Raw genomic sequence first — 55426 nt, 5'->3', positions numbered from 1 at the left:
TGCTGATCGCGACGGTCCCGTCGCTGGCCATGACCGCCCTCATCAGGATCCCCGAGAACTTCGGCCGCAAGGAGTCCACCGCGTGAGTGCTGCCTCGACCGGCGCCGGTCAGAGTGTCGGCCACGGCGGCAGCGACCGCCTGCTGTCGCTCGACACCTTCCGCGGCTTCGCGATCGCGGCCATGCTGCTGGTCAACAACCCGGGCGACTGGTCGCAGCTCTACGCGCCGCTCGAGCACGCCGCCTGGCACGGCTGGACCTTCACCGACTGGATCTTCCCGTTCTTCGTCTTCATCAGCGGGATCTCGATGAGCTTCAGCCTGGCGCGCCGCGGCCAGGCCGCCGATCGCGTCGCCCTGCTGCGCCACATGGGGCGACGCGGCGCCACGATCATCCTCATCGGGCTGGCGCTGAATCTCTTCCCGTTCTTCCACTTCGAGACACTGCGCATCCCCGGCGTGCTGCAGCGGCTGGGCCTGATCACGATCCTGGTCGCGCCGATCGCGCTGTGGTGCGGCTGGCGCGCCCAGCTGGGGTGGTTCATCGGCCTGCTCCTCGGCTACGGCCTGGTGCAGACCTTCGTCGCCGTGCCGGACGCGCAAGGCGTCTGGCATCGCGGCTCGCTGCAGCCGGGCGAGGACGTCGGCGCCTGGCTCGACCGGACGCTGCTCGGCGGCCACCTCTGGGCGAAGAGCAAGACCTGGGACCCCGAAGGCCTGTTGAGCACGCTGCCCGCCGTCGCGAGCCAGATCGCCGGCCTGCTCGCCGGACGCTGGCTGGCGCTGCGCGGTCGAGATCCCGGCGAGAAGGCCGCCTGGTTCATGGTGTCAGGTCTTGCCTGCCTGTGGATCGCGCAGGTACTCGACGCCTGGACCCTGCCCATCAACAAGAATCTCTGGACGCCCGCCTTCGTTTTCCTCACGACGGGTTGGGGGTGCCTGGTCTTCGGCGTGTTCTACTGGCTGCTCGATGCCGCGCCCCTGCCGCGCATGCGCGACGCGATGGCGGGACGCTTGCGCCCGCTGGTGGTGTTCGGCATGAACGCGCTGTTCCTCTTCGCGCTGTCGGGCCTGGTGGCCCGCCTGCTCGGATTGATCCACGTCGCCGAGGGCGTCACGCTCAAGGCCTGGCTTGTCGCGCCGCTGCGCGCGCTGCCGGTGGATCCGCGCTTCGCGTCGCTGCTGTTCGCCATCGGTTTCGTGGCGGTGTTCTACGGCATCGCGTGGGCGATGTGGCGGCGCGGCTGGATCGTGAAAGTGTGAGCGGCCCCTGCGGCGCCGCCCGGTGAGAGCCTTCAATGCGACGACGACAGTGGATGACCGCGGCCCTGGCCGCGCCGGTGCTGGGTTCCCTGGGCACGCTCCCGGGCTGCGGCACCGCCCGGCCCCAGGCGCTGCCCGCGTTGCCGGGTCCCGCGCCCGACGATGCGCCGCCGCCGGCGCCGCGCGAGTTCCGCGCCGCCTGGGTCGCGACCGTCGCCAACATCGACTGGCCGAGCCGCCGAGGCCTGAGCGACGCCGCGCAGATCGCCGAGATCCACGCGATCCTCGACAGCGCCCGCGCGCTGCGCCTGAACGCGATCGTGCTGCAGGTGCGCACCAGTGCGGATGCCCTCTACCGGTCGACGCTGGAACCCTGGAGCGAGTACCTCTCCGGCGTCCAGGGCCAGGGACCGGGCTACGACCCGCTGACGCTGTGGATCGAGCAGGCGCATGCGCGCGGCCTCGAGCTGCACGCCTGGCTGAACCCGTACCGCGCGAAGCAGAGCGGCGGGAAGTCCGCGCCCGCCGCCACGCACCTGAGCCGCACCCGGCCCGAGTGGGTCAAGAAGTACGGCGACCAGCTCTGGATCGATCCGGGCGAGCCGGCCGCTGCCGATCACACGCTGGCCGTCTGCCGCGACCTCCTGACGCGCTACGCCGTCGACGGCCTGCACATCGACGACTACTTCTATCCCTACCCGGTCCAGGACGCGGCCAAGCAGGACATCGACTTCCCCGACGACGCGAGCTGGCTGCGCTACCTGCACGGCGGCGGGACGCTCGCGCGCGCGGACTGGCGGCGGGACAACGTCGACCAGCTGGTGCGGCGGATGTACGAGCTGGTCCGCGAGTTGCGCCCCACCGCGCGCGTCGGCATCAGCCCGTTCGGTCTGCCGCGCCCGGACTTGCGCCCGGCGGGCATCACGGGGTTCTCGCAGTACGACAAGCTCTATGCCCACGTCGAGCACTGGATGGCGATGGGCTGGCTCGACTATGTGGCGCCGCAGCTCTACTGGCCCCGCGCGCAGAAACCGCAGGCCTTCGAGCCGCTGATGCGTGCCTGGCAGGGCGTCAATCCGCTGGGGCGGCATGTCTGGCCGGGCCTGTTCACGAGCCGGGCCGCCAACGAGGCCGAAGGCTGGCCGGCCGACGAGATCCCGGCGCAGATCGAGATCATGCGCACCGCGCCGTCGACCGGCGGACACCTGCACTTCAGCATGGTCGCATTGCTGAAGAACCGCCGGAACATCGCGGATACCTTGCGAGCCGGCGCTTACCTTCATCCCGCCCTGCCGCCTGAAACGCCGTGGCTGACCGCCCCCGCCTGCGGTGCCGTCACCCTGGAACGTCTGGCCGACGGCCGCCTTCGACTGTCCGCCCCGGAGGGCGCCCCGCCCCGCGCCTTTGCGCTGTGGAGGCGCGAGGCGCGTCGCGTCGACTCGCCCTGGCGCTTCGACCTCATCGGCCCGGACGGCGACCTGGGCGCCATCGGCGACGGCTGGTTGCTGAGCGCCAGCGCGGTCAACGCCGTCAATCGCGAAGGGCCGCGAGCAACGTTCTCGAATTGAACGTTACTGGCCCAAAACTGTCGATTCCACGCAACGACGAGTCAGCGCGGGGGCGCGCCCAGACTCCGTGGAAACCCTGTATCGCTCTGGTGCGCCAATAGCCCGGAAGAGCCCGTTTCAGGGCGCGCTCCGCCCGTTCCGTCGCGTTCGACAAACAGGTGGGAACGGCCTGGCGCCCCTGTCATTCCTTGTCACAAACCCACAACATCCCGCAAAGAGACTCACGCCCGTGCATCGCCAAGGCGGTTGCCGGAGCCTCCGGAATCCGCCCAGCAACAGGGCCCGCAAGCGCGAAAAGCCCCCCGCACGGCGGATTTCGCCGCATTGCTGGGGGCTGTCTCGACTGGTAGGCTTTTTGCTTGAGATGAAGGAGGAGCCGCGGCAAGACGGCTCCCGACACACGCGGGCTGGTACGAGCAGAGCTTGGCCGAGGATGTTTTCCTGGGCCGGAAAAACCAACGTAAAACGTTTGCGAGCTTGAGAAGTTCAAGACTTCGATAGACGAAAACGGTTGCGCGAAGAATCTGCCGACGGAGGGGCGGGAAGCCCTCCCCAGCTGCACCAGGGTTTCAGTTGTTAGTTCAGTTTGGTCTCGTCGCACAGGAGCGCAGGAATGAGTCAGAAGAATTGGTCCGGTTTCCGCAAAACCGCCTTGGCAGCCGCCGCGGCATTGGTCGCCGTCATGCCGGCCATGGCCCAGGAAGCCAAGAAGGACGCCGACACGTCCGCCGATGACGGCGCGCCGCGCGCCAAGGAAGACAAGGTCCGTCTGGGCACGATCACGATCGTGGGCAGCGGCGGCAAGCTGGCCGCCGGCCAGATGCTGAACGAGGACACGGCCAAGAGCCGTTCCACCGTCACCCGCGAGGCGATCGACAAGGACCGTGCCTCCGGCAACCCGTTCCAGGCGCTGGCCCTGCTGCCGGGCGTGAACACGTTCAACTACGACGGTACCGGCCTGTTCGGCGGCGGCCTGACGGTCCGCGGCTTCGGCTCCGACCAGATGGGCATGATCATCAACGGCGTGCCCGTCAACGACTCGGGCGGCTATGCCGTCTATCCGCAGGAATACGCGGACCAGGAAAACCTCTGCACCCAGTCGCTGGCGCAAGGCACCCCGGACGTGGACTCGCCCAATGCCGGCGCCACGGGCGGCAACATCACCGTCACCAGTTGCGACCCGGAAGACAAGCAACGCATCCGCGTCAGCCAGGGCTTCGGCGAACTGCGCTACATCCGCTCCTTCCTGCGCTACGACACCGGCCGCTTCCTCAACAACAGCGCCAAGGTGTTCATCAGCTACTCGCACACCGAGGCTGACAAGTGGAAGGGCGACGGCCAGGCCAAGAAGGACCACATCGACGCCGCGTTCCGCTGGGACCTCAATCAGGACAACGTGATCCTGGGCTCGGTCCTCTACAACCGCGCGATCAACAACAACATCAACAGCATCAGCCTGGCCCAGTTGCGGGCCAACGGCTACAACTTCGACTTCTCGACGAAGTTCCCCGGCCACCTGACCCCGGTGCGGGGCACGGCCCAGAACGAAGGCGCCACGGGTTACCTGCCCTCGCCGGCCTACTACAAGCTGGCCAACAACCCGTTCGAGAACGCGATCGTGTCCGTGTCGGGCTCGTTCAAGGTGGCCGAGAACACCTACCTGAAGGTCCAGCCCTACCTCTGGTACGGCTTCGGCAACGGTGGCGTGCAGCAGACCACGCTGGCGGAAACCAACACCTTCCTGAATCCGGCCACCGGCACCAAGGTCAGCCAGGATCTGAACGGTGACGGCGACACGCTCGACACCCTGATCATCGGCCGCGCCTCGGTGACCCGCACCGTGCGGCCCGGCATCACCACCGAAATCAACACGCAGCTGGGCGACCACGCGCTGAAGGCCGGTGTCTGGTTCGAGCGCGCCAATCACAAGCAGACCCAGCCGGGCGTGCGCGTGAGCGACGCCGGCGAGCTGTCCAGCGTCTGGCTGAACACCGACTACATCCTGCGTCCGGACGGCAGCCGCTATCAGGGCCGCGACTGGCAGACCATCAGCACTTCCGGCCAGTTCTACGCCAACGACAACTGGTCGTTCGCCGAAGACAAGGGCCTGCTGATGCTGGGCTTCCGCACCCCCTACGTGAAGCGTGACGTCAAGAACTTCGCCAACGAAGGCGTGACCGCGGACTACAACTTCCAGAAGTCCTTCAACGAGTTCCTGCCGCAGGTCGGCGTGCGCTACCAGCTCACGCCCAGCCAGCAGGTCTTCATGAACGTCGCGAAGAACTTCCGCGCGCCGCCGAACTTCGCGTTCACCGGCTCGAACGTGAACGTGAACGCCCAGAACGTCGCCAGCCTGCGCCTGGCACCGAAGGCCGAGACCTCGATCAACACCGACCTCGGCTACCGTTTCCAGACCAAGGACATCTCGCTGTCGGCGACGGTGTTCAACGTGGACTTCAAGGACCGCCAAGGCAACGCCTACGATCCGAACACGCTCAACAGCGTGTACACGAACATCGGTCGCGTGAAGACCCACGGCCTGGAAATGGAAGCCGGCACGGGCACGTTCAAGGGCTTCTCCGCCTACGCGTCGCTGACCGTGCAGAAGAGCAAGGTGAAGGACGACCTGCCGGTCTCCGTCGTCAATGGTCAGCAGGTCTTCCTGCCCACCAAGGGCAAGGAAATGACGCTGACGCCGGACATGATCCTGGCCGGCTCGGTGCAATACACCTACGGTCCGTTCTATGCCCGCCTGAAGGTCAAGCGCACCGGCAAGCAGCAGGCCACGCTGATGAATGACGAGGAAGTGCCGGCGTACTGGGTCGGCGACGTCGACGCCGGCTACAACTTCGGCAACGTCAAGGACTGGCTCAAGAACATCCAGCTGCGCCTGAACGTGAGCAACATCGGCAACGCCCAGTACCGCAACCCGAGCTCGGGCACGGTGGTCAATGCCGTGGCATATCGCGGACTCGGCGGCACGACCTACAACCAGAACGCCAACACGGTCTTCTACTACCTGGGCGCCCCGCGCTTCGTGTCAATGAACCTGAGCGCCGACTTCTAAGTCGTCGCACCGAAGCGGCTCCGGCCGCTCCGCACGAAAACCGCGCCCTTCCGGCGCGGTTTTTTTTCGTCCGGCCGCCGGCGGTACAGGCCCCGCCGCGAAGCGATGCCTGACCCTCTCCGGCCCATGAGCCTGACTCATACCTGCCACGCGCATTGACAATTGCAAACGCACGGAGCCCCTCGTAAGCTCCGCGCGCCAACGCCGCCATGAGTCCGACGCCCTCCGCCACCGCCGATTCCCTCGCGCCTGACCGCCCAGCGCCGGTACGCGCGGGCATGTCATCCGGGCCGCTGGGACTGGGCCTGGACGCCGGCGGCACACAGACACGCTGGGCCCTCGCCCGCCCCGACGGCACCCTGGTCGCACGCGGCGAGGTCGGCGGATTCACCGCGCTGCTGCTGGACACCAGCGCCGGCCGCGTCGTGCTGACGCAGACGCTGCAATCGCTCGCCGCCGCGGTGCTGTCGCATGCGGCGCCCGGCGCGCTGCACGGGCTTCAGGCCGGCATCACCGGACTCGGCGAACCGGACGGCCCCGCCGGTCGGCAGCTGCGGGCGCTGCTCGCGCAACAGCTGGGCCTGGCGCCGGCGCAGATCCAGTGCGACAGCGACATCGCCCAGGCCTGGCATGCGCTGTTCCGACCCGGCGAGGGGTACCTCGTCTACGCCGGCACCGGCGCGATCGCGGCCTTCATCGACGAGGCCGGCACGCTGCACCGCGCCGGCGGCCGCGGTCCGCTGCTGGGCGACGAAGGCGGCGGCCAGTGGATCGCGCGCGAGGCGCTCGCGCTGGTCTGGCGCCGCGAGGACGAATCACCCGGCGCCTGGAACGATTCTCGGCTCGCGCAGCATCTCTTCGACGAACTCGGCGGCGCCGACTGGCCGACGACGCGTGCCTTCATGTACGGCGGCGACAGCGCGGCACGCCGGGGCTCGATCGGCCGTTTGGCGCTGGCCGTCGCGCGCGCCGCGGCGGATGACGACGCCGACGCGCTGGCCCTGCTGCATCGCGCCGGCCGCGAACTCGCCCGGCTGCCGCTGGCGCTCGTGCGCCGTCTGGGCGTGCGTCCCGTCAGCGCCGCCGGACGTGTGCTGCAATTGCATCCCGCGATCGAATCAGGCCTGCGCGACGCCCTCCCGCAAGACCTGTCCCTCACCGTTCATCAACCCGACACCGCTTTGGCCGCCGCGAGGCGGGCCGCGCTCGCCTCATGAAAACCAAGCTCCTGACCCTCGCCGCCGCCGCGCTGCTGGCGGCCTGCGCCACGCCCACGAGCACGTTGCAGATCGATCGCACCCACGTCTCCGAGAACCAGGACAGCCGCGCGCAGTTCCTGATCCTCCATTACACGGTGCTCGACTTCGACAAGTCGATGAAGGTGCTGACCACCGGCGGCAAGGTCTCGGCCCACTACCTGGTGCAGGAGAAGCCCTCCAAGGTCTACCAGCTGGTCGACGAGAACCGCCGCGCCTGGCACGGCGGCGTCAGCTACTGGGGCGGCGCGACCAACCTGAACTCGGCCTCGATCGGCATCGAGATCGTGAACCCCGGCTTCACCGAGACGCCGATGGGCCGCGTCTACGCGCCGTATCCGCAGGAACAGATCGACGACGTGATCAAACTGGTCAAGGAGATCGTCGCGCGCCACGGCATCCGCTCGGACCGCATCCTCGGCCACAACGACATCGCACCGGGCCGCAAGCAGGACCCGGGTCCGGAGTTCCCGTGGAAGCAGCTCGCCGACGCCGGCCTGATCGCCTGGCCCGACGCGACGCAGGTCCAGATCAAGCAGGCGATCTACCAGGTCGGGCCGGTGCCGGACGCCGTCTGGTTCCAGAAGCGGCTCGCGCAAGTGGGCTATCAGACGCCGCAGACCGGGATGCTGGACACCGCCACGCGCGAGGTGATCAGCACCTTCCAGATGAAGTACCGGCCCGCCGACTTCTCCGGGAACATGGACGCCGAGACGGCCGCGCTGCTGGAGGTCGTCACGACGCCCGGCGGCCTGCTGATGAAGAAGCCGCTGCCGGCGGACAGCCGGCCGCGTTCAGAGTATTGATGGTTCCCCGCTGACCCCGTCCCCGCACGCCCGCCGCCGCCCGCCTTGCTGAACTTCCTCCTCCGCCGCCTGGCCTCGTTGCTGCCGACCCTGATCGGCGTGACGCTGGTCGCCTTCGGCCTCATCCGGCTGGTGCCGGGCGATCCGATCGCGATCATGATGGGCGAGCGCGCGCTCGACGACGCCACCCACGCGCGGCTGATGCACGAGCTCGGCCTGGACCAGCCGCTGTGGCGCCAGTACGCGGACTACGTCGGCGGGTTGCTGCACGGCGACCTGGGACGCTCGCTGGTCTCGCACGAGCCGGTGTCGCACGAGTTCCTCGCGCTCTTCCCGGCCACGGCGGAACTGGCGCTCTTCGCGCTGCTGCTGGCGATCGTGCTCGGCATGGCGCTGGGCACCGGCGCGGCGCTGCGACGCGGCTCGCTGCTGGACCAGGGCGTGATGGGCGTGGCGACGGTCGGCTACTCGATGCCGGTGTTCTGGTGGGGGCTGATCCTCATCATGTTCTTCTCGGTGGGCCTGGGCTGGACGCCGGTATCGGGCCGCATCGCGGTCGAGTACGACGTCCAGCGCGTCACCGGCTTCATGCTGATCGACGCGGCCTTGCACGACGAAGCAGGCGCGTGGCGATCGGCGCTGCGGCACCTGCTGCTGCCGGCGCTGGTGCTGGGCACCAGCACGATGGCGGTGATCGCGCGGATGACGCGCTCCAGCCTGCTGGAAGTGCTGCGCGAGGACTACATGCGCAGCGCCCGCGCGCGCGGCCTGTCGCCGGCGCGGGTGGTGCTGGTGCACGGCCTGCGCAACGCGCTGATCCCGGTGATCACGGTGATCGGATTGAAGGTCGGCAGCCTGCTGGCCGGCGCGGTGCTGACCGAGACCATCTTCAGCTGGCCCGGCATCGGCAAGTGGCTGATCGACGCGATCGCGCGGCGCGACTATCCGGTGGTGCAGGCGGGGATCCTGATCTCGGCCTGCACCTTCATCGCGGTCAACCTGCTGGTGGACCTGCTGTACGGCGTGGTGAACCCGCGCATCAGAAAATGAGCTCCCCAGTCGCTCCGCTCTTGCCCCCGAGGGGCGCAGTCCGCCTTGGGGCGGCCCGGCGGCGGACATGGCAGGGATGAGACGACCATGAGCGCCCTCCCCACCACCTCATCCGCCCCGGCGGCGGTCGCGCCGCCCGGCCCCTTCGCCGAGTTCTGGCGCGGCTTCAGCGCCAACCGCGGCGCGCTCGTCGCGCTGGTCGTCTTCACGCTGCTCGCGCTGGCGGCGCTGCTCGCGCCCTGGATCGCACCGCACGATCCCGTCCGGCAGTACCGCGAGCACATGCTGACGCCGCCGATCTGGATGGACGGCGGACAGACCCGTTTCCTGCTGGGCACCGACGAGCTCGGCCGCGACCTGCTCTCGCGGCTGCTGCACGGCGCGCGCGTGTCGCTGGGCATCGGCCTGGCGTCGGTCGTGCTGTCGCTGATCCCCGGCGTGCTGCTGGGATTGCTGGCGGCGTTCCATCAACGCCTGCTCGCCCCGGTCGTCATGCGCGTGATGGACGTGATGCTGGCGCTGCCGGGGCTGCTGCTGGCGATCTGCGTGATCACCGTGCTCGGCCCGGGGCTGACGAACACGGTGATCGCGATCGCCGTCGGCAGCCTGCCGGAGTACGTCCGGCTCACCCGCGCCGCGGCGCTGGCGGAGCTCGGCAAGGACTACGTGACCGCCAGCCGCGTGGCCGGCGCGTCGACCTGGCGGCTGATGTTCTCGGCAGTGCTGCCGAACTGCCTGGCGCCGCTGATCGTCAACGCGTCGCTGAGCTTCTCGGCGGCGATCCTCGAGGCGGCGGGCCTCGGCTTCCTCGGCCTGGGCGTGCAGGCGCCGATGGCGGAGTGGGGCACGATGCTCTCGTCCGCGCGCGACTACATCGTCCGCGCCCCGTGGGTGGTGACGCTGCCGGGACTGGCGATCCTGCTGTCGGTGCTCAGCGTCAACCTGATGGGCGACGGGCTGCGCGACGCGCTCGACCCCCGCCTGAAGAGGGTCTCGTGATGCTGGAGATCCGCGACCTGCGCGTGCGCTTCGGCGCGTTCCCGGCGGTGGACGGCGTCGACCTTGACGTCGCGCCGGGCGAGGTGCTGGGCATCGTCGGCGAGTCCGGCTCCGGCAAGTCCGTCAGCATGATGGCGCTGATGGGATTGATCGATCCGCCCGGACAGGTGAGCGCGACCGCGCTGCGCTTCCAGGGTCAGGACTTGCTGGGCATGAGCGCCTCGCAGCGGCGCCGGCTGATCGGCAAGGACATCGCGATGGTGTTCCAGGACGCGTTGGCGAGCCTCAACCCGAGCTACACCGTCGGCCACCAGCTCGAGGAAGTGTTGCGCGCCCACCTGGGCCTGCGCGGCGCCGCGGCGCGCCAGCGCGCGACGGAGCTGCTGGAGCAGGTCGAGATCCCCGACGCCGCGAGCCGGCTGAAGGCCTATCCGCACGAACTTTCCGGCGGCATGAACCAGCGCGTGATGATCGCGCTGGCGATCGCGTGCTCGCCGAAGCTGCTGATCGCCGACGAGCCGACGACGGCGCTCGACGTCACGATCCAGGCGCAGATCATGGACCTGCTGCTGCGCCTGCAGCGCGAGCAGGGCATGGCGCTGGTGATGATCACGCACGACCTGGCGGTGGTGGCGGAGATGGCGCAGCGCGTCGCCGTCATGTACGCGGGCCAGGTGGTGGAAACGGGCGCGTTGCCCGATGTCTTCGAGTCCCCGCAGCATCCGTACACGGCCGCGCTGATGGCGGCGATCCCGGAACACAACCGCGGCGCGCGCCGGCTGCAGGCGCTGCCGGGCATCGTGCCGGGTGCGCTGGACCGGCCGGCGGGATGCCTGTTCTCGCCGCGCTGCCCGCGCGTGCAGCCGCGCTGCCGCGCGGAGCGTCCGGAGGTCGTCGACGGTGTGCGCTGCTTCTATCCCTTGATCGAGGAGGCCACCGCATGAGCGCCGTGCCAGACAAGCCGGTCGCTGCCGATGCGGCACCGCTGCTGGTGGCGCGCGATCTCGCCCGGCACTACCGCGTGAGCCGCGGCTGGCTCGCGCCGAAGGCGACGGTGCGGGCGCTCGACGGCGTGAGCTTCTCGCTGTCGCCGGGCAAGACGCTGGCCGTGGTCGGCGAATCGGGCTGCGGCAAGTCCACGCTGGCGCGGGCGCTGACGCTGATCGAGACGCCGACCTCCGGCGACCTGCGGATCCATGGCCGCGACGCCGCCGACGCGTCGGCGCGCAAGGCCTTGCGGCGCGACGTGCAGATGGTGTTCCAGAACCCGTACGCCGCGCTGAATCCGCGCAAGACGATCGCCTCCACGCTGGCGGAGCCGCTGGTGATCAACACGTCGCTGAGCCGCGCCGAGCGGCAGGAGCGCATCGAGGCGCTGGCCGCGAAGGTGGGGCTGCGCCAGGAGCATCTGCAGCGTTACCCGCACATGTTCTCGGGCGGCCAACGCCAGCGCATCGCCATCGCGCGGGCGATGGTGATGCAACCAGGCATCGTCGTCGCCGACGAGCCGACGTCGGCACTGGACCTGTCGATCCAGGCGCAGATCCTGAATCTCTTCATGGACCTGCAGGAGGAGTTCGGGACCGGCTACGTGTTCATCTCGCACAACCTGGCGGTGGTGGAGCACGTGGCGGACGAGGTGATGGTGATGTACCTCGGCCGCGTGGTGGAGCACGGCGACAAGCGCCGTGTCTTCGCCAAGCCGCTGCACCCGTACACGCAGGCGCTGATCAGCGCCACCCCGGCGCTGCGCCCGGCGGATCGCCGCCAGCGCATCCGCATCCACGGCGAGCTGCCCAGCCCGCTGAAGCCGCCGACGGGATGCGCGTTCCATCAGCGCTGCCCGATGGCCGTCGCGCGCTGCGCCGAGGTGCGGCCGGAATTGCGGGAGATCGATGGGCGGCTTGTGGCCTGCGATGTGATTTGAGGACTGATCACATCGAATGGAAGGCGTGAAAGCGACCTGCGCTTTCGAGTCAGCAATTCGGCTGGTTGAGGTGATTGCGGGCGACATCGGACAGGCGTGAAATTGCTGCCCACCATTCGTTGGAGCCTCCTCCATGTCATTCCGTCTGCCCGAGACCGCCTGGCCAGCAACGGGCCGCCCGTGCCCTCCTCCTTCAAGCACCCCGCCCATAATCGACTCGCCCCAAGGAGCCGATATGGACACGATCGAACACGAGCTGATCGTCAGCCTGACTGAATTCAAGAAGCAGACGAGCAACGTCTTGGAAGCAGCGAAACATCGACCTATCACGGTGCTTCGCGGTGGCAAGCCTGCCTTCTACGTGATGGACCCGATCCTGTACGAAGCGGTCATGGATGACCTGGCCGATCAGGCCACCTACCGGAAGACCATTGAGCGACTTTCCGACAAGTCACCGCTGGTCGAGGTGGACTTTGACGACCTCTGAAGAAAAGCCGCTGAAAGGGCACCGCTATGGCATCCGCTTCCATGTGGACGCATGGCGGGAGTGGCTGAATCTGGACGGCTCCGTGCGGAAGCTTCTCAAAGGACTGCTCGGCAAGCGATTGAACAAGCCGCACGTGCCCGGGTCTGCGCTTCATGGAGAACTGGCAGGCTTCTACAAGATCAAGTTGCTCAAGCAAGGCATACGCCTGATCTATCGCGTCGAGGATGGCATCCTGATCGTGATCGTCTTCTGCATTGGGAAGCGGGAAGACGGCCTTGCCTATGCGCTCACGCTCTCCCGGATCAGGCAGGCCAACTGATTCCACATAACCCAGTGTTATGGTCCAACCCGCCCATTTCAGTTGTGACCTGGGGAGCGGCGTTTCCACAATGCGCCGGCTTGCCCTCCTCCCGATGCGCTCAGTCCTCCCCCTCTCGCTGGCTCTGCTCCTGTCCGCCGCATTCCCCGCCGCTCACGCGGCCGGCGCCGCCGCGGTCAAGCCGCTCGTGTACTGCACCGACGCCAGCCCCGAGGGCTTCGACCCGGGGTTATGGGATTCGGCCAGCACGAACAACGTCAACAACCAGATGTTCCAGGGGCTGGTCCGCTTCGAGCGCGGCGGCACCGCGCTGCAGCCGGCTCTCGCCACCCGCTGGACCATCAGCCCCGACGCCCGCGAATTCACCTTCACGCTGCGCGAGAACGTCCGCTTCCACACCCGCCCCTGGTTCACGCCGACGCGCGCGTTCAACGCCGACGACGTGCTCTTCACCTTCGGCCGTTTCCTCGACCGCGAGCACCCGTTCAACAAGGCCTTCCCCGCCAACTTCATCTATCCGCAGAACCTCGGCCTGGCCAATGCGATCGCGAAGATGGAGAAGCTCGACGACCGCACCGTCCGCTTCACGCTGGCGCAGCCCAACGTCACCTTCGTCACCTGGTTCGCGATGGCCTTCGCCGGCATCCAGTCGGCGGAGTACGGCCAGCAGCTGCTGCGCGACGGCAAGGCGTCGCAGATCAACCGCCTGCCCATCGGCACCGGTCCGTATCGCTTCCGCAGCTATGCGAAGGACGACGTCGTCCGCATGGAAGGCAACCCCGACTACTGGGGCGAGCCGCAGAAGACGCAGAAGCTGATCTTCAGCATCAGCCGCGAGGCCCCGGTCCGCGTGCAGAAGCTGCTCGCGGGCGAGTGCCAGATCACCTCGCCGCTGCGCGACATCGACGTGGCCGCGATCGACCGCCATCCGGAACGCATCAAGCTCGAGAAGATCCAGGCGCTCAACATCTCCTACCTGTCCTTCAACCTGCGCAAGGCGCCGACCGACAACCGGCTCGTGCGCGAGGCGCTGGACATCGCCGTCGACCGCGACGCGATCTTCCGCGCGTTGTTCCCGCGCGGCGACGCGATGCAGGCGGTGAATCCGTTCCCGCCTGCGATCCCCGGCTACAACCGGTCGATCAAGAACGAATACAACCCCGATCGCGCCAAGGCGCTGCTCAAGCAGGCCGGTTTCCCGAACGGGCTGGACCTCGACCTCTGGGCGCTGCCGGTCACGCGGCCCACCAATCCGAACGGCCAGCTGATGGCGCAGCTGATCCAGCAGGACTGGGCCCGCATCGGCGTGCGCGCGCAGATCCGCACCTACGAATGGGGCGAGTACCTCAAGCGCGCCAACGCCGGCGAACACACCGTCTACATGAGCGGCTGGTCCGGCGAGAGCGGCGACGCCGACGACTTCCTGACGCCCAACCTCAGCTGCGCGACCAACAAGTCCGGCGTGAAGTTCTGCAACCCCGAATTCGAACGCCTCATCGACGCCGCCCGCGCCACGGCCGATCAAGGCAAGCGGATCGCGCTCTACGAGAAGGCCCAGGAGATCTTCAAGCGCGAACGGCCATGGATCACGATGGCACACTCGACGGTGTACATCCCCACCAGCAAGGATTTGCGCGGCTTCAAGATGCAGCCGAACGGCGGGGTGGTCTTCGAGAACGTCTACCGTGAATAAGCCTCCCCTCCTTCTTAGCGCGCCGGCCCGAGCGCCGGGCCGCCCCACGCCGGGCCGGGCCCCCTCGGGGGGCCGGACGACGTACCCGTCGGACGGGGGGCCGGCATGAGGCTCCGTCACATTGAGGTCTTCCACGCGATCATGCAGGCCGGCACGATCAGCGGCGCCGCGCAGTTGCTGCACATCTCCCAGCCCGCCGTGACCAAGGTGCTGCAGCACTGCGAGCTGCAGCTCGGCATGCCGCTGTTCGACCGCGTCCGGGGCAAGCTCTACCCGACGCCGGAAGCGCAGCGGCTCTTCGTCGAGATCGACAAGCTCAACCGCGACCTCGTCGCGATCCGGCGCCTGGCTGCCAACCTGCGCAGCGGCGAATCCGAATCGCTGCGCCTGATGGCCACGCCGACGCTGGGCGCGTCGGTGATCCCCGCGGCGATGACGCACTGGGCGCAGGCCTTCCCGCGCAGCCGCTGCCAGCTCAGCACCAACCACACGCGCGAGATCGTCTCCGCGCTACTGCTCGGCGAGGCCGATCTCGCGCTCAGCCTGCAGGACCCGCGTCACCCCGGCATCAAGGCCGAGGTGCTGGCCAGCGGCACGATGATGGCGCTGTGTCCCATGCACAGCCCCGAGGCGCAAGGCACCGGCCCGCTGCCGCTGGAGGAGATCCAGTCCGAGCTGATCGCGATGGCCGAGGACGACCCGCTCGGCCACATGCTGCACAACGCCAGCGAGGCCGAGGGCCGCCACCTCGACAGCCGCATCACCGTCCAGACCTACCAGCTCGCCCGCGCGCTGGTGGAAGCCGGCGTCGGCATGACCGCCGTCGATCCCTTCACCGCCGCCTCGGCCGACCGCACCCGCGTGAAGGTCCGCCCGCTGGCGCCGTCGATGAGCATCCAGCTGTACCTGCTGACCTCCGCCAGCGCACCGCTGGCGCAAGCGGCGCGCCGGCTCGTCACCTACCTGCGGGATGCCGCCCGCGCCAACCTCGAGAGCCTGGAGTGACGCGCCGCAGCGCCTGCTCCCTTTCCACGCCTTGCTTCGCATGACCCCGGACGACGCCGCCACCGCCCCGCCACCGCCCATCCCCTGCGAGGAGATCGCCGCGCACACGGAGTTCCGCTCGCTGCTGACGATCCCCGGCATCGCGGTGGACCTGCGCTACGCGACGCCCGACAACTTCGTCGGCCGCAACGTCTACGGCGGACTGGACTGCGCCTACCTGCGCCGCGAGTCGGCGGATGCCGTTGCGCAAGCGGCCGCCTACCTTGGCCGCCACTGCCCCGGCGTGACGCTGGTCGTGCTGGACGCGCTGCGGCCGCAGCGCGTGCAGGAGGCGCTGTGGGCCGAACTCGAAGGCACGCCGCTGACCCGGTACCTCGCGCATCCGGCGCGGCGCTCGATCCATTCGTTCGGCATGGCGGTCGACGTCACGCTGCTCGACGCCGAGGGCCGCGAGCTCGACATGGGCACCGGCTTCGACGAGATGACGCCGGCCTCGCACCCCGAGTTCGAGGCCGAGCAGCTCGCCACCGGCGGCCTCACCGCCGACCAGCTCCGCCACCGCGGCTGGCTGCGCGCGGCGATGCGCCACGCCGGCTTCCAGACCATCAGCACCGAGTGGTGGCACTTCGACTTCGGCGACCGCGAACGCGTCCGCCGCGAGCTGCCGCTGGTGATCTGAGCGTCTTCCGGAGACTCCATGACCGCTTCCCGTCGCCAGATCCTGACCGGCGCCGCCACTGCGGCGGCCACCGCGCTCGGCGCGCTGCCAGCCGCACAAGCCCAGAAGGCCCTGCCCGAGCCGCTGCGCGCACGGCGGCTGAAGGTCGGTGACACGATCGGCCTCGTCAGCCCCGCCAACGCCACCTACGAGCGCGAGCCGCTGGAGATCGCCGTCGAGTCGCTCGAGGCGCTCGGCTTCAAGGTCAAGCTCGGCGCCAACGTGCGCGGGCGCTACGGCCAGTTCGGCGGCACCGACGTCCAGCGCGCGGCCGACATCAACGACTTCTTCGCCGACGACGACGTGGCCGGCATCCTGGCGCTGACCGGCGGCTCGGGCTGCAACCGCATCGTCGACAAGCTGAACTACGCGCTGATCCGCCGCAAGCCGAAGTTCTTCGGCGGCTTCTCGGACCTGACCAGCCTGGTCAACGCGATCCACCGGCAGACGGGGCTGATCACCTTCCATTGCCCGGTCGCGGGCTCGGAGTGGAACGAGTTCTCCCTCCAGCACTTCCGCGCCGTCGCGATGGACGCGCAGGCGGACCTGCTGCAGAACCCGCAGGGCGAGCGCGGCGCCAACCTGGTCCAGCGCGAGGACCGCATCAGCACGCTGCGTCCGGGCCTCGCGCGCGGGCCGCTGGTCGGCGGCAACCTGGCGGTGCTGAGCTCGCTGGCGGGCTCGCCCTTCTTCCCCGACACCCGCGGCGCGATCCTGTTCCTGGAAGAGGTCAACGAGTACATCTATCGCGTCGACCGCATGCTCTCGACGCTGCGCCTGTGCGGCGCGCTGGACCAGCTCGCCGGCGTCGTGCTGGGCAAGTTCACGCAGTGCGGACCGGGCGACGGCAACTTCGGCACGCTGACGCTGGACGAGGTCTTCGACGACTACTTCCTGCCGCTGAACGTGCCCGTCTACCGCGGCGCGATGATCGGCCACATCAAGCGCAAGTTCACCGTGCCGGTGGGCCAGCCCGCCGAGATGGACGCACGGGCCGGCACGCTGCGCCTGTTGTCGCCGGCGGTGCGCTGAAGGGTCGCGGATGACGCGGTGGGCCCAGCCCACTGACCGGGCGTCTCCACTCTTCCGAAAGGTGCTGTCATGGACCCGGCAGCTCCCGAATTCATCCCCGCGACACCGCCGGCCAGCCTGTGGGCGGACGGCACCGCGACCCCCGCCACAGCTGGCGTCTCAAGAACCCCTGATGAACTGGCGCAGGCTGCGCTCCATTGGGAAAGCACCTGGCGCATCGGGCTGCGGTGGGCCGCCGCGACGCTGACGACCGCCTATACGCCGCAGGTGCGAGAGGCGCTGCGGGGATGGGGACTGCACCTCGAGACCATGGCGAAAGGGGTGAAGGCGCGGGCGCAGGCCGGCAATGTGACGGGCATCGAAGAACGCCTCGCCCAGTTCGATCGGATCTGGTCCGCCAACCAGCGCATCCTCCTGAGCATCGGCAACAAGGATGGCCGGCCGATCGAACAGGTCGCCCAGGACCCCGCCCAGCAGGCGATGGTCTTTTTCCTGCACCACCGGAATGCGTTCTTCAACGCGTACGAGCAGGGCCGGTTCGACCCTGTGAGACAGCTGCCGCTGCCGGATCGCGACCAGTTCAACGCGCTCATGGACCGGTTGGAAAGCTGCAGCGATCCCGCCGTCGGCGGCGATGTCCTGCGCTTGCTCGATCGCTATCTGCCGCAGGCCAGTCGCGCCCCGTGGCGTCGCTTCTGACCCGTCACGCGGATCAGCGCCGCGCCACCCAGTCCACCAGCGCGTCGATCGCCGGACGCGCCTTGGCCGCCTGATCGTCGTTGACGATCGCGACCACGATCCAGGTCTTGCCGGTCGAGTCCGGCACGAAGCCGGCCAGCGCCACGACGTCGCGCAAGGTGCCGGTCTTCATCCGCGCGCGGCCCTCGGCCGCGGTGCCCTTCATGCGACGGACCAGCGTGCCGTCGACGCCCGCGACCGGCAAGGTGGCCAGCAACTCGGGGCCGTGCGCGCCGCGGGCCGACGCCTGCAGCATCGCCGCCAGCTGTGCCGCCGAGGCACGCTCGCTGCGCGACAGGCCGGAGCCGTTCTCCAGCGTCAGGCCGGTGGTGTCGATCTTCTGCGCGGCGAACCACTCGCGCACGACGCGTGCGGCGGCCTCGCGGGTGTCCTCGCCGGGCTGCGCCGCCGAGGCGCCGAGCCGCAGGAACAGCATCCGCGCCAGCGCGTTGTCCGAGGACTTCAGCACCGGCCGCAGCAGCTCGGCCAGCGGGCGGTCGCGGTGCTGCGCCAACACGCGGGCGCCTTCGGGCGTCGCGCCCTCGCGGATCTCGCCCGACAGCGTGCCGCCCAGCGAACCCCACAGCTGCCGCAGCGCCTGGGCCGTCTCCCACTGGCGGTCCAGCACGTTCAGCGATTGCGAGACCTGGCACCCGCGCGGGAACTCGCCGGCCAGCACCAGGCGTCCGCCGCCGTCGGGCAGCGCCTCGAAGCGCGACGGCTTCCAGCCGTCGTCCCAGTCCTTGCACGGCTTGTCGTTCAGCCGGACCGCGCTGGCGTCGATCGCGAGCCCGCCGAACTGCGGATACGGCCGCACCGTCAGGCCCCGGTCGTCGGACCAGAAGTCGTACTGCAGCAGGCTGCCGTTGAGGTGCAGCGCATCCGGAATGACGTTGTACGGGAACTCGGCCTGCTCGTCGAAACGCGGCGCGCCGATGTCGAGGCGCGCCGGGTTGAACAGGCCGCGATCGACGACGATGCCCCCGGCCAGGTCGCGCACGCCGTGGCGCTCGCGCACCTCGCGCAGCAACGCCCACAGCGCGGGCCAGTCGAGGTCCGCGTCGCCGCCGCCCTTGAGCACCAGCGGTCCGTCGAGGCGGCCGTCGCGCACCTCGCCCGCGGCCAGCAGCTGCGTCTGTCCCCGACTGTTGGGACCGAGCCGGTCCAGCGCCACCACCGCGGTGATCGTCTTCATCGTCGAGGCCGGCGCCATCGGCCGGTCCGCGTTCAGGCGCAGCCCGGTGCCCGGCGCGTCCAGCGGATAGGCCACCACCGCCAGCGACGACGCCGGCACGCCGGCCTGTCGCAGCGCGGTCTCGACCGGCGCGGGCGGGGTGTCGACGAAGGTGGCGCAGCCGCTCGTCGCGAGCGCGGCAACCAGGAGCACGAAGGCGGGGATCGATCGCATGAGCAGCGACTGTATATTCCCGGCCCCGCTGCATTCCCGCAGGTTATACGCGCGAGACAAGCATTCATCGGGACGGAAACAACAAATGGGTGACGTTCCTATGACGGTGAAAACCGCTCGTGCTTGAAGATCATTCACAGCTCGCAACACAGCACCCCAAGGGTCGGCCGCGCATCGGACGACCCCAGTCGTTGGAGGCGTTCCAGGACGCCGGTCCGGTTAACAAGGAGAAGGTCGTGAAACTGAATCAACTCGCCCGTTGCCTCGTCGTGGTGGGCCTGGGCGCCCATGCGGCGGCCTGGTCGCAGGAAGTCCAGAAGATCGAGCGGGTGGAGATCACCGGCTCGAGCATCAAGCGCATCCAGGACGAGGGCGCGCTGCCGGTGCAGACCATCTCGCGCCGCGACCTCGACCGCCAGGGCATCGTGTCGGCCGAGCAGCTGATCGCCACGCTCTCGTCCAACGGCAACGGCCTGGACAACCTGGCCTCCAACGCGGACGTGGTCTCGGGCCAGTCCCGCGGCAACAACGGCGCGACCTCCGCCAACCTGCGCCTGCAGGGCGCCAACGCGACGCTGATCCTGCTGAACGGCCGCCGCATCGCGGCGCACGGCCTCAACGGCGGCGTCGTCGACCTGAACCAGATCCCGATGGCCGCGATCGAGCGCGTCGAGGTGCTGAAGGACGGCGCCTCGTCGACCTACGGCACCGACGCCGTCGGCGGCGTCATCAACTTCATCCTGCGCAAGGACTACACCGGCCTGACCGTCAGCGGCTTCACCGACGTGACGCAGCACGGCGGCGGCAACATCTACCGCGGCTCGGTGACGGGCGGCGTGGGCAACATCGACAAGGACGGCTTCAACGTCATGGCCGTGCTGTCCATGACGGACAACAAGCGCCTGGACGGCTCGCAGCGCGACTTCGTCAACAGCTTCCAGCCCGAGCGCGGCCTGTCCCCGGACACGCGCGGCACGCCGTTCGCGACGGTCTTCTTCTCGCCCACGATCACGCCGCCGGTCTACAACGGCGCCACCCTCACCAGCGCCAACATCCTGGACCTGCCGGGCGGCGCGGGTTGCGCCTCGCAACCCGGCATGGCGCCTTACGCCGAGAAGCTGTGGAACTCCGCCGCCGCGTCGCCGGCCAACCAGTTCGGTTGCGCCTGGGACTCGGGCAAGGCGGCGGTGATCCAGCAGCCGGTGAAGAACACCAACCTGGTCACGCGCGGCATGCTCAAGCTGGGCGAGCACACGCTGACCGGCGAGGTGCTGCTGGGCAAGTCGGAGTCGCAGAAGATCTTCTCCGCCAACCAGATCAGCAGCGGCAGCGCCACGGCGACGATCGGCCTGCCCAACGGCACGGCGGTGCCGAGCCCGTTCCGCAGCCTGGCCTATCCGTCGTCCGGCGCCAGCTACCAGACCGTGTGGAACGCGCTGGTCGGCGCCTTCCCGTCGCTGGCCTCGCAGGCCGGCAAGCCGCTGGCCTTCCGCTGGCGCTGCATGGAGTGCGGCTCGCGTGAATTCGAGACCACCACCGACACCGGCCGCTACCTGGTGAGCATGGACGGCCCGCTGCCCTTCCTCAAGGACTGGGACTACAAGGTCGGCGCGTCGCAGGCGTTCAGCAAGAGCAACTCGGTGCTGGGCACCGGCTACCAGAACTGGGTCGGCCTGGCCAACCTGATCAACACGGGCGTGCTCAATCCCTTCCTGCTGGCCGGCCAGTCGCAGACGCCGGCCGCGCTGGCGGCGCTGGACGCGATCTCGGCGGAAGGCACCAAGCTCTACGGCGGCAAGTACACGACCGACGAGTACGACGCGACGGCGTCCGGCCCGCTGTTCAAGCTGCCGGCCGGCGACGTGATGGGCGCGGTGGGCGTGGACTACCGGATCGAGAAGTACCGCTTCGACGGCAACCAGACGGTCAACACCAACGACATCAACACCTGGATCTTCAACGCGCCGTTCGACAACGTGAACGCGCTGAACGGCGTGAAGCGCAAGGTGGGCGCGATCTTCGGCGAGACCATCATCCCGATCGTCAAGAACCTGGACCTGAACCTCTCGGTGCGCTACGACAAGTACACCGGCTTCGGCAGCACGACCAACCCGAAGGCCTCGATCCGCTACGCGCCGATCGACAGCCTGGTGTTCCGCGCGTCGTACAGCACCGGCTTCCGCGTGCCGACCTTCAACCAGCTGTTCAACGGCGTGACCGAGTCGCCGTACACCGGCGCCGGCGTGCCGGACCCGTCGACCTGCCCGACCAACGTGGTCAGCAACGCACCGGGCTGCCAGGCGGTCACCTTCAACACGCTGTTCGGCGGTCGCTCGGACCTGAAGCCGGAAGAGTCGAAGATGTCCAACATCGGCTTCGTGTGGCAGCCGGTGAAGGACTTCAGCGCCTCGGTCGACCTGTGGGACATCCGTCGTGACGGCCAGATCCAGAGCCTGACGCTGACGCAGATCCTGAACAACTACCAGCTGTTCCCGCAGGCCTTCCAGCGCGACGCCAACGGCGTGCTGCAGACGGTGGACACCCGTTGGGTGAACACCGGCGAGACGCAGACGCGCGGGCTGGAGCTGTCGATGCGCGGCAGCACGCCGATGAACGGCGGCCGCCTGAGCGCGGGGCTGGACGGCACCTACCTGCTGAAGAAGCGCTCCAAGCTGCTGGACAACGTGGCCTTCGGCCCGAGCGAGATCGGCCAGTTCACGCGGTCGAGCGAGCTGGGCATCCGCTGGAAGCACAGCGCGTACATCACCTACACGTATGGCGACTGGGCCTGGTCGCTGCGCCAGCAGTACAGCACCGGCTACTACGGCTATGTCCCGCCGGGCGTGGCCAACGGCAACGCGTCGGCGCCGGCCTTCGATCCGTGGGTCAAGCCGTACTACCTGCACCACGCGAGCGTGGCCTACAGCGGCATCAAGAACCTGACGGTCACCGTGGGCGTGAAGAACATCTTCGACCAGGACCCGCCGTTCGCGAACAGCTACGACACGAACACCGGTTCGGGCAGCTCGTGGGAGCCGCGTGTGGCCGACCCGCGCGGACGTTCGTTCACGCTGGGCCTGGACTACAAGTTCTTCTGATCAAGCACTGTCTGCCGCCTCGCGCGGCGGGCCTTCGGACACCAAGCCCGCCGGGAGACCGGCGGGCTTTTTCGTGATGCCGCCGAGTGCACGGGAACTCAGGGGAAAAACGTTCCTCATGCCCTGTTCCCGGATCGTGTGCAGCAGTCGGAGGACGGGTCCGGTGGGTCGGGTCATTCCCTGCTCATAGCGGCGCAGCAGACGCGCCGTCGTGTTGAGCATGTTGGCGAAGACATAGAGGTTCAGATCCTCCTCCTCCCGGATGGCGCGGACCTCCTCGGGCGTCAGGTCCCCAGGAGGCGCTATGCCGCCCCATCCCAGACGCTGCATGTGTTCGTCGCTCATCAGCCCGAGAGCGTGCATGCCTCGTCCGGTCTTCACCATTCGGTCAATCGAGTCGTACTTGCGCTTGCGCATCACAGTTCACCTCTTTCAAGAATCCTGAGTTGATGGCGGTTTCAAGATGGCCTGCGTCCATTGCGGAAAGGAAAACACTCATGGTCCTGCAGTTATGCAACTGCTGCTCATCCATGTTTGCGACGACGTTCTTGGCGTAGCCCTCAATGAAGAACCACGGAGCGCCTTGTCGATGGGTCACGATCACGCGATACCCATCGCGCTTGCCGGCCCCGGATCGTGCGATCCGCTTCTTGAAGAGTCCACTACCGAGATTTGCATCGATCAGTCCGCGTTCCATTTCCGCCACGGCGCGGCAGAGGTCGGCGTCTCTGCATGGCCGGCTTGCGCATCCAACGTTGAATGCCTTCGACCAGATAGACGGCATGCGCCACATCGACCTCCTCGCACTGTTGCGAGAGGAGTGAGTGACAGGTCATGCCCGGGACTGATTCGTCCTGAAGTCGGCCCTCCGATGGGGGAGATCCCGTCGTGTGGCGCCCGCGCCGCGCATTCCAATTTCTTGACGGAATCGGAGTGGTTGTCATCGGCGCGAGAACAAGATGCTCGACACGCTTCGTCGTCAACCGGTCTATCGCATCGTCAAGACCAATCCGCCCTCGGGTCTCGACTTCCGCACGCATGCGGAACTCGGCATCGCCACGAAGGCAGATCCGTGTCGCCGACAAGCACTCTCGGTCTTCTCGTCCTGGCGAGAAGCACGACATCGCCAGATGAGCTCACCCCATCTCGGCGCTCACATTGCTATGGCGACGCTGACGCCCCTGCACGGCCCGATCAGTCGCCCCCACACCAGCGGCCACATGGACTGGTGGCCATTCAACGACATGCTGGATGCCAACGATTTCGAGGTGACCGCCCATGACCATTGATCTCGACCTCGCCGCCAAACTTCCCGATGGATTGCTTCCGATCCCGCTCATCGAAGAACGCGTGCTGTACGAAGCCGAGCAACCCATCGTCTATCTGACGCGCAACAGTCATCGCCAGATCATGCTGGCCTATCTGGCAGGCGAGGACGCGCACTTCCGCTTCACGCTGCTGGCGCCAATCTCGGGGCGTGATCTGCGCCTGCTCGAGCAAGGACAATTGAGCATCCGTGATGCATTGACCGGCACCTGGATGTGGCTCCTGCGAGAGAGTCAGCTGACGGGCGAGTTTGGGCTCTGGGCAGTGAGCATCGATCAGATGCTGCGAGACCATCTCCCCGCACCGGGCACCCCGCTGCTGCCGGAACACGACTTGATCGAGTCGTCAAACGCGCCAGGAACTCATCGCACTTCGGTGGTGGCGCCCGCTGGTGCCACGGTGATCTGGGGCGTGCCGTCGCTCAAGCCCTGAGCGTTCTTTCGACCGGATCCAAAGTCACCGCCACGCCGATCGGCAATGGCAGGTTGGGCGTCGTATGGCCGCTCGGCCAGCCGGCGAGGACCGGGATGCCGAGGTCGCCGAAGTAGTCGGCGAGCACCTCGTCGGGCGTGTCGGCATCGGTGAAGCTGCCGAGCAGCACACCGGCGATGTCGTCGAACACGCCGCCCAGACGCAGCTGGCACAGCAGGCGATCGATCTTGTACGGGTCCTCGCCGATGTCCTCGAGGAACAGGATCGCGCCGCGCAGGTCCGGCATGAACGGCGTGCCCATCAGCGCGACGAGCACCGCCAGGTTGCCGCCGCTCAGCAGGCCGCGCACCGCCGTCGAGCCGCGATTCAGCGGATGGGGCGCGAGCGTAGGGCCGATAGCGTCACCTGCACGAAGCCCGCGGCGCAGCCGCTCGGCCAGCGCGACGGCATCGGCCCAGCCGGCGTCGCCCTTGTGCCAGTCCGAGGCCGGCATCGGCGCGTGCCAGCCGGCGACACCCAGTTGCTGTCGCAGCGCGTGCAGCGCGGTGAGATCGCTGTAGCCGATCAGCGGCTTCGGTGATCGACGCAGCAGCGCGCGATCGATGCGGTCGAGCAGGCGCAGGCAGCCGTAGCCGCCGCGCAGGCCGATCACCGCGTCGACCTGGCGGTCGTCCAGCGCTTCATGCAGGTCGGCCAGCCGTCGCCCATCGTCCGCCGCAAGATGACCGAGGAACGCCGGTCCATGGCAGCTCGGGAAGAGCTTGGCGCGAAAACCCAGCCGCTCGATCAGCGGCACCACGAGGTCGAGCGTGCCGTCCCGCGGCGGTCCGGCGGGCGCGATCACGCCGAGGCAGGCGCGCTCGGGCAGCGGAGGCAGCAGGAAGGTATCTTCAGCCATGAGCAGCGTTGAGGAACATCGGCGGCGCGCGCCAGGAACATCGTCGGAATCAGGATTCCAGCCACGCCGCCATCCGCGCGTCGATCGCGGCGCCGAGCGCCGGGATGCGCCAGGTCGTGGAGCAGCTGGGGTGCGGAGCGTAGCGCGAGCCGAGGTTGCTCAGCAGCGCGATCAGGTAATGCCGGCGCCGCGGCAGGATGCCGCGCACGATGCCCGCGTCGGACGCGTAGTTCTCGGTGTTGCCGGTCTTGTGGGCGAACCAGACCTCGCCCCCCGTGGCGAAACGGCGCAGGTCACCGGGCAACGACACCTCGCCCGCGTGCAGCGCGCCGTCGGGAAGCAGCCACCGGCCCGGCAGGCGCGCCGGCAGACCCGGCACCCAGCCGGGCACGCCGCCGAGCGCGCTGCTCGACAGCACCTGGTGCAGCGCCTGGTCCTGCAACGCATGCATGGCCTGGTTGCGGCTCTCGGGCGAGAGCCGCGGCGCATCGGCGCGCAACCACGGCGCGCGCGGCGCCACCGGGTCCAACCACCACAGCAGCCGCACCGTGTCCCACGCGGTCATCTGGATCTGGCCCACGCCCGATCCCGAGCCGTTCCCCCAACCGCCCTCCGCCGTCGTGTTGGCGAAGCGCAGCGTCGTCAGCCCGAGCGAGGCGAACAGCGTGTGCAGCTCGTTGCGCACCTCGCGCCCACCGTCGCGGCGGATGGCGCCGGCCGCGTGCATCAAAGTGACCAGCGCCGAGGTCGCCTCGTTGCTGCTCCACGTGACCATGTCGTAGGCCCAGTCGGACACCGCGCGCTCGCGGCCGTTGTAGGTCAGCGGCTGCCACCAGCCCGCCCGGCCCTGGTCGACCAGACGGCCCACGCCCACCAGCAGCATCAGCTTGAGCAGGGACGCGGGGTACGGCGCCACCACGCGGCCGCCGCCCTCGCCCACGTCGCCGGCCAGCGGTACCCAGTCCATCGCGGACCAGTCGGACGCCGGCCGCCAGGCGATCGAGTTGCCCTCGGCATCGCGCTGATCTGCGAGATACCGGATGTTGCGCACGGCGCCCGCGCCCGCCGCGATATCGGCGACCAGACCCTCGGGAAACTCACGCGAGAACAGCACGTTCGCCGCGACCGGCGCGCCCCGTTCCGGGAACGCGACCACGGCGAGGTCGATGCTCGGGAAATGCCGGATCGACCGGCCCTCGTCCTGCGGATCGCGCGTGGCGCCGAAGTCCTGCGCCAGCACCGCGGCGCGCAGCGCCTCGGCGAGCGAGGCCGCGTCCAGCGCGACGGGCTTGCCGGCCGTCGTCATCACGGCTCCTCAGGCGGCGCGGAGTTGCAGCCCGTCCAGCGCGATCGGGCTGGACTTGCCGGAGATGAGGTCGGCCACGATGCGGGCCGAGCCGAACGAGAAGGTGAATCCCAGGGCGCCATGGCCGACATTCAGCCACAGCCCGCGCAGCGGCGTCTCGCCGAGCATGGGTGCGCCGCTCGGCGTCGCCGGGCGCAGGCCAGCCCAGGGCACGGCATGCTCGTAATCGGCCGCCCTCGGGAAGGTCTCGCGCACGTTGCGCTGCAGCGCCGCCAGGCGCTTGGGGTCGATGCTGGTGTCGTCGCCGACCAGGTCCACCATCGCCGCGACGCGCAGTTGGTCGCCGATGCGGGCGTAGAGCGTCTTGCGTTCGAAGTCCGTGACGCTGACCGTCGGCGGTCGATGCACGCCGTTGATTGGCGCGGACAGGCTGTAGCCCTTCAGCGGGTACAGCGGCAGCCGCACGCCGACGAGCTCCGCCAACGCCGCGCTTTGCAGGCCGGCGGCCAGCACGACGCCGTCCGCGACCAGATCCCCCTGGTCCGTCCTCAGCGCGACGACGCGGCCGGCCTCGACGACGAATCCGGTGGCACTGGCCTTCACCCGCCCTCGGAAATTCGGATGCCGCGCGAGCCGCTCGCCCAGTTGCACGCTGAGTGCATGGCAGTCGGCGACGGCCTCGCCGGACGTGAAGATGCCCCCGGCCAGCCATTGCGCGCCGCCGTCGCCGAGCGAGGGCTCGATCGCCAGGCACTCATCGCGGGTCAACGCCCGTTCCGGCCCGCCGGCGGGCGTGCGCGCGGCGACGCGGGCGAACTCCTCCGCCTTGCGGTACACGACCAGCTTGCCCGGCGTGCGCAGCGCAATGGCATCGAGCGCCGCGTGCCGCTGCAGTTCGCCGAAACATTGCTGGCTGAAGGCGCCCAGTTCGAGCAGCCGCTCGGTCGTGCGTTGATTCACCGGCCCGCGGCAATGCGCAAGGAACGAGGCCAACCAGCGCCATTGCGCGGTCGTGCCGTCGGGCTTGAAGCGCAGCGGGCCGTCCGGATCGAGCAGCCAGCGCAGCGCCTTCAGCGGCACACCGGCATCGGCCAGCGGCGACACGTAGCGGTAGCTGAGCTGCCCGCCGTTCGCACGGCTGGCGCCGGTGGCGAGCGTGGCCTCGCGCTCCACGAGCGTCACCCGGTGCCCCGCCTCCGCCAGGGCCCAGGCGGTGGTGACGCCCACGACGCCCCCACCGATCACGACTAGCTGCTTCATCCCGGACGAAATCATTCTTGAATGGTCCGGGAGGTTACGGACTCGTGACGACGTCAGCCAATGAAAGCGGTGCCGCTACCCATAACCTTGTTGAATGCGCGCAAGGGTGATGCCTGCGGCTTCCGTGACGTGGCGGACTTCGCCGTCCCCCTGGGGCCTGGGTCGCTCCCCACCCAGCATCCCACGTTGGGACGTCCTGTGCGGTGGTCGATCGGGTGGTGCGGCGTCCATCCGGCATCGACCATGCACCGCCGGATCGCCTCCTTGATCAGATCCTCGCCGTGACTTCCCACGACAACGGTGGTCTGCCGGTTGATCACCTGCTCATTCAACAGATGACGGAAGATGGCCCGCGCCACCTCCGTGCAGACGCCCTTTCGTTCGTGCTCCGCGCCTGACTCGACGGCTCGACTGTGCAAGTCCAGCTTGTTGCTGTCCTTGTCGTAGCCCAGGCAGTGTTGGAAGGCCCCGCACGCGACGGCGTCTCTCAAATGCCTGCTTACCTGACGCCGATCGCCACCCTTCTCCAGCGCGGAGATCAGCGTGCTGTAGATGCGCGCATTCGGCTGGATGCCTTGCGCCAGCATGTGCTCGAAGCATCGGACGGCACCTTGCGTGTCGGCACGCCTGGCGTGCGCCAAGATCAGCGCGCCGTAGGTGAAGATGTCCGGCTCGATGCCGTCGCTCACCATCTGATCGACCCGGTCGCTGGCCCCTTCCGGGTCCGCAGCCTTCGCGTACGCCGAGATCAGCGCGTTGTACGTGACAGCGTTCGGCTCGACGCCGTTGTTCACCATGTGCTCGAACCAATCGGCGGCGCGTTTCGGGTCGGCGAGCCTTTCATGCGCCGAGATCAGCGTGCTGTAGGTGACCACGTCCGGCCTGATGCCCTTCTTGAGCATCTTCTCGAACCACTGGACGGCGCCGTCCGGGTCCATGGCCTTCACATGCGCCGAGATCAGCGCGTTGTAGATGAACCGGTTGGGACTGGCCCGAGCGTCGCCCGACCGACGAGCCGCCCGGTCCAGCTCCTCGAAGCAGGCCAGCGCGTCAACAGTCCTGGCGCCGCATTGGTGGATCGCCGTGACGGTCCGTTTCAGCGCGCTAAGCCCATTGCAGCGCCGGTCCAGGAACTCGTCGATGATGCCCGCGTTGTGAGCCCGCCCGTGGCCTGAGCCCTGCTGCCTGCGCAAAGCGGCCGCGCCGGCGAAGGTGGCGGCATGGGGCACTGGCCGCTGTCTGCGAGGCCCTGCCGCCTGCCACGAGGAAGCGTCCGGTTCATTTGACAAACCACCATGAGGCTCGGCGGCATCGACATCCGCCGCCAGATGAACTTGACGGACTGCGGACAACGGAAGGGGATACATGGGACATCCTGGTACGAGGGGTGCACGAAGTGCGCCTGCAAACCAAGAAAGTTCGTCCCGATCGTTCGAGAAACGAAAAGGGCAGCCTCCCGGCTGCCCTCCAAACATCCGGCACTGACCGGGTCAGGTCATGCCAGGACGGCCGCCATCGCGTTCGCCGTCGCTTCGACGTTGCGCGTGTTCAGGCCCGCGATGCACATGCGGCCGGAACGCAGGATGTAGACGCCGAATTCCTCCCGCAGACGGTCCACCTGCTCCGGCGTCAGGCCGGTGTAGCTGAACATGCCGCGCTGCTTCAGGAAGTAGTCGAAGTTGCGGCCCGGCACCTTGGCCGACACGACCTCGAACAGCGCGTTGCGCATCGCCAGGATGCGCTCGCGCATTTCCTCGACCTCGCCTTCCCACAGCGCGCGCAGCTGCGGGTCGCCCAGCACCTTGGCCACGACCTGGCCGCCGTGCATCGGCGGGTTCGAATAGTTGCGGCGGATCGTGAACTTCAGCTGCCCCAGCACGTTGGCCGCCTGCGCCGCGTCCGGACACACGACCGACAGCGCGCCGCAACGCTCGCCGTACAGGCTCATGTTCTTGGAGAAACTGTTCGCGACGAAGAAGCTCAGGCCCGCCGAGGTCAGCGCCCGGATCGCGAAGGTGTCCTGCTCCAGCCCGTCGCCATAGCCCTGGTACGCCAGGTCCAGGAAGGGGATCAGCTCACGCTCCTGCAGGACCGGGATCAGCGCGTCCCATTGCGACTGCGACAGGTCCACGCCCGTCGGGTTGTGGCAGCACGCGTGCAGCAGCACGACGCTGCGGGCCGGCGCCTCCGACAACGCCTGCAGCATCGCGTCGAAACGCAGGCCGCCGGTCCTGGCGTCGTAGTACGGGTAGCTGCGGCACTCGATGTAGGAGCCCTCGAAGACGGCGCGGTGGTTGTCCCAGGTCGGGTCGCTCAGGTAGATCGCGCTGTCAGGGAAGTAGCGCTTGATGAAGTCCGCGCCGACCTTCAGGCCGCCGGACGAGCCCACGCCCTGGATCGTCGCGACGCGCTTGCTCTGCAGCGCTTCGCTGTCGGCGCCGAAGAGCAGCTTCTGCACTTCGGTGCGGAAGTTGGCCGCGCCTTCCATCGGCAGGTAGGGTCGCGCGCCCGCCTGTTCCACCACGGCCAGCTCGGCCCGGCGCACCGAGTCCAGCATCGGGATGCGACCGTCGTCATCGAAGTAGATGCCGATGGACAGGTTGATCTTCTGCGTGCGCGGATCCTTCTGGAAAGCCTCGTTCAGGCTCAGGATGGGATCGCCCGCGTAGGCGTCGACGTGCTGGAACATGCTGGGAACTCCCCGTTGGACTATCGGCTCGCGTCATTATCCCCAGCCACGCCCGCCCGCACCGGAACAGCCCCCCTGCCGATGCGCCGATACAGGCCGACGACAATGCCGGCTTCGCATGACCTGATCCACCCGCTCCACAGAATCACATGATCAACGACTTCAACGCGCGCGGCGCCGCCTGCCTGCCCGGCCACATGGGCATCGAAATCGTCGAGGTCGAGAAAGGCCGCGTCTTCGCCCGCCTGCCGGTCACCCAGCAGGTCATGGCGCCCAACGGCTACCTGCACGCCGGCAGCGTCGTCACGCTGGCCGACACCTGCTGCGGCTACGGCTGCATCTCGTCGCTGCCCGAAGGCGCCCAGAACTTCACCACGGTCGAACTCAAGTCCAACCACCTGGGCACCGCCCGCGACGGCGTCATCGAGTGCACCGCCACCGCCGTCCACATGGGCCGCACCACCCAGGTCTGGGACGCGACCGTCACGCACAACGGCAAGACGATCGCGCTGTTCCGCTGCACGCAGATGGTCCTGTATCCGAAGGGCTGAATACGCCTGGTCCTGCCACCTGTGGCGCGCTTGGCCGCCATGGCATGGGGCCCCGGACGCAAGGTCCGAAACCCCACGCCATGCCGTCCCCGAACGACCGAGGACTGCGGTCTTCTTTGGGCCACCGAGAACTGCGTCAGAGCGCCTTGCCGCTGCCGATCGCCATCACCAGGCGCGTGACCAGCACCAGCTTCGGCGCGATGGCGTCGACGACGACGTACTCGCTGTCGCTGCTGTGCGCGCCGTAGCCGCGCACGCCCAGGCCTTCGATCACCGCCGCCTTGGTCGCCATGGCTGCGTAAGCGGCATCGGTGCCGCCGCCGGTTGAACGGTCGCGCACGACGAGCTCCAGCTTCTGTTCGTCAGCCAATGCCTTGACCTTGGCGGCCAGCGCGCGCGACGCGTCGTTCGGCTGCAGTGGCGGGCGTCCACGGACGAAGCTCAAAGTCACTTCGGCGTCCGGGATCAGCTTGTTCTGGATGCGCTTGCGCAGCTCGGCTTCCATGCCGTCGAAGTCGGCGAAGCGGTCCGCGCGCGCATCCCCCTGGGCCTCGGCTCGCTCGGGAATCGCGTTGCGGACCGAGCCCGCCTTGGACATCGTCCAGTTCAGGTGCAGGCCGCGCTTCGGATCGGACAGGTCGCGCGTCTGCAGGATCTGATGCGACAGCTCGGTCAGCGCGTTGATGCCCTTCTCCGGCGCCGCGCCCGCGTGCGACGAGCGACCCTTGACCTTCAGGTCCACCGAGGCGATGCCGCTGGTGGCCAGGCGCACCGTGTCCGGCGATGTCGGGGCGCCGCCGCCTTCGAAGGACAGCACCGCGTCATGCTCGCCGCCGAGCTTCGTGATCAGCGCATTCGAGCCGGGGGATCCGATCTCCTCGTCGCCGTTGATCAGCACGGTGATCTCGGCGTAGTCCTTGAAGCCGACCGACTTCAGCATCGCCAGCGCATGGAGGATGGTGGCGACGCCCTGCTTGTCGTCGGCGATGCCCAGCCCGTAGGCGTGGTTGCCGTCGATGCGGAAGGGTTGCTGCTTCAGACCGCCGCGCTGGTAGACGGTGTCCATGTGCGCGATCAGCATCAGGCGCTTGCCGTTGGCGTTGCCGCCCTTGAACGACGCCCGCACGATCTGGCCGACCTTGGCCGGACCGTCGCCCGCGTCCGAGGTCGGCGAGGCGATGATCGTGTCCGGATCGATCAGCTGGACCTGCCCGCCGAGCTCACGCAAGCGCTGCGCGATGACGCCGGCGATGCGGTCCAGGCCCTGGCGGTCGGAGCTGCCGGACTCGATCTCGACCAGTTGCTGCAGCGTCTTCATCAACGCGGGCTGTTCCTTGGCGGCGAGCGCGTTGAGCTCGGGCACCGTCTGCGCCTGGACGCCGAGGGCGATCATCGCGGCCAGGGCCAGTGCTGCGCGGCGCAAGGTGGGAAGGGTAGCGAGCATTGACGAAGTCTCCAGATCGTTCTTGAAGGAACCGCCCCCTCGGGAGCAAAGGAAGGGCCGATCCTATCGGGGTCGCGTTCTTGCGTCCGGATTGAAAGTGTTTCGTGTGCGAGGGGCTGTCGCGTTGGACGCGGGGCGCCTAGCATTCGCCGCTTTCCTTCCCTGGAGCGCCCCATGAGCCTGACGGCCCCCTCTTCCCCCGCCCGCTGACGATGATCGCGGTGCTGACGGCTGCACCCGGCCGTCGCGACGACCTGCGGGCCGCCCTTGCCGGACTGGTGGCGCCGACACGGCTGGAACCGGGTTGCCGGGATTACCGCCTCTTCGAAATGCTCGACGAGCCCGGTACGTTCCAGATGCATGAGGCGTTCGACGACGAGGCCGCGTTGGAGGCCCACCGCGCCACGCCGCATTTCCGCGCGTTCGAGCGGCAAGCCGGGGAACTGCTCGGCGCACCGTTGCGTCTGGTGAAGCTGACGGCCGTGGCTTGAGGTCGGAGCGACGGGGAGTCGCTCAAGCCGAGCGGACACCCTCGGCGTCCAGCCATTCGATCCACCGTCCGTGCGGATGCGACCAGGCGAGCGGCTCGGTGCGAACCTCCCCGCCGTCGCGCCATTGCAGCGTCCACAGCGTGCCGCTGCCGGGCGATTCCCCGGCCGGGCAGTCCGGGGGCGACCGGAGCGGCGCGAGCTTGCCCACTTCGCCGCTGATCCAGGCCAGACCGCGCTCGCGCACCAGCCGACCGATGCGATCGACATGCGTCTTGAACGCCGCGGCGTCGAAGTAGGCCAACACCCAGACGTTGAAGATCACCGGCGTGACGCCGGCGGGCAGCTCATCGAGCCAGCGCTCCAGGACCGAGAGCCCATCCTCCGATTGCACCAGCGGCAACGGATGCCGTCGTGCATCGGAGAGGGCGCGGTCGAGGCGCTCGCGACGCGCGGCATCGCCCGGCCAAAGACACGCGCGGAGCCACCGGGCCGCCGCGTCGTCGGCGGGATCGATGGGATGCAGGTCGACGCCCATGCGGCGGCTGGCCCGCCAGCGTGACGCACCGAGCAGCGCGGCGGGGCGCTCACCCCGCCAGGCGCTGCGGATCAACGGCGCATCGGCGCGCTCGCCGGGCGTCGCCTGGACCCCATCGTCGTAAGCGTAGCGATCGACGCCGAGGATCAAGCCTGCGCTGCAGCCGAATTCGAACAACGCCAGCTCGACCGGCTGGTCGTCGGTGCCGCCCAGCCGCGTGGCGAGCGTCTGCAACGCGGGCCGCAGCACGGCGCAGCGGCCGGTCTCGTTGGTCTGCGTCGTGCGCGAGCGGATCAGCGCACGCAGCGCGGCATCCTCCCGATGGACGAAGTCCCGGAGCAGCTGTCCCAGGTCGCCGTCTGGACGCCGCGTGCCGCCGACGCTCGCGTAGTACGCGGCCAGCGGGTGCGGCGCGCCCGCGAGGATCCGGTCGTGCAGCGCGGCCAGCAGCAGCACCGGCTTGCGTTGCGTCTGCGGCGCCTCGAGCAGCAGGGCCATGAGCTCCGGATCCGCCGCGATGACCGCGGCGAGCGCCTGGTACAGCGCGTCGTCCGCGCCGTCGGTCTCGGCAAACCGGGTGAAGTGGTGGGCGATGCGCTCCAAGGCTTCGCGGTGGGCGTCGTGCATGTCGTCGATGAGGTGGAAGGCGGATCGCCCCCGCCGTGAGGCTCAGTCCGCCAGCGCCGCCTCGATCTCCCCGCGGATCGAGTCCGGCGAGTCGTTCGGGGCGAACCGCTTCAGCACCTGGCCGTCGCGGCCGACCAGGAACTTGGTGAAGTTCCACTTGATCGCCTGCGTGCCCAGGATGCCGGGCTTCTCGCCCTTGAGCCATTGCCACAGCGGGTGCGCCTCCCCGCCGTTGACCTTGATCTTGGCCATCATCGGGAAGCTCACGCCGTAGTTCAGCTGGCAGAACGACGAGATCTCCTCGTTGCTGCCCGGGTCCTGGCCGCCGAATTCATTGCTGGGGAAACCGACGACCACCAGCCCGCGCGCCTGGAAATCGCGCCACAGGTCCTCGAGGCCCTTGAACTGCGGCGTGAAGCCGCATTCGCTGGCGGTGTTGACGACCAGCAGCACGCGGCCGCGGTACTGCGACAGCTCGACCGGTTCACCGGCGATGCTGACGGCGTCGAAGTCGAACGCAGTCTTGCCATTGGCGCTCATGGGGGACCTCCTCGTTGCGGACCGGTTGGACCGGGGTGCATCCTAGCGCGGCGGCACGGATCAGGCGCGACGGCGTTCCAGTGCCGCCAGCATGGCCGCGGCCAGGATCGCGGCGCCGCCCGCCGCGGTCTTGCCGTCCAGCGTGCCGCCGCCCAGCAGCAACGCCGAGACCGCCGCCACCGGCACCTCCGTCAGCATGACCACCGCCGTCACGTTGGCCGGCAGCCGCGCCGCCCCGTATTGCAGCGACAGGTTGGAGACGAAGAACAGCAACGCCATCCCCGCCAGCGGCAGCAACCAGGCCGCGCCCGGCAGCGACGGCCACGGCGCGAGGCCCTGGCCGGCCATGGCCGTCGCGGACAGGCCCGCCACCAGCACGCCACCGGCGAACATGGCCAGCGCCCGCGCGCCGGAGCTGCGGGCGGCTTCGCGGCGCAGCATCACGTTGTTGAACGCGAAGGTCATCCCCCCGAGCAGTCCGAGCACGTCCGGCAGGCTGGACGGCACCGGCCAGCCGCCCTCCGACGGCGCCAGCACCGCCAGCGCGCCGCCCAGCGCCAGGGCGATCCGCAGACCGGCCGACGCCGTCAACGGCTCGCCCAGGACCAGCCGCGCCAGCAGCACCGCCCAGAGCGGCATCAGGTAGAAGAGCAGCACCACCCGCACCACGTCGCCGGTCGACACCCCCCAGTTGAACGCGGTGTTGGTGATCCCGGCCGCCAGCGTCACCACCCACAGGCCGGGGGAGCGCAGCCATTCCGCCATCGCCCCGCGCTGGCTGGACAGCACCACGATCAGCGACAGGACGTACAGGATCACCGTCGTCCACAAGGGGTGCATGCCGGCCCCCTCGAACTGTCGGAACGGCCACCAGGAGAGCCCCCAGATGGTGGCGTTGAGCATCAGGGCGAGGATCGGCATTCGGGAACTGGGGACAGACGAAGGAACGGGGGGGACGCCCAAGAGGTGGGGCTTGTGCAACAGTCCCCCCGACGGGGCTTGGATCCGGGCTGCGGACCGGCCAACAATGCCCAGGGTTTGTAGCATGGCGCAAGGACTGACCCTGACCTCCAATCGGGGCGCCGTGCGCCTGTCATGCACGCGGCCTACCCTGTCGCGTGTGACCCGTCCACCAAAGTAGGGAGAGCTTCTTGGATCACCTGGCCTGTTTCGCCCCCGAGGATTTGCAGTCCAAGCCCGGGCCCGACCTGCAGACTTATCACTGGCGGCTGCTGGCTCAAGGAGACTCCTGGTTCTCGACCGCCCAGGCCAAGCTCAGCGCGCACGCGAACCTGCTCCAGGAACTGGTGCTGACCAAGGCCGCCGTCGCGATCAATTGCGCCGGACAGCGCGAAAGCCTGTCCAAGGTGGTTGAACTGGCGTCTTCCCCCGACTTCGTGCGCCTGCTCACCGCGCCCGAGGCGCCGGTCTGGGACGGCATCCTGCTGTCCGTCGGCGGCAACGACCTGATCCAGGCGGCCCAGACGCCGACGCAGATCGACGGCGTGGAAGTGCCGCTGCATCTGCGGCTGCTGCGCAACCAGACCGAATGGGGGCCGCCGTCCGCCGGCGTCGGCCGCTACTTCTCGGAGCCCGGCTGGGCCACCTACGCCGAGTACCTGAAGGCCAACCTGCGCCACCTGCTGACCTTGCGCGACCAGGGGCCGTCCGCGGGCAAGCCGGTGTTCATCCACTGCTACGCGGTGCCGATGCCGCGCCCGGCCGGCGCGGAAGACGCCGGCCACGGCCCGTGGCTGTATCCAGCGCTCAAGGCCTACGCGATCCCGGCGGCCGACTGGGCGGCGGTCAGCCGCCTGATGGTCATGCACCTGGCGCTGCTGCTGAAGACGCTGATGGCGGACAAGGAGCAGTTCCCGGGGCTGTTCGTGTTCGACTCGACCGCCGTCCCCCTGGCCGCAGCCACGCCGGGCGCCAGCGGCATCAGCGGCGACTGGCACAACGAGATCCATCTCAACCACAGCGGCTGCCTGAAGATCGGCCGCGCCTGGTCGGAGCACATCGACCAGGTGCTGACCACCGGCGGCATCGTCGTCGCGGCGCCGCCGACCGGGCGCGGGCGCGCGCGGCGCTGAAGGCTTCAGGACTGCCACCGCCGCTGGCCCTCACCCCTGCCCGCTCCCGCAAGCGGGAGAGGGAGTAAGAATGAACGCCACAAACGACGACGGCCCCGCGAGGGGCCGTCGTCGTTTGAGCGGAAACCTCCGCCCGGCGTCGCGCTCAGTGCTTGTCGCTGCGCGCGATGGCCAGCAGGCGGTTGAGCTCTTCGGCGTGCTCGATCTTGTTGTGCGCGTGCCAGCGCCCGACCACCCACATGATCCCCGCCACCAGCAGGCCGAAGATCGTGATCGATCCGAAGGCCGAGGTGCCGAAGCGCGTCAGCATCGTGTACAGCGCGCCCAGGCCCAGGATGCAGGCCTGCTCGTTGAAGTTCTGCACGGCGATCGAGCGGCCCGCGCCCATCAGGTTGTGGCCGCGGTGCTGCAGCAGCGCGTTCATCGGCACGACCAGGTAGCCGCCGATCCCGCCCAGCACGATCAGGAAGGGGATGGCCAGCCAGAGGTTGTTGATGAAGTTCAGCACCAACATCAGCAGGCCCATGCCGATGCCCAGCGGGATGACGCTGGTGGCCTTGTCCAGCCGCACGACCATCGAGGCCACCACGGCGCCGACGGCGGTGCCGATCGCCACCACGCCGGCCAGCGCCGACGCCTGCGTCGTGCCGTAGCCCAGCGCCGCCGCGGCCCAGGCGAAGACGATGTAGCGCATGTTCCCCGACACGCCCCAGAACAGCGTCGTCATGCCGAGCGAGATCTGGCCCAGCTTGTCCTGCCAGAGCCGCGAATTGCAGGCGGCGAACTCGCGCACCAGGTCGGTCGCGTTGTGCGCGATCGGCTGCAGCGGGGACTCCGTGCGGGGGATGCGCAGGTTGAAGAGCGCGGCGATGAAGTACAGCACCACCATGAAGGCGATGGCCGCCTCGGGCGGCGTGTCGATGCCGGTGTCGATGAAGGGGACGTCGATGGCCAGCAGCCACGCCGACGCCTTATCGCCGATCAGTTGGCCGCCGAAGACGGCGCCCAGGATGATGGAGGCGATGGTCAGGCCCTCGATCCAGCCGTTGGCCTTCACCAGTTGCGAGGGCGGCAGGAGCTCGGTCAGGATGCCGTACTTGGCCGGCGAGTAGGCGGCGGCGCCGAGACCGACGATCGCATAGGCGATCAGCGGGTGCACCCCCACCAGCATGCTCAGGCATCCCAGCACCTTGATGGTGTTGGAGATGAACATGACCTTGCCTTTGGGCACCGCGTCCGCGAAGGCGCCGACGAAGGGTGCGAGCACCACGTAGAACAGCGCGAACATGGGCACCAGCGCGGCACGCTGCCACTCGGCGGCGCCGCTGGTGCGGAGCAGTTCAACGGCGGCCACGAACAGCGCGTTATCAGCCAGCGAGCTGAAGAACTGCGCTGACATGATGGTGTAGAAGCCTTTTTTCATCGACCCGGCATACCTGGAACTGCGGTGAACACGCTGGGTCCACGGGGTGGGGAAAGGCAGCGCTGCGGCGGGTTTATAGCATGCGCTCGTTTTCGTAACAGCGCTTCACGGGACAGTGTCCCTGTGCTATCCAGCACCGCTTTTCCGTCTCCCGGACGCCCTCCCCCTCGCACCGCGCGGGAGCGTGAACCCGTTCATGGCGCGGCACAATGGGCGACCATGCCGCGTCCGATCGAAGCCCTCATCCACCAGCCCGCACTGGCCCACAACATCGCCCGCGCCCGCGCCTGCGCGCCCGACGCGCAGGTGTTCGCGGTGGTGAAGGCCAACGCCTACGGCCACGGCATCGAGCGCGCGTTCGACGCGCTGCGCAGCGCCGACGGCTTCGCGATGCTGGACCTGGACGAGGCCCAGCGCGTGCGCGATCTCGGCTGGCGCGGCCCGATCCTGCTGCTGGAAGGCTGCTTCGAATCGCGCGACCTGGAACTGTGCTCGCGCCTCAAGCTCTGGCACGCGGTGCACCACGAGCAGCAGGTCGACTGGCTGGCCATGCACAAGACCCATGAGCCGCACCGCGTGTTCCTGAAGCTCAACAGCGGCATGAACCGGCTGGGCTTCACGCCGAGCGCGTTCCGCGGCGCCTGGACGCGGCTGAACGCGCTGCCGCAGGTGGACGAGATCTCGCTGATGACGCACTTCTCGGACGCCGACGGTCCACGCGGCATCGCGCACCAGATCGCCGTCTTCAAGGAGGCGACGGCCGACCTGCCAGGCTCACGCACGCTGAGCAACAGCGCCGCGATCCTGCGTCACAGCCAGGACCCGGCGGTGCGGGCCGACTGGGTGCGCTCGGGGATCATGACCTACGGCAGCGCGCCGGACTTTCCGGAGCACGACATCGCCCACTGGGACCTGAAGCCCACGATGACGCTGCGGGCCAAGGTGCTGGCGGTGCAGCACCTGAAGGAAGGCGACAGCGTCGGTTACGGCAGCAGCTTCGTGGCGCAACGCGCGATGCGCATCGGCACGGTCGCCTGCGGCTATGCGGACGGTTATCCGCGTCACGCCGTGCACGGCACGCCGGTGCTGGTCGGCGGCCGGCGCAGCGCGACGATCGGTCGCGTGTCGATGGACATGCTGGCGGTCGACCTGAGCGATCTTCCCAACGAAGGCATCGGCAGCGAGGTCACGCTGTGGGGCCAGGGTCCCCACGGCTCGGTGCTGCCGATCGACGAGGTGGCCCGCGCGGCCGGCACGATCGGCTACGAGCTGATGTGCGCGGTGACCCGGCGCGTGCCGGTGCACGTCGAGACGCTGGGCTGAGGCCCGGCGATCGTCCGGCTCCGTCGGCGTCATGCACCTGGACTGGACGCCGGCCGACTGGGAGCTCGAGATCTCCGCGATCCGGGCCAGCGGTCCCGGCGGCCAGAACGTCAACAAGGTCAGCAGCGCGGTGCACCTGCGCTTCGACATCCGGCGCTCCACGCTGCCGGCGCTGATCAAGGAACGCCTGCTGGCGCTCAGCGATCAGCGGATCACGGCCGAGGGCGTCGTGGTGATCAAGGCCCAGGAATCGCGCAGCCAGGAGCAGAACCGTGCCGATGCGATCGCGCGCCTGGTCGCGCTGGCGCAGAGCGTGGCGCACACGCCGAAGACGCGTCGGGCGACGAAGCCGACCTACGGCTCGCAGAAGCGCCGCCTGGAGGCCAAGAGCCAGCGCGGCGACATCAAGGCCGGGCGCGGCAAGGTCCGCGGCGACTGAGCCGGCCGGGACCGCAAGATCGATGAGGGAGAGGACATGTTCAAGGCATTGCGGATCCTGATCCTGCTCGGGATCCTGTTGACGGTGGCGGTCACCACGCTGGTCGGCCGCTGGCAGGCCCAGTCCTGGAAGCGGCCGCAGGTCGTGACGCTGTATCCGATCAACGCGTCGGGCGACGCCGTGACGGACCTCTATCTGGAGCGACTGGACGCCGCAGCCTTCGCGGGACTGGCGCCCTACTTCCAGCGGGAGGCGGCCCGGTACGGCGTGTCCTTGTCCGAGCCGGTGCGGATCGTGCTGGGCAGCCGTGTGCGTGTCGCGCCGCCCGCGGTACCGCGCGACGCGGGGCCGCTGTCGGCGATCTCGTGGAGCCTGCGGATGCGCTGGTGGGCCTGGCGCCAGACGCCGCCGAGCTCGCCGGTGCCGGACGTGAAGCTCTTCCTGATGTACCACCCGCCGGACTTCGCCGGCGCGCTGCCGCATTCGATCGGACTGGAGAAGGGCCGGCTCGGACTGGTGCACCTGTTCGCGTCGAAGGGACAGCAGGCGCAGAACGAGGTCGTCATCGCGCACGAGGCGCTGCACACCTTCGGCGCGACCGACAAATACGACCCGTCGACGCTGGCGCCGGTGTTCCCCGAGGGCTTTGCGGAACCACGCCAGGAGCCCCGATATCCGCAGACGGCGGCCGAGCTGATGGCCGGCCGCATCCCGGTACGTGAGGGCGAGCAGCGGATCCCATCGGGCCTGGGCGAGACGGTCATCGGTCCGGCGACGGCGGTGGAGATCGGCTGGGTGAAGTAAGCGGGCGTTGCTGCCCCCTCCATTCGAGGGGGCCTGCCGACGCTTTGCAAAGCTGACATGGAGAAAATCCCGCCCGAGAGGGAAGGAACTCCATGAACAAGAAGATCGGCGGGCTGACGCTCGCCCTGGCGGCCGTCACGAGCATGGCCGCTTCACCGGCGCGCGCGGAGCGCTTCGAAGCCACGTTCACCGGCACGCTGACGCGGATGCAGTCCACCGTCGGCTGCCAGGACTGGGAAAGGATCGTCTGCGCATCGCGGCAGGATCTGTCGCCGGTGGCGCCGATCACCTTCACCCGCTCCTTCGTGTTCGAGGTGGGCGGCCCGGGGATGAGCACCGCCGTCGGCACGGGCGTCTTCGAGCCTTCCGTCGACTGGTACGGCCGCCCCATGCGCTACGAGCTGGGCGACCAGGCGATGGGCAGCCTGACGAGCAGCGAGCCGGTCTCCGGGGCGCTGATTCCGGCCGGTGTCCTGGCGCACGCACAACTCACGGCGCCGGCTGCCATCGACGGCAGCTACGTCAGCACCTTCCACATCCGGGACATCAGCACCTACCTCGATGCGGCCGGCGGAGAGTCCCGGGCGGACCTGTGGGGCGCCAACGAGAGCGTCGGCTGGACGACCGCGAGCGGGCAGAACGTGAGCCTGATGTTCCAGTTCATGCAGGCGATGCCGTTCGCGGTGACCCAGCAGAACCTGTCCGAGGCGATGTCGGTGAGCGATTTCATCGCGCGCATGAACCAGGACTTCTGGTGCCAGGGCTGCACGCAGACGCTGATCGTCTCGGCGACGGTGGCGGGCGGCGGCACCATCAGCGATTACCTGTTCCACGGCTCGATCGGCGCCTTCAGCGTGCGACAGCTCGGCGCCTCAGCGGTGCCGGAACCGGCGACCTACGCGCTGATGCTTGCCGGCGTGGCAGTGGTCGGCTTTGCCGCGCGGCGTCGCAAGGCCGTCTGAGCGCCGGGTCGCAACGATTCACGACAGTCCGAGGGAGAACGAAACAATGACGAAGCGCTGGATGGTCGCCCTCGTGGGCGCGATGCTGAGCCCGGTCGCGATGGCGACGGTCACCGTGACCTTCGAGGGGTTCTACACCTCGCAGAGCCAGAGCATCGACTGTGCGCCCGCGGATTGGAGCTGCTCGAGCAACAGCACGTCGTTGAGCACGCCGATCGCGTTCTCCCAGACCTTCTCGTTCGAATACGGCGTCTCGCCGGGCCGCCTGCCCTTCTCCTCCGGCTCCTCCCGGTTCACGGACAGCTCCGGGCGGACCTACGATTCGATGTCGGCGTCGCAGCGATTCGCCAACTTCCAGAGCCACACACTGAGCGACTCCCAGATCCCGGCAATCCCGGTCAACGTGTTCGATCCCGTGGATCGGACGAATGCGCAGCTGGACGTCTACACCCTGGCCCTTCGCCGCCGATCCGTGGGCGTGTGGTCGGACACGGGCGAGGCTTTCCGGGGCGACGAGTCCTTTTCACTGACCAACGCGTCGATCTGGTCGAACGCGGACGGGTCGTTCTCGCAGAACCAGTGGACCATCGGCCCCAGTCAGAACCAGAGCTTCGCAGCGACGGTCGCCAACTTCGACGACCTAACGACGAACGACTACTTCCTCGACCTGATGCAGCGACAGGGTGGTTGCGCCGGCTGTCTGAGGGTCACGCTGTCCAACTCCTATGCGCGCGCGGGCGGCGTCACAGGTGGCACTTCCTTGACGGGCTTCGGCCGTATCGTGTCGATCACCGAGACCGCGTCGGCCGTGCCGGAGCCCGCGACCTACGCGCTCATGCTGGCTGGCGTCGCGGCGATCGGCTTTGCCGCGCTTCGGCGGCGCGTTGCCGAGACGATCAAGCCCTGATCTCTTCCAGCAGATCCGGGTGGCGGTCGAGCAGCCTCAGCAGCTTGATCAACGCCAGCGGCGGCTGAGTCTTGCCGGTCTCGTAGCGGGAGAAGGCGTTCACGCCACCGCCGAAGATTTCTCCGGCTTCGCGCTGATCCAGCGCGAGCCTCTTTCGGACCTCCGAGATGAAAGACGGATCGACCTGCGACGCATTCACCTGCTTCGAGAATGCGCTCACCGCGCGCATGACGCGCCCAGACTCGTCCATGTCCATCGTCACCTCATCGCAAGATGGGCAGAAGTCTCCGGTAACCGCGGGAATGATCGTGGACATGCCCTTGTAGACATGCTCAATATCTCGGGTGTCGCGTACCGTCTTCGCGAATCCGCAAGCCGGACATTTCATTTCACAACTCCTTGAATGAGACGAGCACAACTTCCTCGGCCACGCTCAACTTCAGGTAGACCCGACCTCGAAGCGTCGTAGGCCGGTAGACGTCTTGCCACTCGCGATGATCGTGATACGTGGTCATGCTCTTGTAGAAGTCACCCCGGCCCAGCGCCAGCACCACGTCGGACATCTGTTCCTCGTCGAAGCCCAGGGCCTCAGCTCCGAGGGACGCCGAGAGCGTTGCTCGAATGCGCCCTTGTGACACCAGTTGCTTGACCGTGGCCAGCGGGTAATGCGCCTTGTGCATTTCCATCGAATATTAACCTAGTTGGTTAGTGACGGAAATCCGCATTGGCGCTCCGTCATCGAGGGCGAAGCGTGTGATCGAATGAGGCGCGAGACCTTGCGATTGCGCAAGACCTGGCCCCGCTTCCCGCTTCAGCGGGAAGCCATCAGCGAGGCATCAGGAAGAAATCAGGAAGAATTTCGAACCGAACGAGAGAAGCCGCTCACCGCTGCGGCCTTGTCGCCACGTAGATGCTGCTCAGGCAAAGCACCATGCCCGCGAGCGCCAACATCGTCGGCCGCCAGCCTTCGAAGATCGCGGAGATCCCCAGCGCGATCACCGGGATCACCACGCCGGTCAGCGCCGCCCGCGCGGTGCCCTGGCGTTGCGCCAGCTTGAAGTACAGGACGAAGGCGATCACCGAGCCGAACACCGCCAGGTACAGCAGGCTGAACACGTATTCCGGCGTCCACGCGAAGTTCAGGCCCTGCCCCGTCGTCACCGACGTGACCAGCAGGAACACCGCCCCGTAGCCCATGCTCCACGCCAGCACCGGCACCAGTGGCAGGCCGCGGCGGGTCAAGGTCAGCGTCAGCACGTTGCCGATGCACGCGGCCAGCACCGCCGCCAGACCGATCGCCAGGCCGTAGGCCGCCGTCGGGCGGGCGCCCGTCGAGGCGATCTCCGGCCAGAAGATCATCACCACCCCCGCCACCGCGCCCGCCGACACCGCCAGGAAGCGGCCCGTCACCCGCTGGGCGAAGAAGATCCGGCCCGACAGCGCGTTGCCGAACACCATCAGGCAGAACAGCACCGCCACCAGGCCGCTGGGGATGTGGCGCTCGGCCTCGTAGACAGAGTAGTAGTTGCCGCTGTACTGCACGATCCCAGTCGCCAGCATCAGCCCATGCGCCGACCACGGCAGCTTCAGCGACAGCTTCTGCCAGCGCGCGAATCCCGCCAGCATCAGCGCCGCCAGGCCGAAACGCCAGCCCACCGAGTTCAGGATCGGCACGCCCGAGGCGAGCTGATAGAGGATCACGTGCCAGGTGCTGGCCCAGATCAGCGTCGGGCCCCAGAACAACCAGCGGTCGGAAACGGTGGACATGATGTGCGGCAGCGATCTGTACCGGCCGCCCACGTGGGGAAGCATTCAGCGGGCCGGTGAAAACGACGAGGCCGCCCTTTGGGGGCGGCCTTCGGTGGGGGGCGACACCCTTGTGGGGGGTCACCTGATGTTCTGGAATTGGCGCCTCAGTCGGCGGCCTTCTTGAAGGTCGCCAGCAAGGCGCCGGCACCGACGAACAACGAGCCGAAGATCCGGTTCATCGCCTTCAGGTGCGATTCCGACTTCAGCGCCCGCAGCACGCGCGCGGCCAGCAGCGTGTAGCCGGCCATCACGACGGCGTCGGTGAAGGCCAGCGTCGCGCCGATCACCGCGTACTGCTGCGGCAGGCTCTGGTGCAGGTTCAGGAACTGCGGCACCACGGCCAGCAGGAAGACCGTTCCCTTGGGGTTCACCGCGTTGATGCCCCAGCCGCGCAGCACCAGCTCACGACGCGACACCTGCCGGCCTTCGGCCTGCTCGGCCACCAGCGGCCTGGCCGGGGAACGCCATTGCTGGATGCCGAGGTACACGAGGTAGGCCACGCCGGCCCACTTGACCACCGCGAACGCCTGCTCGGACGCCGCGATCAGCGCGCCCAGTCCGGCGCCAACCACCACGATCTGGGTCAGGATGCCCAGGATCAGGCCCATGGTCATGAAGTAGCCGCGCTGGAAACCGTGATTCAGCCCGGCGCTCATCGCCGCGATGGCACCGGCGCCCGGGGACAGGCTGATGGCCCAGGAGGCCGCGAAAAACCCCAGCCAGACTGACAACTCCATGATCGACTCCTTCAAGGGAGCCGAGGTTGTAGCACGCCACCTCCCCACCGACGAAGGTCAGGGTTAACGCGTCCCCGTGCCCATCGGCCTTGCGGGCCACCGACCGTCCCCCGGGAGGGTGGACTGGCGGGCATCGACCCGGTTATGCCCCCCGCCACATTCGGAATGCCGCCCGGACGGCGGCGCTCCAATAATCCCGCGCCATGTCCGCCTCCGTCCTGCTCGTCGTCGTCATCGCCTACTTCTCGCTGCTGCTGGCGGTGGCGTGGTGGACGTCGCGCCGCGCGGACAACGACAGCTTCTTCATCGGCAACCGCAACAGCCACTGGGGGCTGGTCGCCTTCGGGATGATCGGCACCTCGCTCTCCGGGGTGACCTTCATCAGCGTGCCGGGCTCCGTCGGCGCCGGCGCGTTCAGCTACTTCCAGATCATGCTGGGTCAGTTCGCCGGTTACGCGGTCGTGGCCTTCGTGCTGCTGCCGCTCTATTACCGGCTCAACCTCAGTTCCATCTACCGCTACCTCGGCGCCCGCCTGGGCGTCGCCGCGCACCGCACCGGCGCCGGCTTCTTCATCCTGTCCCGCACGCTCGGCGCGACCGCCCGGCTCTACCTCGTCGTGCGCATCCTGCAGGACCTGGTGCTGGCCCAGTTCGGCATGCCGTTCTGGCTCAGCGCGCTGCTGGTGCTCGTGATGATCCTGCTCTACACGCTCGAGGGCGGCGTCAAGACCATCGTCTGGACCGACACCCTCCAGACCACCGGCATGCTGGGCGGCCTGGTGATCTGCGTGGTGTTCCTGCTGCACGCGCTGGGCCTGGACCTGGCCTCCGGCTGGTCGACGATGCGCGCGGCCGGCCTCGCCGACGTCTTCGTCACCGACCCGATGAGCGCCTCGCACTGGGCCAAGCAACTGCTCGCCGGCGCGGCGATCGCCGTCGCGATGACGGGCCTGGACCAGGAGATGATGCAGAAGAACATCTCCGTCAAGCGCCTGGCCGACGCGCAGAAGAACATGATGGTGATGGCGGCCATCATGACCGTCGTCGTGCTGCTGTTCCTGTTCCTCGGCGGCCTGCTGACGATGTATGCGCAGCAGCAGGACATCAGCGCCCACGGCGACCGGCTCTTCCCCGCCGTCGTGATGGGCCACCTGCCGGCCTGGGTGCAGCTGATCTTCGTGATCGCGCTGATCTCGGCGCTGTTCCCGAGCGCCGACGGCGCCATCACCGCGCTCACCTCCAGCACTTGCATCGACCTGATCGGCCTGCAGGAGCGCCGCGACTGGGACGAGGCCCGCAAGCGTCGCGTCCGCAAGGCCGTGCACCTCGGCTACGCCCTGCTGTTCCTGCTGCTGACGCTGGGCTTCCGATGGCTGGACGACCCCAGCATGGTCAACCTCATCCTCAAGCTGGCGGGCTACACCTACGGCCCGCTGCTGGGGTTGTTCGCCTTCGGCATCCTCACGACGCGAACCTTGCGGGCGGGCATCCTGCCGTGGGTCGCACTCGCGGCCCCCGCGCTGTGCTGGGTCATCGACGCGCATCAGGCCACCCTCTTCGGGGACTACCGGATGGGGCTGGAGCTGCTGCTGGTGAATGCCGCGCTGACCTTCGGCGGGCTCTGGGCCGGTTCGCGTTCTTCGATGGGCGGCATCGAGCGTTCCGCAGTGGCAGACTGACACGCGCCCGCTATCCTGCGGCGACATGCCCACGCCGCACGTTCCGCCGCAACCCCTGCCGCGCGCCGATCACTCCCGTCAGGCCCATCACGCCTCGGCGCCCCTGACGTTCGCCCAGCGCCACCACGCGCGTCTGCACTGGATCCAGAGCCTGCGGCAGCGGCTGCGCGGCCAGTTCCTCCTGCGGCTGCACGTCTTCGTCATCGCGCTGCTGATGCTGGGAGCGCTGATGCTGGGCGGCGCCGGACTGAGGGCGCTCGGCGTCGAAGCGCTGGCCTGGCGCTACGCGCTGCTGCTGCCGATCAGCTACCTCTTCTACCTGGGTCTGCTGCGCCTGTGGGCACTGGCACTGCTGCGTGGCGACGGATCGCCGCTCGAGGCCACACCGGACCTGCTGGATCTCGGCATCCGACTGACCGGCAACCTGGGACGCCCGACGCCACCCGTGCCGTTCCGGACCGGCGGTGGCGGCAACTTCGGCGGCGGCGGGGCTTCCGGAGACTTCTCCACAAGCGCATCCACATCCTTGTCCACCGACTTGCCAACATCCTTGTCCACAGGTTTTCCAGTGAACTTGCCAACAGCTTCTCCCTTGGACTTGTCCCCAGCCGGCGATGCGCTCGGCGCCGCTGGCGACGCCGTGGGCGGGCTGGACGAGGGCGCCCTCGTCGCCGTGCCCGTGCTGCTGATCGTCGGGATCGGCGCGGCACTGGGCTTCTGCGTCTTTGGGCTGTTCGGCGTGGAGGTGCTGTTGGCGGTGTCCGTCGAACTGGCGCTGGCGAGCGTCGCGGGCGGCATGGCCTGGCGGCGCCTGCACGAAGAAGGCTTCTGGCGATGCGCGGTCCGGCGCACCTGGCTGCCGGCCCTGTCGCTGGTGGTGGTGGGCGTGCTGCTGGGTGCGGCCGTCGACCGCTGGATCCCCGCCGCCGACTCGCTGCCGCATGCCTGGCAACTGATCCGGTTGAAGTAGCGGCGAGGGCGGGCGGGCTCCTGCCGCGAGCGGGTCGGGCCGGCGGCGACAATCCCGCCCCATGGCTGCTCAGAAATCCCACTACGTCTGCTCCGAATGCGGCGCCACCAGCGCCAAGTGGCTGGGCCGCTGCCCGTCCTGCAGCGCCTGGAACACCCTCGTCGAAACCGCCGCGGAACCCGCCGCCGGCAAGAACCGCTTCCAGGCGCTGGCCCGCAGCCAGCCCGTCGCGACGCTGTCCGAGATCGAGGCCCGCGACTTCGAACGCACCCCGACTTCGCTGGAAGAGTTGGACCGCGTGCTGGGCGGCGGCATCGTCACCGGCGGCGTGGTGCTGATCGGCGGCGATCCGGGCATTGGCAAGTCGACGCTGCTGCTGCAGGCGGTCGACGCGCTGTCCCGGCAGATGAAGGTCCTCTACGTCACCGGCGAGGAGTCCGGCGCGCAGGTCGCGATGCGCGCCCGCCGTCTGGGCCTGGACGGCTCCCAGGTGCGCGTGCTGGCCGAGATCGGCCTGGAGAAGATCCTCGCCACGATCGAGGTCGAGCAGCCCGACTTCTGCGTCATCGATTCGATCCAGACGATGTACTCCGAGCAGCTGTCCTCGGCGCCCGGCTCGGTCGCGCAGGTCCGCGAATGCGCCGCGCAGCTCACCCGCACCGCCAAGTCGGGCGGCTGCGCGATGGTGCTGGTCGGCCACGTCACCAAGGAAGGCGCGCTGGCCGGACCGCGCGTGCTGGAGCACATCGTCGACACCGTCCTCTACTTCGAGGGCGACACCCACAGCAGCTACCGGCTGGTCCGCGCGATCAAGAACCGCTTCGGCGCGGTCAACGAGATCGGCGTCTTCGCGATGACCGAGAAAGGCCTGAAGGGCGTCACCAACCCGAGCGCGATCTTCCTGTCCACGCACGGCGAGCCGGTGCCCGGCTCCTGCGTGCTGGTCACGCTGGAGGGCACGCGGCCGCTGCTGGTGGAGCTGCAGGCGCTGGTCGACGGCGGCGGGCCCAGCCCGCGCCGGCTGTCGGTCGGCCTGGAGCGCGACCGCCTCGCCATGCTGCTGGCGGTGCTGCACCGGCACGCGGGCGTCGCGACGATGGACCAGGACGTCTTCGTCAACGCCGTCGGCGGCGTGCGCATCAGCGAGCCGGCGGCCGACCTGGCCGTGCTGCTCGCGATCCAGAGCTCGCTGCGCGGCAAGCCGCTGCCCAAGGGCTTCTTCGCCTTCGGCGAGGTCGGCCTTGCCGGCGAGGTCCGCCCCGCGCCGCGCGGTCAGGAGCGGCTGAAGGAAGCCGCCAAGCTGGGCTTCTCGATCGCGGTCGTGCCGCAAGCCAACGCGCCGAAGAAGCCCATCGACGGCCTGACGGTCCACCCGGTCGCCCGCATCGAGGACGCCATCGAGATCCTGCGCGGCCTGTGACGCCGCGCGGGCCGGCGACGGCAATGGCGATGGCGGCATCCGCAATCGCCACACCCCTCGCCGCAGCAGCGCGACGACAATCGCGAGTTCCGCCCGGCCACCCCGCCCGGCACCCGGCTTCACCCCTTCGGAGTTCCCCCGCATGAACCGCCTCGCCGGCATCCTGCTCGCCCTCGCCGCCATCGTCCTCGGCACCTACTTCTTCGGCTGGAAGGGCGCCATCCTGGGCACGTCCGCCGTCATCTTCTACCTGCTGCTGCAGTTCTCGCAGCTGATGCGCGTCATGCGCACGGCCCAGAACTCGCCGCTGGGGCACGTCTCCAGCGCGATCATGCTGAACTCGAAGCTGCACGCCGGGATGAAGCTGATCGACCTGATCCGGATGTGCAAGTCGCTGGGCATCAAGGTCGGGCAGGACACCTACCGCTGGACCGACATCGGCGGCGACGCGGTGGACGTGGTCATGGAACGGGGCGTCGTCGCGCGATGGGCGCTCGTCCGCGCCCAGGAGCCGGAATCGGCCGCCCCCGCCGACACACCGGCCGCATAAAATCCCCGACTTCGCAGCACCCGGCCCATTCGCGGCCGACAAAGGAAGACTCATGTCTCTGGACGATCGCGACGGCAAGATCTGGATGGACGGCGAGCTGGTGGACTGGCGCGACGCCAAGATCCACGTCCTGACGCACACGCTGCACTACGGCTGCGGCGCCTTCGAGGGCGTGCGCGCCTACCAGACCGACAAGGGCACCGCCATCTTCCGGCTGCGCGAGCACACCGAGCGCCTGTTCAACAGCGCCAAGATCCTGCGCATGAAGATCCCGTTCTCGATCGAGCAGGTCGAGGAAGCGCAGAAGGCCGTCGTCCGCGAGAACCAGCTGGCCAGCTGCTACCTGCGTCCGCTGACCTGGATCGGCAGCGAGAAGCTGGGCGTCAGCCCCAAGGGCAACAAGATCCACCTGATGGTCGCCGCCTGGGCCTGGGGCGCCTACCTGGGCGAGGAAGGACTCAAGCGCGGCATCCGCGTGAAGACCAGCAGCTACACCCGCCACCACGTCAACATCACGATGACGCAGGCCAAGACAGTGTCGAACTACACCAACTCGATCCTGGCCAACATGGAAGCGACCGAGGACGGCTACGACGAGGCGCTGCTGCTGGACGCCTCGGGCTTCGTCTCCGAAGGCGCGGGCGAGAACCTCTTCGTCATCAAGAACGGCGTCGTCTACACGCCGGACCTGTCGGCCGGCGCGCTCAACGGCATCACCCGCAACACGATCTTCGCGATCTGCGAGGACCTGGGCCTGAAGCTGGTCGAGAAGCGCATCACCCGCGACGAGGTCTACATCAGCGACGAGGCCTTCTTCACCGGCACCGCCGCCGAAGTGACGCCGATCCGCGAGCTGGACCGCATCGAGCTGGGCAGCGGCAGCCGCGGCCCGATCACCGAGAAGATCCAGTCGGCCTTCTTCGACATCGTCAACGGCCGCAATCCCAAGTACGCCCACTGGCTGAGCGTGGTCTGAGCGGGCGGCCTCCGCCTCCCGCCCACCGGACCGCCAGCCTCCGCAAGCTTTCAAGAACAAGATCATGAGCGCCAACACCACCACGCCCAAGGCCACCGTCGAAGTCACCGCCCAGGACCTGCAAGGTCCGGGCGTCGTCTTCTGCCCGAATCCCAAGATGCCGCTGTGGAGCAACCACCCGCGCGTCTTCATCGACCTGAGCCACACCGGCGAAGGCGCCTGCCCGTACTGCGGCACGCTGTACAAGCTGAAGGCCGGCGAGCATCTGCCCTCCGGCCACTGAGCCAACGACGGCCGACCGTCCCGCGATCGGCCGACGCCCGCTCCCTTGAACAAGGAACGAGACCCATGGTGCGCAAGCCTCAGACCGCCCTGCTGCTGGCCTCTCCCGAGGACACCGAAGCGCAGTTCTACGAGGCCCTGCAGGCCGGCGACCTGGAGCGGCTGATGGCCGTCTGGGGCGACGAGGACGAGGTCTGCTGCGTGCATCCCGGCGGACCGCGCGTCGTCGGCGCGGCGGCGATCCGGGCGAGCTTCGAGCAGATCTTCGCCAGAGGCTCGATCCCCGTTCATCCGGAGTGCCAGCGCAGGCTCGTCAACGGCGAGACGGCGATCCACCAGGTGCTGGAGCGCGTCGAGATCACCGACGAGGACGGCGTGCAGAGCGCGTGGGTCGTCGCGACGAATGTCTACCTGAAGACGGCGCTGGGCTGGCGCATGGTCGCGCACCATGCCAGTCCGGGCACCTCGCAGGACGTGAAGCAGGAGCTGTCGATCGTGTCCGCGGGCGCACCGACGACGCTGCATTGAGAGGGTTGTCCATGCAGTACCAGGCGCCTCCCTGGTTGCCCGGAGGCCATGCCCAGACGATCTGGCCCGCGCTGTTCGCGCGGCGCTACGACGGTCCCCCGCCGCAGTTCCGCCGCGAACGCTGGCAGACGCCGGACGGCGATTTCGTCGACGTCGAGCACCTCGTCGATCCGTCGACTACCCCGCCCCTCCCGTTGAATGCCCCGCCGACCGCGTCGTCGGGCGCACAGGCTCCCGCTGCCGAACCTGCCGAACGGCCGCTGCTGGTGCTGTTCCACGGGCTGGAAGGCTCGGTGGAAAGCCAGTATGTGCAGGCCTTCGCCGCAGTGGCGCAGCAACGGGGCTGGGCCTTCGCGATGCCCTACTTCCGGGGGTGCTCGGGGGAGCTCAACCTCGCCCCGCGCGCGTACCACTCGGGCGACTACCTCGAGATCGGCTGGATGCTGGAGCAACTGCGCGCCTCGCATCGCGGCCCGATCATCGCCGTCGGCATCTCGCTCGGCGGCAACGCGCTGCTGCGCTGGGCGCAGGAAGCCGGCGACAGCGCCGCCGCGACGGTGAAGGCCGTGTGCTCCGTCTGCTCGCCGCTGGACCTGACGGCCGCCGGCCATGCGATCGGCAAGGGCTTCAACGGGCTGGTCTATACGCGGATGTTCCTGCGGACGATGATGCCCAAGGCCATGAGCAAGCTGAAGCAGCACCCGGGCCTGTTCGACGCGGAGCGGATGCGGCGCGTGCGCAACCTCTACGAGTTCGACAACATCTTCACCGGGCCGCTGCACGGTTTCCGGGACGTCGACGATTACTGGCTGCGCGCGTCCGCCAAGCCGCATCTGGCGCGCATCCGCATCCCGGCGCTGGTGCTGAACGCGCGCAACGATCCGTTCGTGCCGGCACACAGCCTGCCCGAGCAGAGCCATGTCGGCGCGCATGTGACGCTGTGGCAGCCGCGCGAGGGCGGGCATGTCGGCTTCCCGTCGGGCCGGCCGCCCGGCCACGTGCGCACGATGCCGGAGCGCGTGACCGACTGGCTCGCGACGCGGCTCTGAGCCGCGCGCCGGGTGGCGCGCCACGCCCCCCAACCGGCCCGCTCCGCGGACCACGACCGCAAAGGAACGCTCATGGACGCCATCGTCGAAGCCGCACTGAAGAAGTGGCCCAATGTGCCGCACTGCTACGGCTGGCTGGCGCTGGACGCGCGCGGCGACTGGTACATGCGCGACGAGCGCATCCAGGCCGCGGGCCCGTTCCCGACGGTCAAGGGCAGCCGCATCGTGCACGACAAGCTGATCGGCTTCATCGACCGCAACTACGCGTCGGACGACCAGGGCGCCTGGTTCTTTCAGAACGGGCCGCAGCGGGTCTACGTGGAGTTGGAGGCCGCGCCCTGGATCTGGCGCCTGCAGCCGGACGGCCGCGTGCTGAGCCATACCGGGCGCGAGGCGCAGGTCGCCCGCGCGGTGCTCGATGAGCGGGACCGGCTGTTCCTCGAGACGGATCTCGGCCTGGGACTGGTCCACACGCAGGACATGGGGCCGGCGGCGGACGCGCTCGAGGCCGGGCGCTGGGCGATGTCGAACGCCACGCACGCCGAGTTGATCGCCCGTCATGGGGTGTTGCTGGCGCCCCTCGACCCGAAGGGGGAATCGGACAAGTCCTGACCCTGCGAGGCGGGGCCGGGCCAGTCGTCCGCGCCGTCACCCTGACCGTCGTCGAGACGATCGCCCATGAAAAAGCCGACCCTCGGGTCGGCTTTCGTGTCGCTGGCGGGCGCGGTTTACCGCGATGCGGCGGAGGCCGGAGCAGCGGCGGACGCGCCGGCATCGGCGCCCGAGGCGGCCGCCGCGGGCAGCTTCGGCTCGTCGAACTTGGCGCCGCCCTGGTTGGCCATGTAGACGACGGCGCGGGAGATCTCGAAGTCGCTGAAGTCGCCGCCGCCTTGCGGGCCCATGTTGCCCTTGCCCTTGAGGGCGGAGTGCACCAGGGTGTCGAAGCCGGTCTTCAGGCGCGGGCCCCAGGCGTCATGGTCGCCGAGCTTGGGCGCGCCGGCCGCGCCGGTGGCGTGGCAGGCCGCGCACTGGCCCTGGAAGACCTGTTCGCCGGTCTTCATGGCCGCGGGGTTCGTGAGGTCCTTGAGCTCGATCGAGCCCACGGGCTGGATGCGGGCGGCGACGGCGTGCGCCTCGAGGCCGGTGCCGCCGGCGCCGGGCTTGATCTCGCTGGACACGTAGTTCGCGAGCATCACGATGATCACGATCGGAATGACGAAGGCGAAGAAGACGGCGACGACCAGTTGCTTGGGTGTCTTGATCGGGCCCTCGTGGGCGTCGTGTCCTTCGGCGTGCGTGTCCTGGGCGTTGGCGTGGTCCTGGGTTCCGCTCATGAATTCCTCGTGGATCGAATCGAATACGGCAGAAGCGAGTCCGTGTTTCGAAGGGATGTCGGATGACGTGGCGCCCTGGGAAAACCGGACCGGGGAACAGCAAATCGGCGCAGTATAGCCAGCCCCCTGTCGCCCCACCCTGGGGCTTTCGTCAAGGTCGGCACGTTGGTGGGGCAGGTGTTGCGCGAGGGTCGCGCAGGTGTTCGCGATGGTTCCGTTTTGCCGGGACGTGCGCGGTCGGGTCGGGGAGGGTCAGAAGAAGGCTAGAATGCGCGCTTCCCGCGGCGACCGTGGTGAAGTGGATATCATTGGGCCCTCCGAAGGCTTAGTCGCAAGTTCGATTCTTGCCGGTCGCACCAGAATTCCGAGAAGCCGGTTGTCACGAGCGTGGCCACCGGCTTTCTGCTTTCTGTCGTTGCGCGTCCTCGATCCCCCATCGGCGGGCCCATCGCCACGCACATTCGCTCATACGGATGCCCGTCGCGCTTTGGCATCGAAGCTTTGTGACACCTCAAAGAAGAGGCGCTCCTGGCGCAATCCCATGGAAAGCAGGTGCTTAAGGCTCGTGCGCCGCGCGAGCACTGCATCGATCAGTTGTACCCGCGCGGTTTCTGCATAGTGCCGACGCCCTTCCTGGAGAAAACTGCCGATGCCTAACCGCGGGCACCGACCCAATGTCACCACCTAGAGACCGCCGGACAAGAACCGAGGCCGCTATCCATCGCATTGCCTACGGCGCCTCTGATTCAGCTTCGGCGAGCGCAGCTTCGAAGCGTTGAACGTGCCCGCGCAGGAAGTGGTCCTGACGATCGAAGAAGTGACGAAGCAGCGGTAGGTATCGCGCGTCCCCACGGAACCCGTGGGGAGTAATCACGTTGCGGCACATCGCGTCGGCCAGCTCATGCAGCTGCTTGTACCCCTGCACCCGCTTGAGGGAGTTCAGAACGACCTGAAGCAGTTCGCTCTTGAGCCGGCCAGGCACTCGATCGGACAGCATGATGGGCTCAAGCACTGCACCCAAAGCCGTCGTTGCTTCGAAGGAGATGTACACATGCCGTCCCTCCTGCGCGTCCTCATGAATCACGTCACCCTTCTTAGTCAAGACCACCGAGTCTTCGATCCAATCGCATGCGACGTCGACCAAGCAATAGAACAGATAGGCCAGCGGCGTCGGGAACTCGTGGATGTCGTCGCTCGGCTGAACGGGACGGGCGCGGGACAACAGCTTTTCGGCGAAGTGATGCGCGTAATGAAGCCATAGATGGTCGGTCGAGCGCTGGTGAAGCCCCTCGAGAACCATGATGCGGAAGAAATAGATGGACGTGTAGATTGGGCACCGATGGCAGCCGACCTCTTGATATCTGAACAAGGGGCCGTTTAGGCGCTCCATCAGCACATCATCAACTTCGATCCGCGCCAGTGCCGCCTCGCCAATCGAGCGGAAGACACCCAAATTGCCTGCCACGGAGACATCGCTGAGGTAGAACCGAAGCAGCCGGTTCTCCTCGGGAAGATCCAGCCTGTGACCTTGCTGCCCTGCGAGCTGCTCACTGTTCTTGATCTCCCCGTAGAGCACGCTGCTTTCATCCTCTAGGAACGCGACGAAGCAC

Annotated in this window: 56 protein-coding genes and 1 tRNA gene (2 of these 57 cut by a window edge); 38 read left to right on the top strand and 19 right to left on the bottom strand. The window is 68.4% G+C overall.

Annotated elements, in window-relative coordinates; genetic code table 11:
- From AC1VNM_RS23210 to AC1VNM_RS23130, 17 genes are all read left to right on the top strand, one after another.
- Positions 1 to 86 carry the 3' portion of an MFS transporter gene (locus AC1VNM_RS23210; RefSeq protein ID WP_483108460.1) on the top strand. Its footprint begins 1216 nt before the window's first position, so the window shows 86 of its 1302 coding nt (coding positions 1217–1302); its start codon lies off the left edge, out of view; its stop codon occupies positions 84 to 86.
- Positions 83 to 1261, top strand: coding sequence for an acyltransferase family protein (locus AC1VNM_RS23205; protein ID WP_483108459.1), 1179 nt, complete (start codon positions 83 to 85; stop codon positions 1259 to 1261). Before AC1VNM_RS23210 ends, AC1VNM_RS23205 begins: the two co-directional genes overlap by 4 nt.
- Positions 1262 to 1314: 53 nt before the next feature.
- Positions 1315 to 2829 carry a glycoside hydrolase family 10-like protein gene (locus AC1VNM_RS23200; RefSeq protein ID WP_483108458.1) on the top strand — a complete coding sequence of 505 codons (1515 nt, stop codon included), beginning with the start codon at positions 1315 to 1317 and terminating at the stop codon, positions 2827 to 2829.
- A gap of 613 nt (positions 2830 to 3442) precedes the next feature.
- Positions 3443 to 5896 carry a TonB-dependent receptor gene (locus tag AC1VNM_RS23195; RefSeq protein ID WP_483108457.1) on the top strand — a complete coding sequence of 818 codons (2454 nt, stop codon included), beginning with the start codon at positions 3443 to 3445 and terminating at the stop codon, positions 5894 to 5896.
- 278 nt (positions 5897 to 6174) lie between these two features.
- Positions 6175 to 7113: an N-acetylglucosamine kinase gene (locus tag AC1VNM_RS23190; RefSeq protein ID WP_483108456.1), complete on the top strand. Its 939-nt coding sequence runs from the start codon at positions 6175 to 6177 to the stop codon at positions 7111 to 7113.
- Complete coding sequence (locus AC1VNM_RS23185; RefSeq protein ID WP_377158555.1) at positions 7110 to 7958, top strand: N-acetylmuramoyl-L-alanine amidase; 849 nt, start codon at positions 7110 to 7112, stop codon at positions 7956 to 7958. Before AC1VNM_RS23190 ends, AC1VNM_RS23185 begins: the two co-directional genes overlap by 4 nt.
- Before the next feature lie 45 nt (positions 7959 to 8003).
- Positions 8004 to 9008, top strand: a complete 1005-nt coding sequence (locus AC1VNM_RS23180; RefSeq protein WP_431101098.1) for an ABC transporter permease subunit — start codon at positions 8004 to 8006, stop codon at positions 9006 to 9008.
- Between the two features lie 87 nt (positions 9009 to 9095).
- On the top strand, positions 9096 to 10007 hold the full coding sequence (locus tag AC1VNM_RS23175) for an ABC transporter permease subunit (protein ID WP_483108455.1): 912 nt from the start codon (positions 9096 to 9098) through the stop codon (positions 10005 to 10007).
- Positions 10007 to 10951, top strand: a complete 945-nt coding sequence (locus tag AC1VNM_RS23170) for an ABC transporter ATP-binding protein (protein WP_483108454.1) — start codon at positions 10007 to 10009, stop codon at positions 10949 to 10951. The genes AC1VNM_RS23175 and AC1VNM_RS23170 overlap by 1 nt, the downstream gene beginning before the upstream one ends.
- Positions 10948 to 11934 carry a peptide ABC transporter ATP-binding protein gene (locus AC1VNM_RS23165; RefSeq protein ID WP_483108453.1) on the top strand — a complete coding sequence of 329 codons (987 nt, stop codon included), beginning with the start codon at positions 10948 to 10950 and terminating at the stop codon, positions 11932 to 11934. Before AC1VNM_RS23170 ends, AC1VNM_RS23165 begins: the two co-directional genes overlap by 4 nt.
- Positions 11935 to 12169: 235 nt before the next feature.
- Positions 12170 to 12421 carry a type II toxin-antitoxin system prevent-host-death family antitoxin gene (locus AC1VNM_RS23160; protein ID WP_483108452.1) on the top strand — a complete coding sequence of 84 codons (252 nt, stop codon included), beginning with the start codon at positions 12170 to 12172 and terminating at the stop codon, positions 12419 to 12421.
- Complete coding sequence (locus AC1VNM_RS23155; RefSeq protein ID WP_483108451.1) at positions 12408 to 12740, top strand: type II toxin-antitoxin system RelE family toxin; 333 nt, start codon at positions 12408 to 12410, stop codon at positions 12738 to 12740. Before AC1VNM_RS23160 ends, AC1VNM_RS23155 begins: the two co-directional genes overlap by 14 nt.
- Positions 12741 to 12834: 94 nt before the next feature.
- Complete coding sequence (locus AC1VNM_RS23150) at positions 12835 to 14433, top strand: ABC transporter substrate-binding protein (RefSeq protein ID WP_483108450.1); 1599 nt, start codon at positions 12835 to 12837, stop codon at positions 14431 to 14433.
- 105 nt (positions 14434 to 14538) lie between these two features.
- The gene (locus AC1VNM_RS23145; RefSeq protein WP_431101093.1) at positions 14539 to 15438 is read left to right on the top strand and encodes a LysR family transcriptional regulator; all 900 of its coding nucleotides are present in this window, start codon (positions 14539 to 14541) and stop codon (positions 15436 to 15438) included.
- 40 nt (positions 15439 to 15478) lie between these two features.
- Positions 15479 to 16117 (top strand): M15 family metallopeptidase, encoded by a 639-nt coding sequence (locus AC1VNM_RS23140; RefSeq protein WP_483108449.1) that lies wholly within the window; start codon positions 15479 to 15481, stop codon positions 16115 to 16117.
- Between the two features lie 18 nt (positions 16118 to 16135).
- Positions 16136 to 17188 (top strand): S66 peptidase family protein, encoded by a 1053-nt coding sequence (locus AC1VNM_RS23135; RefSeq protein ID WP_377158566.1) that lies wholly within the window; start codon positions 16136 to 16138, stop codon positions 17186 to 17188.
- A 69-nt stretch (positions 17189 to 17257) separates the two neighbouring features.
- Positions 17258 to 17887: a hypothetical protein gene (locus tag AC1VNM_RS23130; RefSeq protein ID WP_377158568.1), complete on the top strand. Its 630-nt coding sequence runs from the start codon at positions 17258 to 17260 to the stop codon at positions 17885 to 17887.
- Between the two features lie 13 nt (positions 17888 to 17900).
- On the opposite strand, the gene dacB is transcribed toward AC1VNM_RS23130, so the two are convergent.
- A complete protein-coding gene (gene dacB / locus AC1VNM_RS23125; RefSeq protein WP_483108448.1) occupies positions 17901 to 19334 on the bottom strand; it encodes a D-alanyl-D-alanine carboxypeptidase/D-alanyl-D-alanine endopeptidase in 1434 nt (477 codons plus the stop codon).
- 236 nt (positions 19335 to 19570) lie between these two features.
- On the opposite strand from dacB, the gene AC1VNM_RS23120 reads away from it, so the two are divergent.
- The gene (locus AC1VNM_RS23120) at positions 19571 to 22432 is read left to right on the top strand and encodes a TonB-dependent receptor domain-containing protein (protein WP_483108447.1); all 2862 of its coding nucleotides are present in this window, start codon (positions 19571 to 19573) and stop codon (positions 22430 to 22432) included.
- Here AC1VNM_RS23120 and AC1VNM_RS23115 read toward each other — a convergent pair whose 3' ends face one another.
- Together AC1VNM_RS23115 and AC1VNM_RS23110 are read right to left on the bottom strand one after the other, a co-directional pair.
- A complete protein-coding gene (locus tag AC1VNM_RS23115; RefSeq protein WP_483108446.1) occupies positions 22433 to 22849 on the bottom strand; it encodes a helix-turn-helix domain-containing protein in 417 nt (138 codons plus the stop codon).
- Entirely contained in the window at positions 22821 to 23225 is a 405-nt protein-coding gene (locus AC1VNM_RS23110; protein WP_483108445.1) for a type II toxin-antitoxin system RelE/ParE family toxin, read from the bottom strand. Before AC1VNM_RS23110 ends, AC1VNM_RS23115 begins: the two co-directional genes overlap by 29 nt.
- A gap of 166 nt (positions 23226 to 23391) precedes the next feature.
- On the opposite strand from AC1VNM_RS23110, the gene AC1VNM_RS23105 reads away from it, so the two are divergent.
- Together AC1VNM_RS23105 and AC1VNM_RS23100 are read left to right on the top strand one after the other, a co-directional pair.
- Positions 23392 to 23721 carry a hypothetical protein gene (locus tag AC1VNM_RS23105; protein ID WP_377158576.1) on the top strand — a complete coding sequence of 110 codons (330 nt, stop codon included), beginning with the start codon at positions 23392 to 23394 and terminating at the stop codon, positions 23719 to 23721.
- Positions 23711 to 24190 (top strand): hypothetical protein, encoded by a 480-nt coding sequence (locus tag AC1VNM_RS23100; protein WP_483108444.1) that lies wholly within the window; start codon positions 23711 to 23713, stop codon positions 24188 to 24190. The genes AC1VNM_RS23105 and AC1VNM_RS23100 overlap by 11 nt, the downstream gene beginning before the upstream one ends.
- Here the strand turns inward: AC1VNM_RS23100 and AC1VNM_RS23095 are convergent.
- From AC1VNM_RS23095 to AC1VNM_RS23075, 5 genes are all read right to left on the bottom strand, one after another.
- Positions 24180 to 25088, bottom strand: a complete 909-nt coding sequence (locus tag AC1VNM_RS23095; protein ID WP_483108443.1) for a S66 peptidase family protein — start codon at positions 25086 to 25088, stop codon at positions 24180 to 24182. The genes AC1VNM_RS23100 and AC1VNM_RS23095 overlap by 11 nt on opposite strands.
- A gap of 49 nt (positions 25089 to 25137) precedes the next feature.
- On the bottom strand, positions 25138 to 26394 hold the full coding sequence (locus tag AC1VNM_RS23090; protein ID WP_483108442.1) for a serine hydrolase: 1257 nt from the start codon (positions 26392 to 26394) through the stop codon (positions 25138 to 25140).
- Positions 26395 to 26403: 9 nt separating this feature from the next.
- The gene (locus AC1VNM_RS23085) at positions 26404 to 27711 is read right to left on the bottom strand and encodes a D-amino acid dehydrogenase (protein ID WP_483109319.1); all 1308 of its coding nucleotides are present in this window, start codon (positions 27709 to 27711) and stop codon (positions 26404 to 26406) included.
- Positions 27708 to 29021: a pentatricopeptide repeat-containing protein gene (locus tag AC1VNM_RS23080; RefSeq protein WP_483108441.1), complete on the bottom strand. Its 1314-nt coding sequence runs from the start codon at positions 29019 to 29021 to the stop codon at positions 27708 to 27710. Before AC1VNM_RS23080 ends, AC1VNM_RS23085 begins: the two co-directional genes overlap by 4 nt.
- Before the next feature lie 128 nt (positions 29022 to 29149).
- A complete protein-coding gene (locus tag AC1VNM_RS23075; RefSeq protein ID WP_377158590.1) occupies positions 29150 to 30343 on the bottom strand; it encodes an amino acid aminotransferase in 1194 nt (397 codons plus the stop codon).
- 149 nt (positions 30344 to 30492) lie between these two features.
- Here AC1VNM_RS23075 and AC1VNM_RS23070 point away from each other — a divergent pair, with 149 nt between their 5' ends.
- Entirely contained in the window at positions 30493 to 30894 is a 402-nt protein-coding gene (locus AC1VNM_RS23070; RefSeq protein WP_377158592.1) for a PaaI family thioesterase, read from the top strand.
- A 136-nt stretch (positions 30895 to 31030) separates the two neighbouring features.
- On the opposite strand, the gene AC1VNM_RS23065 is transcribed toward AC1VNM_RS23070, so the two are convergent.
- Positions 31031 to 32338 carry a glutamate carboxypeptidase gene (locus AC1VNM_RS23065; protein ID WP_483108440.1) on the bottom strand — a complete coding sequence of 436 codons (1308 nt, stop codon included), beginning with the start codon at positions 32336 to 32338 and terminating at the stop codon, positions 31031 to 31033.
- 212 nt (positions 32339 to 32550) lie between these two features.
- Here AC1VNM_RS23065 and AC1VNM_RS23060 point away from each other — a divergent pair, with 212 nt between their 5' ends.
- The gene (locus AC1VNM_RS23060; protein ID WP_483108439.1) at positions 32551 to 32829 is read left to right on the top strand and encodes a putative quinol monooxygenase; all 279 of its coding nucleotides are present in this window, start codon (positions 32551 to 32553) and stop codon (positions 32827 to 32829) included.
- A gap of 22 nt (positions 32830 to 32851) precedes the next feature.
- Here AC1VNM_RS23060 and AC1VNM_RS23055 read toward each other — a convergent pair whose 3' ends face one another.
- Genes AC1VNM_RS23055 through AC1VNM_RS23045 form a run of 3 tightly spaced genes read right to left on the bottom strand, consistent with a single transcriptional unit; the run spans position 32852 to position 35452 of the window.
- Positions 32852 to 33991, bottom strand: coding sequence for a DUF2332 domain-containing protein (locus AC1VNM_RS23055; RefSeq protein WP_483108438.1), 1140 nt, complete (start codon positions 33989 to 33991; stop codon positions 32852 to 32854).
- Between the two features lie 42 nt (positions 33992 to 34033).
- A complete protein-coding gene (locus AC1VNM_RS23050; RefSeq protein ID WP_377158597.1) occupies positions 34034 to 34531 on the bottom strand; it encodes a glutathione peroxidase in 498 nt (165 codons plus the stop codon).
- A 60-nt stretch (positions 34532 to 34591) separates the two neighbouring features.
- Complete coding sequence (locus tag AC1VNM_RS23045; RefSeq protein WP_483108437.1) at positions 34592 to 35452, bottom strand: DMT family transporter; 861 nt, start codon at positions 35450 to 35452, stop codon at positions 34592 to 34594.
- Positions 35453 to 35682: 230 nt separating this feature from the next.
- On the opposite strand from AC1VNM_RS23045, the gene AC1VNM_RS23040 reads away from it, so the two are divergent.
- On the top strand, positions 35683 to 36624 hold the full coding sequence (locus AC1VNM_RS23040) for a hypothetical protein (protein ID WP_483108436.1): 942 nt from the start codon (positions 35683 to 35685) through the stop codon (positions 36622 to 36624).
- Between the two features lie 145 nt (positions 36625 to 36769).
- Here AC1VNM_RS23040 and lplT read toward each other — a convergent pair whose 3' ends face one another.
- Complete coding sequence (gene lplT / locus AC1VNM_RS23035) at positions 36770 to 38047, bottom strand: lysophospholipid transporter LplT (protein ID WP_483108435.1); 1278 nt, start codon at positions 38045 to 38047, stop codon at positions 36770 to 36772.
- Between the two features lie 219 nt (positions 38048 to 38266).
- Here lplT and alr point away from each other — a divergent pair, with 219 nt between their 5' ends.
- The 5 genes from alr to AC1VNM_RS23010 all read left to right on the top strand — a co-directional run bounded on the left by alr (position 38267) and on the right by AC1VNM_RS23010 (position 42482).
- Positions 38267 to 39370: an alanine racemase gene (gene alr, locus AC1VNM_RS23030; protein ID WP_483108434.1), complete on the top strand. Its 1104-nt coding sequence runs from the start codon at positions 38267 to 38269 to the stop codon at positions 39368 to 39370.
- A gap of 31 nt (positions 39371 to 39401) precedes the next feature.
- Positions 39402 to 39809, top strand: coding sequence for an alternative ribosome rescue aminoacyl-tRNA hydrolase ArfB (gene arfB, locus AC1VNM_RS23025; RefSeq protein ID WP_377158606.1), 408 nt, complete (start codon positions 39402 to 39404; stop codon positions 39807 to 39809).
- A gap of 36 nt (positions 39810 to 39845) precedes the next feature.
- Positions 39846 to 40613 (top strand): hypothetical protein, encoded by a 768-nt coding sequence (locus AC1VNM_RS23020; RefSeq protein ID WP_483108433.1) that lies wholly within the window; start codon positions 39846 to 39848, stop codon positions 40611 to 40613.
- Positions 40614 to 40705: 92 nt separating this feature from the next.
- A complete protein-coding gene (locus AC1VNM_RS23015; RefSeq protein WP_483108432.1) occupies positions 40706 to 41575 on the top strand; it encodes a PEPxxWA-CTERM sorting domain-containing protein in 870 nt (289 codons plus the stop codon).
- 73 nt (positions 41576 to 41648) lie between these two features.
- Positions 41649 to 42482: a PEP-CTERM sorting domain-containing protein gene (locus tag AC1VNM_RS23010; RefSeq protein ID WP_483108431.1), complete on the top strand. Its 834-nt coding sequence runs from the start codon at positions 41649 to 41651 to the stop codon at positions 42480 to 42482.
- On the opposite strand, the gene AC1VNM_RS23005 is transcribed toward AC1VNM_RS23010, so the two are convergent.
- The 4 genes from AC1VNM_RS23005 to AC1VNM_RS22990 all read right to left on the bottom strand — a co-directional run bounded on the left by AC1VNM_RS23005 (position 42472) and on the right by AC1VNM_RS22990 (position 45028).
- Entirely contained in the window at positions 42472 to 42870 is a 399-nt protein-coding gene (locus AC1VNM_RS23005; RefSeq protein WP_377158614.1) for a type II TA system antitoxin MqsA family protein, read from the bottom strand. The genes AC1VNM_RS23010 and AC1VNM_RS23005 overlap by 11 nt on opposite strands.
- 1 nt (position 42871) lies before the next feature.
- Positions 42872 to 43168 carry a type II toxin-antitoxin system MqsR family toxin gene (locus tag AC1VNM_RS23000; protein ID WP_483108430.1) on the bottom strand — a complete coding sequence of 99 codons (297 nt, stop codon included), beginning with the start codon at positions 43166 to 43168 and terminating at the stop codon, positions 42872 to 42874.
- A 196-nt stretch (positions 43169 to 43364) separates the two neighbouring features.
- Positions 43365 to 44249: a DMT family transporter gene (locus tag AC1VNM_RS22995; RefSeq protein ID WP_377158618.1), complete on the bottom strand. Its 885-nt coding sequence runs from the start codon at positions 44247 to 44249 to the stop codon at positions 43365 to 43367.
- 146 nt (positions 44250 to 44395) lie between these two features.
- Positions 44396 to 45028: a LysE family transporter gene (locus AC1VNM_RS22990; RefSeq protein ID WP_377158620.1), complete on the bottom strand. Its 633-nt coding sequence runs from the start codon at positions 45026 to 45028 to the stop codon at positions 44396 to 44398.
- A gap of 203 nt (positions 45029 to 45231) precedes the next feature.
- Between AC1VNM_RS22990 and AC1VNM_RS22985 the strand changes: the two genes are divergently transcribed.
- From AC1VNM_RS22985 to AC1VNM_RS22945, 9 genes are all read left to right on the top strand, one after another.
- Positions 45232 to 46707, top strand: a complete 1476-nt coding sequence (locus AC1VNM_RS22985; RefSeq protein WP_483108429.1) for a sodium:solute symporter — start codon at positions 45232 to 45234, stop codon at positions 46705 to 46707.
- Between the two features lie 25 nt (positions 46708 to 46732).
- Positions 46733 to 47677, top strand: coding sequence for a hypothetical protein (locus AC1VNM_RS22980; RefSeq protein ID WP_483108428.1), 945 nt, complete (start codon positions 46733 to 46735; stop codon positions 47675 to 47677).
- A gap of 61 nt (positions 47678 to 47738) precedes the next feature.
- Entirely contained in the window at positions 47739 to 49097 is a 1359-nt protein-coding gene (radA, locus tag AC1VNM_RS22975) for a DNA repair protein RadA (RefSeq protein WP_377158625.1), read from the top strand.
- Between the two features lie 142 nt (positions 49098 to 49239).
- Entirely contained in the window at positions 49240 to 49647 is a 408-nt protein-coding gene (locus AC1VNM_RS22970; RefSeq protein WP_483108427.1) for a hypothetical protein, read from the top strand.
- Positions 49648 to 49699: 52 nt separating this feature from the next.
- Positions 49700 to 50623: a branched-chain amino acid transaminase gene (locus AC1VNM_RS22965; RefSeq protein ID WP_431101062.1), complete on the top strand. Its 924-nt coding sequence runs from the start codon at positions 49700 to 49702 to the stop codon at positions 50621 to 50623.
- Positions 50624 to 50687: 64 nt separating this feature from the next.
- Entirely contained in the window at positions 50688 to 50906 is a 219-nt protein-coding gene (locus AC1VNM_RS22960) for a zinc-finger domain-containing protein (protein WP_067279675.1), read from the top strand.
- Between the two features lie 65 nt (positions 50907 to 50971).
- On the top strand, positions 50972 to 51433 hold the full coding sequence (locus tag AC1VNM_RS22955; protein ID WP_377158630.1) for a YybH family protein: 462 nt from the start codon (positions 50972 to 50974) through the stop codon (positions 51431 to 51433).
- An 11-nt stretch (positions 51434 to 51444) separates the two neighbouring features.
- On the top strand, positions 51445 to 52482 hold the full coding sequence (locus tag AC1VNM_RS22950) for a YheT family hydrolase (RefSeq protein ID WP_431101061.1): 1038 nt from the start codon (positions 51445 to 51447) through the stop codon (positions 52480 to 52482).
- A 72-nt stretch (positions 52483 to 52554) separates the two neighbouring features.
- Entirely contained in the window at positions 52555 to 53094 is a 540-nt protein-coding gene (locus AC1VNM_RS22945) for a DUF2946 family protein (protein ID WP_483108426.1), read from the top strand.
- Between the two features lie 116 nt (positions 53095 to 53210).
- Here the strand turns inward: AC1VNM_RS22945 and AC1VNM_RS22940 are convergent, their stop codons facing one another.
- The gene (locus AC1VNM_RS22940) at positions 53211 to 53816 is read right to left on the bottom strand and encodes a c-type cytochrome (RefSeq protein ID WP_483108425.1); all 606 of its coding nucleotides are present in this window, start codon (positions 53814 to 53816) and stop codon (positions 53211 to 53213) included.
- A 284-nt stretch (positions 53817 to 54100) separates the two neighbouring features.
- Here AC1VNM_RS22940 and AC1VNM_RS22935 point away from each other — a divergent pair.
- Positions 54101 to 54175, top strand: a tRNA-Arg gene (locus AC1VNM_RS22935).
- A gap of 371 nt (positions 54176 to 54546) precedes the next feature.
- Here AC1VNM_RS22935 and AC1VNM_RS22930 read toward each other — a convergent pair.
- Positions 54547 to 55426, bottom strand: partial view of a hypothetical protein gene (locus AC1VNM_RS22930; protein WP_483108424.1) — the 3' portion only. The gene runs 716 nt beyond the window's last position; the window shows 880 of its 1596 coding nt (coding positions 717–1596); the start codon falls outside the window, past its right edge; the stop codon is at positions 54547 to 54549.

Source organism: Mitsuaria sp. MSU3D (genome assembly GCF_056867975.1).
Note: the sequence above shows the minus strand (reverse complement) of the source record. Positions and strands in the feature narration are given on the sequence as shown.

Bases quoted from the DNA above. Each gene is read 5' to 3' on its own strand.
- AC1VNM_RS23200 (WP_483108458.1), top strand. From the start codon at position 1,315: ATGACCGCGGCCCTGGCCGCGCCGGTGCTGGGTTCCCTGGGCACGCTC.
- AC1VNM_RS23195 (WP_483108457.1), top strand. From the start codon at position 3,443: ATGAGTCAGAAGAATTGGTCCGGTTTCCGCAAAACCGCCTTGGCAGCC.
- AC1VNM_RS23190 (WP_483108456.1), top strand. From the start codon at position 6,175: ATGTCATCCGGGCCGCTGGGACTGGGCCTGGACGCCGGCGGCACACAG.
- AC1VNM_RS23185 (WP_377158555.1), top strand. From the start codon at position 7,110: ATGAAAACCAAGCTCCTGACCCTCGCCGCCGCCGCGCTGCTGGCGGCC.
- AC1VNM_RS23175 (WP_483108455.1), top strand. From the start codon at position 9,096: ATGAGCGCCCTCCCCACCACCTCATCCGCCCCGGCGGCGGTCGCGCCG.
- AC1VNM_RS23170 (WP_483108454.1), top strand. From the start codon at position 10,007: ATGCTGGAGATCCGCGACCTGCGCGTGCGCTTCGGCGCGTTCCCGGCG.
- AC1VNM_RS23165 (WP_483108453.1), top strand. From the start codon at position 10,948: ATGAGCGCCGTGCCAGACAAGCCGGTCGCTGCCGATGCGGCACCGCTG.
- AC1VNM_RS23160 (WP_483108452.1), top strand. From the start codon at position 12,170: ATGGACACGATCGAACACGAGCTGATCGTCAGCCTGACTGAATTCAAG.
- AC1VNM_RS23150 (WP_483108450.1), top strand. From the start codon at position 12,835: ATGCGCTCAGTCCTCCCCCTCTCGCTGGCTCTGCTCCTGTCCGCCGCA.
- AC1VNM_RS23145 (WP_431101093.1), top strand. From the start codon at position 14,539: ATGAGGCTCCGTCACATTGAGGTCTTCCACGCGATCATGCAGGCCGGC.
- AC1VNM_RS23140 (WP_483108449.1), top strand. From the start codon at position 15,479: ATGACCCCGGACGACGCCGCCACCGCCCCGCCACCGCCCATCCCCTGC.
- AC1VNM_RS23135 (WP_377158566.1), top strand. From the start codon at position 16,136: ATGACCGCTTCCCGTCGCCAGATCCTGACCGGCGCCGCCACTGCGGCG.
- AC1VNM_RS23130 (WP_377158568.1), top strand. From the start codon at position 17,258: ATGGACCCGGCAGCTCCCGAATTCATCCCCGCGACACCGCCGGCCAGC.
- dacB (WP_483108448.1), bottom strand. From the start codon at position 19,334: ATGCGATCGATCCCCGCCTTCGTGCTCCTGGTTGCCGCGCTCGCGACG.
- AC1VNM_RS23115 (WP_483108446.1), bottom strand. From the start codon at position 22,849: ATGCGCAAGCGCAAGTACGACTCGATTGACCGAATGGTGAAGACCGGA.
- AC1VNM_RS23110 (WP_483108445.1), bottom strand. From the start codon at position 23,225: ATGTGGCGCATGCCGTCTATCTGGTCGAAGGCATTCAACGTTGGATGC.
- AC1VNM_RS23105 (WP_377158576.1), top strand. From the start codon at position 23,392: ATGCTCGACACGCTTCGTCGTCAACCGGTCTATCGCATCGTCAAGACC.
- AC1VNM_RS23100 (WP_483108444.1), top strand. From the start codon at position 23,711: ATGACCATTGATCTCGACCTCGCCGCCAAACTTCCCGATGGATTGCTT.
- AC1VNM_RS23095 (WP_483108443.1), bottom strand. From the start codon at position 25,088: ATGGCTGAAGATACCTTCCTGCTGCCTCCGCTGCCCGAGCGCGCCTGC.
- AC1VNM_RS23090 (WP_483108442.1), bottom strand. From the start codon at position 26,394: ATGACGACGGCCGGCAAGCCCGTCGCGCTGGACGCGGCCTCGCTCGCC.
- AC1VNM_RS23080 (WP_483108441.1), bottom strand. From the start codon at position 29,021: ATGTATCCCCTTCCGTTGTCCGCAGTCCGTCAAGTTCATCTGGCGGCG.
- AC1VNM_RS23075 (WP_377158590.1), bottom strand. From the start codon at position 30,343: ATGTTCCAGCACGTCGACGCCTACGCGGGCGATCCCATCCTGAGCCTG.
- AC1VNM_RS23070 (WP_377158592.1), top strand. From the start codon at position 30,493: ATGATCAACGACTTCAACGCGCGCGGCGCCGCCTGCCTGCCCGGCCAC.
- AC1VNM_RS23065 (WP_483108440.1), bottom strand. From the start codon at position 32,338: ATGCTCGCTACCCTTCCCACCTTGCGCCGCGCAGCACTGGCCCTGGCC.
- AC1VNM_RS23060 (WP_483108439.1), top strand. From the start codon at position 32,551: ATGATCGCGGTGCTGACGGCTGCACCCGGCCGTCGCGACGACCTGCGG.
- AC1VNM_RS23055 (WP_483108438.1), bottom strand. From the start codon at position 33,991: ATGCACGACGCCCACCGCGAAGCCTTGGAGCGCATCGCCCACCACTTC.
- AC1VNM_RS23050 (WP_377158597.1), bottom strand. From the start codon at position 34,531: ATGAGCGCCAATGGCAAGACTGCGTTCGACTTCGACGCCGTCAGCATC.
- AC1VNM_RS23045 (WP_483108437.1), bottom strand. From the start codon at position 35,452: ATGCCGATCCTCGCCCTGATGCTCAACGCCACCATCTGGGGGCTCTCC.
- lplT (WP_483108435.1), bottom strand. From the start codon at position 38,047: ATGAAAAAAGGCTTCTACACCATCATGTCAGCGCAGTTCTTCAGCTCG.
- alr (WP_483108434.1), top strand. From the start codon at position 38,267: ATGCCGCGTCCGATCGAAGCCCTCATCCACCAGCCCGCACTGGCCCAC.
- arfB (WP_377158606.1), top strand. From the start codon at position 39,402: ATGCACCTGGACTGGACGCCGGCCGACTGGGAGCTCGAGATCTCCGCG.
- AC1VNM_RS23020 (WP_483108433.1), top strand. From the start codon at position 39,846: ATGTTCAAGGCATTGCGGATCCTGATCCTGCTCGGGATCCTGTTGACG.
- AC1VNM_RS23015 (WP_483108432.1), top strand. From the start codon at position 40,706: ATGAACAAGAAGATCGGCGGGCTGACGCTCGCCCTGGCGGCCGTCACG.
- AC1VNM_RS23005 (WP_377158614.1), bottom strand. From the start codon at position 42,870: ATGAAATGTCCGGCTTGCGGATTCGCGAAGACGGTACGCGACACCCGA.
- AC1VNM_RS23000 (WP_483108430.1), bottom strand. From the start codon at position 43,168: ATGGAAATGCACAAGGCGCATTACCCGCTGGCCACGGTCAAGCAACTG.
- AC1VNM_RS22995 (WP_377158618.1), bottom strand. From the start codon at position 44,249: ATGTCCACCGTTTCCGACCGCTGGTTGTTCTGGGGCCCGACGCTGATC.
- AC1VNM_RS22990 (WP_377158620.1), bottom strand. From the start codon at position 45,028: ATGGAGTTGTCAGTCTGGCTGGGGTTTTTCGCGGCCTCCTGGGCCATC.
- AC1VNM_RS22985 (WP_483108429.1), top strand. From the start codon at position 45,232: ATGTCCGCCTCCGTCCTGCTCGTCGTCGTCATCGCCTACTTCTCGCTG.
- AC1VNM_RS22980 (WP_483108428.1), top strand. From the start codon at position 46,733: ATGCCCACGCCGCACGTTCCGCCGCAACCCCTGCCGCGCGCCGATCAC.
- radA (WP_377158625.1), top strand. From the start codon at position 47,739: ATGGCTGCTCAGAAATCCCACTACGTCTGCTCCGAATGCGGCGCCACC.
- AC1VNM_RS22970 (WP_483108427.1), top strand. From the start codon at position 49,240: ATGAACCGCCTCGCCGGCATCCTGCTCGCCCTCGCCGCCATCGTCCTC.
- AC1VNM_RS22965 (WP_431101062.1), top strand. From the start codon at position 49,700: ATGTCTCTGGACGATCGCGACGGCAAGATCTGGATGGACGGCGAGCTG.
- AC1VNM_RS22960 (WP_067279675.1), top strand. From the start codon at position 50,688: ATGAGCGCCAACACCACCACGCCCAAGGCCACCGTCGAAGTCACCGCC.
- AC1VNM_RS22955 (WP_377158630.1), top strand. From the start codon at position 50,972: ATGGTGCGCAAGCCTCAGACCGCCCTGCTGCTGGCCTCTCCCGAGGAC.
- AC1VNM_RS22950 (WP_431101061.1), top strand. From the start codon at position 51,445: ATGCAGTACCAGGCGCCTCCCTGGTTGCCCGGAGGCCATGCCCAGACG.
- AC1VNM_RS22945 (WP_483108426.1), top strand. From the start codon at position 52,555: ATGGACGCCATCGTCGAAGCCGCACTGAAGAAGTGGCCCAATGTGCCG.
- AC1VNM_RS22940 (WP_483108425.1), bottom strand. From the start codon at position 53,816: ATGAGCGGAACCCAGGACCACGCCAACGCCCAGGACACGCACGCCGAA.